Source organism: Halomonas sp. B23F22_20, assembly GCF_043496985.1.
GTDB lineage: Bacteria > Pseudomonadota > Gammaproteobacteria > Pseudomonadales > Halomonadaceae > Halomonas.
In genome coordinates, this window is sequence record NZ_JBIEKH010000024.1 from 1 (window position 1) to 54,778 (window position 54,778).

Consider the following 54,778-nt stretch of genomic DNA (forward strand, 5'->3'; position numbering starts at 1 on the left):
GCTGAGGCAAGCCCCGGTCTGAGGCCGGGGCCTCTATCGATGTGACATCGACCAGGCTGCAACGACATCGCCCCGCCAAAGCGGGGCGATTCGAGCGACCTCTGACAAGCCGTTTTGACACGGCCTGGATGGGCGGCCTTTTTCGTTGCCATTGGCATCTGCTGGGCCGCATCAAGCGGAGCATGTTGGAAGCGCGAGGCATGGGGCTCGATCATCGCCGAGACGACGCGCCGAGTGGTTGTTCAGGGAGCCGACCTAAACGCCGGCCACACCATGCCCAAAACAGACCAGATGCAGCCCAAACGGGCATGAGATCTTAAGGCAAAGCATTGAAATAAAAGAGATAAATGGTGCGGATGGGGAGACTTGAACTCCCACGCCCGAAGGCACCAGAACCTAAATCTGGCGTGTCTACCAATTCCACCACATCCGCACGGGTCAGGCAGGCGTCCATATTTTACGGACGCCTTGCGGCAAGTCAATCGTCGTCGGGCAACTCCAGATAATCGGCGGCCGCCACGGCGCGAGCATCCGGGGTGTCGGCGGTAAGGCGCGGTACGATGCCGAGGCAGGGAGCGTTCAGGGTGCGCTCGAGGGTGGCCAGGTTGTCGCGATAGCAGGTCTCGTCGGCGCTCTCGTCAAAGGACAGGCCGGGATCGATCAGGTTGCCGACCCAGCCGGCCACGTGTAGGCCGTCGGCGCGGATCGCCTCGGCGGTAAGGCGGGCATGGTTCAGGCAGCCGAGCTTGAGCCCTACCACCAGGATTACCGGCAGCTCGAGGCGCAGCGCCAGGGCGGCGAGGTCTTCCTCGTCGTTGAGCGGCACGCGCCAGCCGCCGGCGCCCTCGATCAGCGTCAGGCCGCGCCGCTCGGCCAGCGGTGCGGCGACGTGGTCGGCCAGGGCGTCGACGGTCGGCCGCTCGCCGACCCGCCGGGCGGCCAGGTGAGGCGCGATGGGCGGCGCATAGGTGTAGGGGTTGATGACGGCGTAGGGCGTGGCCGGCTCGCTCTGGGCCTGCAGGGTCAGGGCGTCGATGTTGCGCAGCCCCTCGGCGGTGGCGTCGCAGCCGGAGGCCACGGGCTTGAGTCCCAGGGTCGTCAGGCCGCGGCGGCGGGCCCGGGCCAGCAGGCCGCTGGCGACGAGGGTCTTGCCGGCGTCGGTGTCGGTGCCGGTCACGAAATAGGCGGTCATCTCAGCGTTCCAGATCGAGCGTCAGAAGGTGATAGGAGACGGGCAGTCCGTCCTCGGTGCGCAGCGCTTCGAAGCGGCGGGCGGCGCGGGCGACGTCGGTGCGCGAGAGCCGAGCGCCGTCGCGTGCCACCTGGGCGCCCACGCCCTTGATCGAGGCCATCACCGCGGAGAGGTCGGGATAGTAAAAGCGCTCGATGCGCTCCGTGACCTCGACGCGGCGAAAGCCGGCCTCGTGAGCGGCGCGGCGGTGGTGGCCTGCGTCGCGGAAGTCGAGCAGGGCGGCGGGGCGCTGCCAGACCTGGCCGATCTCGGCCAGCGTGCCTGGCGCCAGGGTGTTGATCAGCGCTCGACCGCCGGGGCGCAGCACCCGCCGGACGTCGGCCAGCACCGCGTCCAGGTCCGGACACCATTGGATGGCCAGATTGGAGACCACCAGATCGAGGCTGCCGCTCGGCAGCGGCAGGTCGGCGGCGTCGGCACACAGCCAGTCGATGGCCTCGCCGTGGCGGCACCGTGCCTCGGTGAGCATGCCCGGTGCCAGGTCTAGGCCGTGGACCGCGGCGCCATCGTCGTTGCCCGCACCGAAGCGCTCGGCCAGTTCGGCGGTCAGATCGCCGGGGCCGCAGCCCAGGTCCAGCACGCCGTCGGCGCTGTCGGGCAGTCGCTGTAGCAGGTGCTCGGCCATGGCCTGCTGGGCCCGGGCGCGTTCGCGGTAGTGCGGCGCGGCCCGAGAGAAGGCGTGGGCGACCCGGGCGCGCCAGTCGCGATCCCTTTGGTCGCTGTGCACGTCGACGGCGTGGCTTGGCAGGGCGGTCATGGCATGGGCTCCAGAACTTTCTCGGCCAGTGGCCGTCCCGGCGCCTCGGCGATGGCGGCCAGTGCGCTGGCGAGTCGTTTCGGCTGGCTGATCAGCGGGCAGTGGCCGGCCTCGGGCAGCCGCAGGTCGGTCCGCTCGCGCACCGCTGGAGCCAGCAGTGGATCGGCCTCGCCGGCCAGACGATGCACCGGGCAGGGCGGCGCTTTGAGGCGCTCGGCGTTGTCGATCTCGGCGAGCTGGGCGAGGCCCGCGGCCAGGGTAGCGGTGTCGGCGCCGGCGGTGTCGCCGAGCAGTGCGGTGAGCCTCTGATGCGCGGCCCGGGGCGACGGTTCGCCGCCGAGCTGCCAGCGCAGGAAGTGGGCGTGGGTGCCCGCCGGGTCGCGGCGGAAGGACTTGCGGAAGGTCGCCAGAGCGGCCTCACTGACCCCCTCGGGATGCGGGAAACGCTCGTCCATGCCAAGCAAGACCAGGGCGCGGGGTGTGGGCAGCCGGTCGAGCAGGGCGCCGGCCAGCAGGCCGCCCAGCGACCAGCCGACCCAGACGGCGTCGCTCGGCAGCTCACTGGCCATGGCCTCGGCCAGCGCGTCCAGCGAGGCGGGATCGTCGAGGGCTTCGTGCTGGCCGTAGCCCGGCCAGTTCGGCGTCGTGATCTCGAGACCGCTCGGCCAGTGGCCATTGAGCGCCTGCCACAGGCGGGCGTCGCAGCCCCAGCCGGAGAGCAGCACCAGCCGGTTCATCGCCGATCCACTCATGCGGACTCCTCCCGCCGACAGGCGTCCAGTGCGCCCAGCAGGGCGTCCAGGGCATCGTCGTCGTGGGCGGCGGAGAGCGTGATACGCAGCCGCGCCTCGCCTGTCGGCACCGTGGGGGCGCGGATGGCGCCGACCCGTAGGCCCGCGTCGCCGAGCCGCGCGGCCCAGCGCAGCGTGCGCGCGTTGTCGCCGAGGCGCAGCGGCTGGATCGGTGTGGTCGAGGCGTCCAGTTCGAGGCCCAGCGTCGCCGCCTCGCGGCGGAAGCGCGCGATGCGCTCATGCAGGCAGGCGCGGCGCTCGGGCTCGGCCTCCAGCACGTCGAGGGCGGCCAGGGTGGCCGCCGCCACGCCCGGCGGCTGGGCAGTGGTGTAGACGTAGGGCCGGGCGAACTGCACGAGGTGCTCGATCAGCGCCTCGTCGCCGGCCACGAAGGCGCCGGCGCTGCCGAGCGCCTTGCCCAGGGTGCCGACCAGCACCGGGACGTCATCGACGCCGTGGGCCCGGCCGGCGCAGCCGTCGCCGGCCTCACCGAGCACGCCCAGGCCGTGGGCGTCGTCGATCATCAGCCAGGCGTCGTGGCGGCGGGCGGTGGCGGCGAGTCCCGCCACGTCGGCCACGTCGCCGTCCATGCTGAACACGCCGTCGCTGACCACCAGTGCCGGGGCCCCGTGCGGGGCGCGGGCCAGCAACCGCTCCAGGTCATCGAGGTCGCGATGGTGAAAGCGCCGCGAGGGCGCACCGGCAAGCCGCGCGCCGTCGATCAGCGAGGCGTGGTTGAGGCGATCCTGGAAGACTGGCGTATGGCGATCGCAGAGCGCCTGCAGCACGCCCAGGTTGGCCATGTAGCCGGTGGAGAACAGCAGCGCCCGGGGACGGCTGGTGAGCGCGGCGAGGCGCTGCTCCAGCGCCTCGTGTATCTGCTGATGGCCGCACACCAGATGCGAAGCCCGGCCGCCGGCGCCGAAGCGTCGCGCGCCCTTGGCCTGAGCCTCGGCCAGCCGCGGATCGCGGGCCAGGCCGAGATAGTCGTTGCCGGCGAAGTCGAGCCGGCCGTCTTCCGGCCCCACGGTGGGCCGAGCGCGCCACAGCCCCTCGGCGCGGCGATTCTCGGCGCGTTCGGCCAGGCGACGCGACCAGGTCCCGGCCATGGGATCAGGCCTCGCTGGCGTCGTAGAACATGGCGTCGTCTTGGCGCTCGCGCATGGCGGCCTCCAGGGCGGCCTCGGCCTTTTCGTCGTCGGCGCAGGTCTCGCGCTGCTCCGGGTGCAGGCCGAGCTTGTCGAACAGTGCCCGGTCGCGTTCGACCTGAGGGTTGCCGGTGGTCAGCAGGGTGTCGCCGTAGAAGATCGAGTTGGCGCCGGCCAGGAAGGCCATCGCCTGAGTGGACTCGTTCATCTGCTCGCGGCCGGCGGACAGGCGCACGTGGCTCTTCGGCATCAGGATGCGGGCCACGGCGATGGCGCGGATGAACTCCAGCGGGTCCAGGTCCTCGGCATTTTCCATCGGCGTACCCGGCACCTTGACCAGCATGTTGATCGGCACGGATTCGGGGTGTGGCTCCAGACGCACCAGCTGCTGGAGCAGGGCGGCGCGGTCGCGTGGCGCCTCGCCCATGCCGAGGATGCCGCCGGAGCAGACCTTCATGCCGGCCTCGCGCACATTGGCCAGGGTGTCCAGGCGATCGGCGTAGGTGCGGGTGGTGATGATCTCGCCGTAGTAGTCCGGCGAGGTGTCGAGGTTGTGGTTGTAGTAGTCGAGACCGGCCTCGGAGAGGCGCTTGGCCTGATCGACGTCAACCATGCCCAGCGTCATGCAGGTCTCGAGCCCCAGCGCCTTGACCTGGCTGACCATCTCCATCACTACCTGCAGGTCCTTCTCGCGCGGGCTGCGCCAGGCGGCGCCCATGCAGAAGCGGCTGGCGCCGGCCTCCTTGGCGGCCTTGGCCTGGTTCACCACCTTCTCGATCTCGAGCAATTTCTCCTTGCCGAGCCCGGTGTTGTAGTGGCCGGACTGCGGACAGTACTTGCAGTCCTCCGGGCAGGCGCCGGTCTTGATCGACAGCAGGGTGGAGACCTGCACGGCGTTGGGATCGAAGTGGGCGCGGTGGACCTGCTGGGCGCGGAACATCAGGTCGTTGAACGGCAGCGCGAACAGCGCCTCGATCTCCTCGAGGGACCAGTCGTGGCGAAGGTCGGGACGGCTGGCTAGGGTCAGATTAACCGGGGCGTTGTCGTGGGGCTGGGCAGGCATGAGGGGCTCGCTTATGGTCAACTTGTCACGAATGCGTGAGTTGACCGATAGGGTACGGAGGCAGATCGGCATGTCAACCTTGTGGCGTCATGAGGTTGACGACTGGCTGCGTCGCGCACTGCCGGGCCGCTGCGCCTTCTGCCTGGCGGCCTGTGAACCCGGCAGCCCCTGGTGTGGTGACTGCCACGCGGCGCTGCCCTGGAATCGCATGGCCTGCCCGACCTGCGCCGAGCCCTTGCCGGCCACGTTGCTGGCGACGATGGCGCCGCGGCCCTGCGGCCATTGCCTGCGTCGGCCTCCGGCCTTCCAGCGGGCGCGGGTGCCCCTGCGCTACGAGGACGAGGTGGCGGGGCTGATGCAGCGCTTCAAGTTCAACGCCTCGCCGCGGGCCGGCACGCTGCTGCTGGCGCTGCTGGAGGAGGGCCTGGCTGGCGTTGCGTCGCCCCAGGCGCTGATCGCGGTGCCGCTGCATCCGCGCCGAGCCCGGGAGCGCGGCTTCGATCAGGGACGCTGGCTGGCAGAACGCTTGGCGGCGAGACTCGAGGTGCCGCTCATCATGGCACGGAGGCGAAAGGACACCCCGAGCCAGCGGGGCCTCGACCGGGGAGGGCGGCGGGGCAACCTGCGCAGGGCCTTCGATGTTGCGGCGCCGCTGCCGCCGCGGGTGGCCCTGCTCGATGACGTGATGACCACGGGCGCGACCCTCGACGCCCTGGCCCGGGCCTGCCGTCGGGCAGGCGCGGAGGAGATCGAAGCCTGGGCGATCGCTCGTACGTCGCTGGGGCATGGGTGAGCGTGGCGGCCTCGACCCTGGGCTCAGGGCGTGGAAGCGAGGCGGTGATCGGCCAGCCGCGCGCCGGCGGCCAGCGTCTCGCTCTCGTGAGGCTCGTCCCGCCAAGGCTCGGCGAGGGCGGCCCGGTACCAGTCCTGCATGCCAGGTAGGGCCAGCAGACGCTCGACGTAGGCGCGAGCGGCTGCGCCGAGGGGCAGATCGAAGCCCTGCACACGAAAGGCGACCGGGGCGAAGAAGGCATCCACGGTGGTGAAGGCGTCACCGGCCAGGAAGGCACCGCCGAAGGTCTCCAGACCCTGTTGCCAGAGCTCCTCTAGCCTTGCCAGGTCGTGCTGGAGCGGGGTAGAGGGAGACGTCACTCGCACATGCAGCCCGCAGTTCATCGGGCATTCGCTTCTCAGTGCGTTGAATCCCGAGTGCATCTCGGCACAGGCTGAACGCGCCCAGGCGCGGGCGTTGGCCGACGCCGGCCACACGCCCGGGTGACGTTCGGCCAGATACTCGACGATGGCCAGGGAGTCCCAGACGGCGAGATCGCCGTCGATGAGGCAGGGTACCCGGCCGCTGGGGGAGAAGGCGCGGAAGGCGGCCCAGCTCGAGCCGCTGTCGAAGGGCGTCAGCCGCTCTTCGAAGTCGATCCCGAGCTCGCGCATCAGCAGCCAGGGGCGCAGCGACCAGGACGAGTAGTTCTTGTTGGCGATATGCAACTGATACATGAGATTTCTCGCAAGCAGGGGCGGAGGGGGGCCGGCTCAGGGAGACGATGCGATCAGCGAGCCGCCGGCGGTCATGAACAGGCCGCCGGTGGCGCGATGAAAACATCTGGCGCGCCGCGGATGCCGGAACCACTGCCCAAGCCCTGACCCCATGGCCGCGTAGAGCGACATCAGGGTGAGGTCGATCACCAGCCAGGTAGCGGCGAGGATGGTGAACTGCACGAGCTGGGGTTCGCTCACGTCGATGAAGTTGGGAAACAGGGCGGCGAAAAACAGCAGGTCCTTGGGATTGCCGATGCCGACCAGAAAGCCCTGGCGGAACAGCCGACCCGAGGAGGTGTTCGCCGGCCGGGGCGCTGCCGTCGAGTTCGGAGCGTCCAGCGGAGACGCATCGCCGGCGCGGCGCCAGGCCTGGAGTCCCAGCACGACCAGGTAGGCGCCGCCGATCAGCTTCAGCAGGTGGAAGGCGCTCTCGGAGGTGGCGAGGACGGCGCCGAGTCCCAGTGCCGACAGCAGCATCAGCGCCAGGGAGGCCAGGGTGCCGCCCACTACGGTGGCCGAGGCGCGGCGGCGGCCGAAGCGCAGGCCATGGCTGGTGCAGAGTAGGGCCACCGGGCCGGGGAAGATGATCAGCGCAACGATTACCCCGACGTAGGTGATCCAGGTCAGCAGTTCCATGGCGAGTCTCCGGCAGAGATGTCCGTCAGTACGTCAGTCATCGCGACGACGAATGCACCAGCATAGGGCAGGCGCGGGGGCGGTTTCCAGCCGCTTGCGCTATCGACTCCGAGCGCCGCCCATGGGATGGCTTTGTTACCATGGGGTTTTGCCTGCGACGAGAACGCCCATGACCGATGCGATTCATCCCTTTGCTCGTCTCGAACCCGCCCGGGTGGTGGCAGCGGTGGAGTCCCTGGGCTTCTGGCTGCCGGGCGAACCCTTCGCGCTCAATAGCTACGAGAACCGGGTCTACCTGGTGCACGACGACGAGCGTCGCCGCTGGGTGGTCAAGTTCTATCGCCCGCATCGCTGGAGCGACGCCCAGATCCAGGAAGAGCACGACTTTCTGGCCGAGCTTGATCAGGCGGGCGTGACGGTAGCCGCGCCCTGGCGGGATGCCGCGGGGACGAGCCTGCACCGCCACGACGATTTCCGCTTCTCCCTCTTTCCCCATCTGCCCGGCCAGGCGCCGGAGCTGGAGAATCCGGAGCACCTGTTCGCTCTGGGCGAGATCATCGGTGCCATCCATGCGGTGGGTGAGCGTCGGCCCTTCGAACATCGCCGGACTCTGGCGCCGCGAGAGATGGCCGAGGAAGCCGCCGAGACGGTGCTGGCGAGCCGTTGGCTGTCTGACCGGCAGCGACGCGCCTACGGGCGTATCAGCGAGTCGCTGGTCGAGTCGCTGGTCGCGCGGGACTGGCCGGCGCGGATGCTGAGGGTCCAGGGTGACTGCCACCTGGGCAACATGCTGGGGCGCGACGAGCACTTTGCGCTGGTCGACTTCGACGACTGCCTGATGGCCCCGGCGGTGCAGGACCTGTGGATGCTGCTCACTGCCGAGGACGAGGGCGAGCGGCAGATGCAGCTGTCGGAGGTGATCGAGGGCTACGAGCAGCACCGCGACTTCGACCGAAGCGAGCTGGCGCTGGTGGAACCGCTGCGGGCCTTGCGCCTGCTGCGCCATAGCGCCTGGCTGGTGGCCCGCTGGGCAGATCCGGCGTTCCCGGTGGCGTTTCCCTGGCTGGCGGATGCCGGCTACTGGGATGCCCATATCCGCGAGCTCGAGCAGCAACGCCAGGCGTTGGACGACGCGTCGCGCTGGTTGGCCTGAGGCGCAAGACAGCAGGAACGCCCCGATTGGGGGCGTTCTCGGGGCGGTGAAGGGCGTCGGGGGCATTACTGTCCTGCGGCGTTCTCCTCCGGGGCCGGCTCGCCGTGCCGGCGGCGGCGCTCGTTGATCTCCGCCGAGGGATTGGCCTGCTGCTCCACGCTCAATGGACGGGTGAGGGTCAGCAGGAAGGTGTCGTTCGGCGTCAGCCGGCAACGGCCGTCCTGGCAGGCGGCGATGCCGAAGTCTCGGTCTTCGTCGTAGGCGCCGGCGGTGAGCTCGCCGGTGAAGATGGCGCTTTCGCCGCCCTGGGCTTCGATGCAGGTGAGGGCGTGGGTGGTGATGTGGATGCGCTGGCCTTCGCGCCGGGCATCTCCGGTCACCACGCAGTAGTCGGGCAGGTGGTGGCTTCCCTTGCCGCCCTGGACAGGGCGCATCACCACGTCGTTCCGGCTCGGGGTGTCGGCGTCAAGGAGCAGGTCATCGACGAGGGCCATTTCCACCCGGGCGTCGGCGGGCAGTGACAGGGTATCGCCCAGTGCCAGGCTCGGCAGCAACAGTGAGGTCGCCAGCAGCAGGCGCGCAGTCTTGATCATGTTGGCGTTCGGCAGGTGTCGGTGGTGGTAGACGTTGCGGCCACTCTATCACAGGACGGGGCTGGGGCGGTCGACCAGCAGGGAGGCGCTGCGCGGTATTCTGTCGCTGTCAAACAGTGTGAGCGCGGCATGGCACTGCGTCGGACGGCGGCTTGCGATAGAATCAGGGCCTCTTTGATCCTGCATGTTGTACAAATACAGGATTTTGCATAATTTACGTATAGAATGCATAAAGGTGCGTGCCCTGACCCGCGCCGTCGCACCGCCACAACGACGACTCTGCATGGAACCTGACCATGACCGAACATCTCGCCGACCACTATCGCTACATCATCGAGGAACTGGGAGAGGATCCCGACCGCGAGGGGCTACGCGATACCCCCAAGCGGGCCGCCAAGGCCATGCAATTCCTCAATCATGGCTATCACCAGTCCCTCGAGGAGATCGTCAACGGGGCGGTGTTCGCCTCGGATACCGATGAGATGGTGCTGGTGAAGGACATTGAGCTCTACTCGATGTGCGAACACCACCTGCTGCCGTTCATCGGCAAATGCCATATCGCCTACCTGCCGCGAGGCAAGGTACTGGGCCTGTCCAAGTTCGCGCGGATCGTCGACATGTATGCACGGCGCATGCAGATCCAGGAGAACCTGACCCGTCAGATCGCCGAGGCGGTGCAGCAGGTGACCGAGGCACGCGGCGTGGCGGTGGTCATCGAGGCGCGCCATCTGTGCATGATGATGCGCGGCGTCGAGAAGCAGAACTCCAGCATGACCTCCTCCGTGATGCTCGGTGCCTTCCGAGAGCATCAGAGTACCCGCCAGGAGTTCCTGACTCTGGTACATGGCCGCTGAAGGAGACCGAGATGCCATTGCATGCGCTGGGCGACGAACACCTCGACCATGATCTGGCGACGATCCGCATCAAGGACCTGCGTCTGAGGACCCATATCGGGATCAAGGATGAGGAGATCCAGAACCGACAGGATGTGGTGATCAATGCGGTGATTCGCTATCGCGCCGACAAGGCCGTGGCCTTCAATCACATCGAGCAGGCGTTGAACTACCGCACCATCACCAAGCAGGTTATCGCCCACGTCGAGGATAACCGCTTCCTGCTGCTCGAGCGTATGACCCGTGAGGTACTCGACCTGATCATGAGCTTCGACCAGGTGCTGGCCGCCCAGGTGGAGATCGACAAGCCCCACGCCCTGCGCTTCGCCGACTCGGTGTCGATTACACTGTCCGATTCTCGCGAGGCGCGCCGCGGGAGCTGAAGGTCGTGCGCGCATGAGCGGTTGGCGTGTCGGGGGGCTTGCGCTTAGCATGAGTAGCATCCCTCATGAAGTTTGCCCACACGCCAGGAGTCGACCATGGAATCCCTGAAGGAAACCCAGCTCTATTGCCCGTTCGCCTATATCGACGGCAGCTGGGTCGCCGCCGATAGCGGCGAGCAGATCGATGTGACCAATCCGGCCACCGGCGAGACGATGGGCAACGTGCCTCGGCTGGGCCGCGCCGAAACCGAGCGCGCCATCGATGCTGCCGATGCCGCGCTGCCTGCCTGGCGGGCACTGACCGCCCAGGAGCGGGCCGATATCCTGATGAAGTGGCACGATCTGATGCTCGAGCATCAGGACGACCTGGCCATGATCATGACCCACGAGCAGGGCAAGCCGCTGGCAGAGGCCGCCGGCGAGATCGCCTACGCCGCGAGCTTCCTGCGCTGGTTTGCCGAGGAGGCGCGCCGGGTCTACGGCGAGACGGTGCCCGCCGCCAAGTCCCACCAGCGCATCGTTGTTACCAAGCAGCCGGTCGGCGTGGTCGGTGCCATCACGCCGTGGAACTTCCCCGCCGCGATGATCACCCGCAAGGCCGGCGCCGCCCTGGCGGCGGGCTGTACCATCGTGGTCAAGCCGGCCAGCCAGACACCGTTCTCCGCCACCGCCCTGGCGCTGCTGGCCGAGCGGGCCGGCGTGCCGCGAGGGGTGTTCAACGTGGTGCCGGGGCGTGCCGCGGAAATCGCCGCCGCGCTCACCGAATCTCCCCTGGTGCGCAAGATCACCTTCACCGGTTCCACCGAGGTGGGCCGCGAGCTGATGAGCCAGGCCTCGCGTCACGTACAGAAGATCTCGCTGGAGCTTGGCGGAAACGCGCCCTTCATCGTCTTCGAGGATGCCGACCTCGACGCCGCCGTGGAAGGCGCCATGGCCGCCAAGTTCCGCAATGCCGGCCAGACCTGCGTGTGCACCAACCGCTTCCTGGTGCAGTCCAGCGTGGTCAATGCCTTCTGCGAGAAGCTGGCGGTGGCGATGAACAGCGAACTCAAGGTGGGCAACGGCACCGATAGCGGCATCAACATCGGCCCGTTGATCGACGACAAGGCGGTGAACAAGGTCTCCGAGCACGTCCAGGACGCGGTGGATCACGGTGCCGAGCTGCTGCTGGGCGGGCATCCCCATCCTTTGGGCGGCAACTTCTTCACGCCGACGCTGATCAGCAATGCCAACGGCGCCATGAAGGTGGCCGGCGAGGAGACCTTCGGGCCGCTGGCCGCGGTGTTCCCCTTCGATGACGAGGAAGACGCCGTGGCCATGGCCAACGATACCGAGTACGGCCTGGCCTCCTACTTCTATTCCCGCGACCTGGGTCGAGTATGGCGCGTCGCCGATGCCCTGGAATACGGCATGGTGGGCATCAATACCGGCTTGATCTCCAACGCCGCGGCGCCCTTCGGCGGGGTCAAGGCATCGGGGCTGGGGCGCGAAGGCGGCCATCAGGGCATCGAGGAGTTCCTCGAGACCAAGTACCTGTGTATCGACCTCGGGGCCTAAAGCTGGAAGCTTGAAGAGCGCCGCTTCGCGGCTGGAAGCGGGAAGAGAAACACCCCGCCGAGCATACTCGGCGGGGTGTTTCTTTTGCGATACTCGAGAAAACGGCTGGACGATGGTCAGGCTAGGCGAAAATCGGCGCGAAAGCGGAGTTTGCTGTTGCAAATGAGCATTTCAACCGGGCTAGCGCACTAGCCGATTTTCAACGACGCATGGTCGAGTTCCAGCGTTTTCCCCTCCGCTCAGTGCCTGAAGTGGCGCATGCCGGTAAACACCATGGCAATGCCGGCCTCGTTGGCGGCGTCGATCACTTCCTGGTCGCGCATGGAGCCGCCGGGCTGGATCACCGCGGTGATGCCGGCCTTGGCGGCGGCGTCGATGCCGTCGCGGAAGGGGAAGAAGGCGTCGCTGGCCATCACCGAGCCGGGTACCGAGAGACCCTCGTCGGCGGCCTTGATGCCGGCGATCTTGGCCGAGTAGACCCGACTCATCTGGCCGGCGCCGACGCCGATGGTCTGGCCGTTCTTGGCGTAGACGATGGCGTTGGACTTGACGTACTTGCCGACCTTCCAGGCGAAGGCGAGGTCGCGCATCTCCTGCTCGGTGGGGACGCGCTCGGTGACCACGGTCAGTTCGTCGCGCCCGACCATGCCCAGGTCGCGATCCTGAACCAGCAGGCCGCCGGTGACGCGCTTGAAGTCATGGGCGTGCTCGCGCTCGCCGGGCCAGTGGGCGCCGATGTCGAGCAGCCGCACGTTTTTCTTCTCGGCGACGATCTCGCGGGCTTCGGCCTCGACGCCCGGCGCGATGATCACTTCGACGAACTGGCGGTCGATGATGGCCCGGGCGGTCTCGGCGTCCAGCGCCCGATTGAAGGCGATGATGCCGCCGAAGGCGCTGGTGGGGTCGGTGGCGAAGGCCTTGTCGTAAGCCTCCATCAGGCTCGCACCAACCGCCACGCCGCAGGGGTTGGCGTGCTTGACGATGACGCAGGCGGTGTCGGTGAAGGTCTTGACGCACTCCAGGGCGGAGTCGGTGTCAGCCACATTGTTGAACGACAGCGGCTTGCCCTGCAGGGTCTCGGCGGTGGCCACGCTCGGTTCGCGGCAGTCGGGTTCGACGTAGAAGGCGGCGGCCTGATGGGGGTTCTCACCGTAGCGCATGGCCTGCTTCTTTTGGAACTGCAGGTTGTAGGTGCGCGGGAAGCCGTCCTCGCCGCCCGGGACGCGCTGGCCGAGATAGTCGGCGATAGCGGCATCATAGCCGGCGGTATGCTCGAAGGCCTTGACCGCCAGGTCGAAGCGAGTGGCCTGCTGCATGCCGCCCTGGTTGACCTCCTCCAGCACCCGCGCATAGTCGCTGGCGTCCACCACGATGGTGGTGTGGGCGTGATTCTTGGCGCAGGCGCGAACCATGGTCGGACCACCGATATCGATGTTCTCGATGGCGTCCTCGAGCGTGCAGTCGGGGCGTGCCACCGTGGCGGAGAACGGGTAGAGGTTGACCACCACCATGTCGATGGGGGCGATGCCGTGTTCGGCCATCACCGCGTCGTCCTGTCCGCGACGCCCGAGGATGCCGCCGTGGATCTTCGGATGCAGTGTCTTGACCCGGCCGTCCATGATCTCGGGAAAGCCGGTGTGCTCGGAGACCTCGGTGACCGGAACGCCGTTCTCCTGCAGCAGGCGGAAGGTGCCGCCGGTGGAGAGCAGTTCGACGCCCAGGGCGCTGAGGCCGCGCGCGAAGTCGACGATGCCGGTCTTGTCGGACACGCTGATCAGGGCGCGGCGGACCGGAGTGGTGGAAGCTTGGGACATGGGGGTCACTCTGTTGCGGGCATGGTATGAGGAAGACGCAAAGCAGGCGAGGGCGCTTGTCGGCGCCCTCGCGGTGAAATCAGATCAGACCATAGTGCTTGAGCTTCTTGCGCAAGGTGCCGCGGTTGAGGCCGAGCATTTCGGCGGCTCGGGTCTGATTGCCCTGAGTGTGCTCGAGCACGGCGGTGAGCAGTGGTGCCTCTACCTCGGCCATCACCATGGCATGGAGGTCGGTCACGTCGCCTCCGTCGAGATGGTCGAAGTAGCGACGCATGGAGGTCTCGACGGCCTCACGCAGGGGCATGTCGCTGTGCGGTCGCGGAGCGGCGCCATCGGCGAGGGCCCGGGAGGCGTGGGCGTCCAGCTCGGTCAGCGCGGGATCATGGTCAAAGGCTTGGCTGCTGGTCATGCGGCACAGGTTCCGTCCGGCGTCATGACCCGGGCAACGCGGTCGGGGGCCGCGGCGGAGCCATGACGAAAGAGTTCGTCGATGAAGCGGCTCTGGTCAGCGGCGCTGTCCAGGCCATTGAAGGTGGCACGAAGCGTGCGGCGCCCGTCGTCGTCGAAGCGGGCATCGCCGGCGAGGTACCAGCCGAGATGCTTGCGGGCAATGCGCACGCCCATGTGCTCACCGTAGAAGTCGTGCAGGGCCTTCAGGTGGCCGTGCAGCACCGCCGCGCGCTCGGTAGCGTCGGGGGGCGCCAGGCGTCGGCCATGTCGCAGGTAGTGGTCGATCTCGCGAAAGATCCACGGATTGCCCTGGGCGCCGCGGCCGATCATTACCGCATCCGCCCCAGTATAGTCGAGGACCCGGCGGGCTTTCTCGGGCGAATCGATATCGCCGTTGGCGAACACCGGCAACGACACGGCGGCCTTGATGGCGGCGATGGTATCGTACTCCGCCTCGCCGCCGTAGCGCTGCTGGCGATGGCGGCCGTGTACGGCCAGCGCCTGGATGCCGGCGGCTTCGGCCAGACGAGCCACCCGTACGCCATTGTTACTGTCGGCGCACCAGCCGGTACGGATCTTCAGCGTCACCGGCACGTCGACCGCGGCGACCACTGAGCCGAGAATATCGGCGACCAGCGCCTCGTCGCGCAGCAGCGCTGAACCGGCGGCCTTGTTGCAGACCTTCTTGGCCGGGCAGCCCATGTTGATATCGATGATCTCGGCGCCCATCTCGGCGTTGAGGCGTGCCGCCTCGGCGAGCATCTCGGCGTCGCCGCCGGCGATCTGCACGGCGCGCGGGCCGGGTTCGCCGCGATGGTCCATGCGCAGCCGCGACTTGCGGGTGTGCCACAGGTTGGGATCCGAGGTCACCATCTCGCCCACCACCAGGCCGGCGCCAAGCCGGCGGCAGAGCGCGCGGAAGGGGCGGTCGGTGACACCGGCCATGGGCGCCAGGATCACCCGGTTGGGCAGGGCATGGCGGCCGATGCGTGGCAGGGAGCGTGAGTCGGACATGATCAGCGTCGATGGTTCGAAGGGGGACATATCATACGCCCCCGGATGGCCTGGGTGAAGGTGGTCTTCGCGGGTATCAGTCGGGACGTCGTCCGTCGAGGCGCACCCAGCCTTCGCGCACGTCGGGTTCGTCCATGATCAGGCCTCGATTCTCGTAGGCCTCGCGGACCTCCTCGGCCTGGGTCTCGAGGATGCCGGACAGCGCCAGGCGGCCACCCGGGGCGACGCGTGCGGCGATCTCGTCGGCCAGCTCGACCAGCGGGCCGGCCAGGATATTGGCGAATACCACCGGGAAGCGCGTCGAGGCATCCAGCTGTTCCGGGTAGTACAGCGCCAAGGCCTGCTCGGCGACCCCATTGCGCTCGGCGTTGTCGCGGCTGGCCGAGAGTGCCTGGGGATCGATGTCGGTGCCCACCGCCGCGTCGGCGCCGAGCTTGAGGGCGGCGATGGCGAGGATGCCGGAACCGCAGCCCACGTCGAGGACGTGGCGGCCCTGCAGTGCGCCATCCACGGCCAGCCGGTCGAGCCACGCCAGGCAAAGCGCCGTGGTGGGGTGGGTGCCGGTACCAAAGGCCAGGCCCGGGTCGAGGAGCAGGTTCACCGCCTCGGGATCCGGTGCCTCGTGCCAGCTGGGCACGATCCATAGCCGCTGGCCCATGCGCAGGGGCTTGAAGTCATCCATCCAGGCGCGCTCCCAATCCCGGTCGTCGAGCAGCTCGTGCTCGATCTCGGGGCAGGGCTCGCCGGGCATGGCCTCGGCCCAGGCGGCGCCCAGGCGCTCGAGCATCGCCGACAGCCCCTCCAGGTCGTCGTAGAGGCCGGTCAGGACAGTCTCGTCCCACAGCGGCGTGGTGCCGCGCTCGGGTTCGAACAGAGGGTCGTCCTCGGCGTCCTGGAGGGTAATGGCGGTGGCGCCTTCGGCCAGTAGCAGCTCCTCGAGCAGTTCGGCCTGTTCGGGGGCGATACGCGCCTTGAGTTGCAGCCAGGGCATGGGGACTCCAGGGAGGTCGGGTGAAGAAACGACGACGGGGCGGCCATGCCGCCCCGCGCCGGAGGAGTATCGGCCGGACTCAGAGCCCGAGCTTCTTCTCCAGGTAGTGGATGTTCACGCCGCCCTGCTGGAAATAGCCGTCGCGGACCAGGTCCTTGTGCAGGTCGGTGTTGGTCTTGATGCCTTCGACCAGCAGCTCGTCGAGGGCATTACGCATGCGTGTCAGCGCGGTCTCGCGGTCGGCGCCCCAGGTGATCAGCTTGCCGATCAGTGAGTCGTAGTGCGGCGGTACCGAGTAACCGGTATAGACATGAGAGTCCATGCGCACGCCGAGCCCGCCCGGCGGATGGTAGAGGGTGACCTTGCCCGGGGAGGGCATGAAGGTTCTGGCATCCTCGGCGTTGATGCGGCACTCGAAGGCGTGGCCGTTGAGCTCGACCTCGTCCTGGGTGATCGACAGCGGCAGGCCGGAGGCGATGCGCAGCTGCTCGCGGACGATGTCGACGCCGGTGACCATCTCGGTGACCGGGTGCTCGACCTGGACTCGGGTGTTCATCTCGATGAAGAAGAACTGGCCGTCCTCGTACAGGAACTCGAAGGTGCCGGCGCCGCGGTAGCCGATCTCGATGCAGGCATCGGTGCACGCCTTGAGCACCTGGGCGCGAGCGTCCGGGTCGAGACCCGGGGCCGGCGCCTCTTCGAGCACCTTCTGGTGGCGGCGCTGCAGCGAGCAGTCGCGGTCATAGAGGTGGATGGCGTTACCCTGGCCATCGGCCAGCACCTGCACCTCGACGTGGCGCGGCTTCTCGAGGAACTTCTCCATGTAGACGGTGCCGTCGCCGAAGGCCGAGTGGGCCTCGGTTCGGGTCACGGTCACTGCGGAGAGCAGGTGGCCCTCGGTGTGCACCACGCGCATGCCGCGTCCGCCGCCGCCGGCGGCAGCCTTGATGATCACCGGATAGCCGATGCGCCGCGCGGTGGCGAGGATCTCGCCTTCATCGTCGCCCAGCGGGCCATTGGAGCCCGGGACGGTGGGTACCCCGGCCTTCTTCATGGCAGCGATGGCGCTCACCTTGTCGCCCATCAGGCGAATCGTCTCGGCCCTGGGGCCGATGAAGGTGAAGCCGGAACGTTCTACCTGTTCGGCGAAATCGGCGTTCTCGGACAGAAAGCCGTAGCCGGGGTGGATGGCGCTTGAGTCGGTCACCTCGGCGGCGCTGATCAGCGCCGGGATGTTGAGGTAGGACTGCGCCGAGGCAGCGGGGCCAATGCACACGGCCTCGTCGGCCAGGCGCACGTGCATCAGCTCGCGGTCGGCCTTGGAGTGTACTGCGACCGTGCGAATGCCCAGTTCCTTGCAGGCGCGCAGGATGCGCAGGGCGATCTCGCCGCGATTGGCGATGAGAACCTTGTCCAGCATGATGGGGTCCGCCAAGTGGGTGAAAAGATCAGGAGATGACGACCATCGGCTGCTCGAATTCGACCGGCTCGCCGTCCTCGACCAGGATGGCTTCGATGACGCCGTCACGATCGGCCTCGATCTGGTTCATCATCTTCATCGCTTCGACGATGCAGATGGTCTCACCCTTCTTGACGCTCTGGCCGACTTCGATGAAGGGCTTGGCTCCTGGTGCCGGGGCGCGGTAGAAGGTGCCCACCATGGGCGAGAGCACGGCCTCTCCCTGGTAGCCGGGGCCCTGGTCGGCGGCAGGCTCGGCGGGAGCCGCGACGGACTGGGCTGCCGGGGCGGCGGGCTGGGCCGGCGCCGGAGCCGGCCAGGCGGGAGCCGGTGGCTGGGGATAGGCGGCACCGTTGGGGTGGCGGCTGATGCGCACCGATTCCTCGCCTTCCTGGATCTCGATCTCGCTGATGTTCGACTCTTCCAGCAGCTCGATCAGCTTCTTGACCTTGCGGATATCCATATGACGTCGTCTCGATGAGTGGATTCGGGGTGACGGCCGGCGCTGTCAACCTTGGCTAACTTGCCATAGATCGCGGCAAGATGTCGTCTCTTACCGTCTCTAACGGCCTTGAAAAGCGATGTGGTCGGAGTTTGCCGAAATTCGGCGGTGATGTCCAGCAGCCGGCGAACAGCGTTCGCGGAGGCGTTTCATGCGCACCCTAGCCCGAGGCTCGACCGTCGTCCAACCAGGTCAGAACGTCATCCAGGTGGCGTGCCAGTCGCTGGGCATCGACCTCGCCCTGGATGCGTGCCTGGCGCAGTTCGCGACCGTCGTCGAAGAATAGCAGGCTTGGCGGGCCGAACAGGGCGAAGTGCTTCAGCAGGGCCCGGCTGTCCTCGTCGGAGTCGGTGACGTCCACCTCGATGCGCCGGAAGTCGGACAGCGCCTCGGCCACCACCGGGTCTGGGAAGACCTCGCGCTTCATGACCTGGCAGGAAATGCACCAGTCGGCGGTGATGTCGACGAACGCCGGCCGGGAAGCATCGGCTAGTGCCGCCTGGAGTTCGTCGAGCCGGGTCACGACCTGCACCGGCTGCCGGTTCGCTGCGGCGCTGGCGTCGGCCGTGGCAGGAGCAGCGCTGGTGGCCAGCGGGCGCATCGGATCGTGGGCCCCCCGCGAGGCGCCGATCACCATGGTCACGCCCCATACCAGCAGCAGGATGCCGAGCGTCTGGCGGGCCCGTGGCCAGCCTTGGGGCGGGTTCAGCGTCAAGGCGCCGAGCGCCAAGGCACTGCCGATGGCTAGCGCGGCCCACAGCAGCAGGGCGGCCGTGGCGGGTATCAGCCGTTCGACCAGCCATATGGCTACCCCCAGCAGCAGGAGACCGAAGGCGGTCTTGATCCCGTTCATCCAGGCGCCGGTGCGCGGCAGCAGGGTGGGGCCGAAGGTGCCCACGAGCAGTAGCGGAACCCCCATGCCCAGGCCCAGGGCCAGCAGGGCGGCGCCGCCCATCACGGCATCGCCGGTGGAGGAGATGAAGACCAGGGCGCCGGCCAGCGGTGCCGATACGCAGGGTGAGACCACCAGCACCGAGAGCGCGCCGGCTAGTGCCAGGCCCGCCGGACCGCTGCGCTGCGCGCGCGTCTGCCAGCTTTCGATGCGGGTCGCCAGTCGCGGCGACAGGCGTAGGTCGAAGGCGCCGAACATGGCCATGGCGAACAGCGTGAACAGCACGGCGAAGCCGATCAGCACAGGAGCCGATTGCAGCCGAGCCTGGAGGTTGAGCCCGGCACCGAAGATGCCCATCAGCACGCCCACGACGGCATAGGTCAGCGCCATGCCGGCCACGTAGGACAGTGACAGCGCGAAGGCTCGCGAGCGGCTGGGATGTTGGCCGACGATGATGGAGGACAGGATCGGCACCATCGGCAGCACACAGGGCGTGAAGGTCAGCCCCAGGCCGGCGACGAGGAACAGGCCCAGCACCAGCGGCAGGCTGGCTTCCTCGAGCAGGGTGCTGAAGCGACCATCCTCGCTGACCGGTGGGGCGGTAACGGAACGGCCGTCGGTGGCGACCTCGTCAGCGAGCGGGGCGGAGCGGAAGGCCGCCGGGGCCTGGCCTTCGGGGGCCTGCAGCGCGACCCGTTCGGGGGGGTAGCACAGGCCCGCATCGGCGCAGCCCTGGAAGCCCAGGGTCAGCGCCAGGGGGCCTTGGGGCTGGCCCTCGATCGGTACCGTGAAGACGACGCGGTCGTAGAAGACACGCACGTCGCCGAGGAATTCATCGGACTTGGCCTCGCCCGGAGGCAGCCTGGGGTCGCCGAGGGTGATGCCCTTGGCGTCGCTCTCGACGCTGAAACGATGGCGGTACAGATAGTAGCCGTCGGCGTTTTCGAAGCCAATGCTGAGCGTATCACCGTCGTGCCAGACACGCGGCTGGAACGCCTGCTCCACCGGCAGGAAATCGCCGTCGTCTCCGCCGCCGAACCACTGGGCCTGGGTTGTCAGCGGGATCCATAGCAGGGCGAATAGGCAGAGCAGGCGACAGAGATGCAACACGAGGCTTTCCTTGGCAGACGTTGAGTAGCGCGTTTGTGACCCGTGGCGAGGCATGGGGTTCCGCGTCAGGGAGCGCTATGATCAGATGCATTGGAGCCTGGAGGACGAGATACTGGACCCTGAGCACTGGGCGGTCGTGCGCCCCGTTCGGCAACGGCGCGGCGCGACGTTCGAGTCCGTCCGCCAGGCCCTTGGGCCGTTCGGTGCCACGGCAGGCATCGGATCTGGCCTAGGCTTTGTCTGAAAAGTCGGTGAGCGAAGGCTAGACAAGGCAAAAATCGGTGAAAAGACGGAGTTTGCAGGTAGTAACTGAGTACTTTGAGCCGATTTTTAACGCCGTATAGCCGAGCGCAGGCACTTTTCAGACATTGCCTAGGATATCGCAGCGATGGGGCGCTGTGGATGCCCCTTGCCGGTTCGGGCGATCGTGCCCGGGCCCTTACTGTCAGGGAACAGGATCATGGTATTGAAGCGACAGGCGAGCGACCGGCGTCGCCGCAGGATCGAGGCGCTCGAGCGCCCGCAATATGGCTGGGTCTGGAAACCGCTGCTGGCCGCGTTGGTGATCTATCTGCTGGTGGCTCTCGGGCTGGGTATCTGGTGGAGCCGTACGCCGGCCCTCGAAAGGGGAGAGGAGGCCTCGCCGGCCGCCGACACGGTGCCGGGTAAGGCGACCATTGACGGACTGTCGGGTCTGGTGGGCACGCTGCTCGACAAGCCCGGCGGCTATCTGCGCAACGATCTGGCGCCGCCGGGGCTGTGGCTCGATAACATGCCGGCCTGGGAGCTCGGCGTGCTTAGCCAGGCCCGTCGGCTGAGTCAGGCGTTGCCGGCCATGGGCGGTGGAGAGGCAGCGGCCCTGGGGGCCGTGAAGATGCAGCTGGAAGGCGATAGTCGCGACTGGTTCTATCCTTCCACCGAGCACCGGCTGCGTCAGGCGCAGGCCGGGCTCGCCGCTTACCAGGAAGCGCTGGGCGGTGGCGGTTTCGCTGTCGGTGGGCAGGGCATGGCGCCGTGGTTGGCCGGGGTGGCGCAGGGGCTGGACGATCTCGGACGTCGCCTGTCGGCCAGCGTCGGCAATCCCGAGGCTCTGGCCGATCTGGATCTAGAAGCGGAAGGGTTGCCGCGCGAGACGCCCTGGTATCGGGTCGACAACGTCTTCTTCGAGGCGCGCGGCCAGGCCTGGGCGCTGCATCGGCTGCTCACTGCGGTGGGGCGCGATCGGGCCGCATGGCTCGAGGATGCCGGGCTCGCCGTTCGCTGGGAGATGCTGGTCGCTGAGCTCGCGAGAAGCCAGCGGCGGCTGTGGAGTCCGGTGGTGCTCAACGGCTCCGGCTTCGGCATCTTCGCCAATCACTCGCTGGTGATGGCCAATCACGTGCTGCGTGCACGGGACCTGAGTCGCGAGTTGGTCAAGGCGTTGTCCACCTCTGGGGCCGCGAGTCCCGCGACAGGCATGGCGCCGGAGGTTGGGGGCGACGGTGTCGAGGCGAGTGCCGAGGCGGCGCCCGACGGTGTGGGCAACGCGAATCCCGTCAGCACTGCCTCCGGCGAGGGCGAGAGTGTGCCGGAGGCAGCGGCCGAGGCCGGGGTGCAGGCCGCCCCGATACAGCAGCAGCCTGCCGGGGAAGCGTCGCCGGGCGAGTCTGCTGACGACGGTTTGGCCGCTCCCGATCCTGACGCAGGAGACGCTGACGCAGAAAACTGAGCGCCATCGACGACGAAGGGGCCGCCCACCGGGCGGCCCCTTCGTTTACGCAAGTGCGGCGGCGATCAGGCTTTGCCGTGGGCGGCAGCAGCCTTCTCGATGGCCTTGCGGGCGGCTTCGACGCCTTCCCAGGACTCCACCTTGACCCATTTGCCCTTCTCGAGATCCTTGTAGTTCTCGAAGAAGTGGGCGATCTGCTGGCGCAGCAGCTCGGGCAGGTCGGTCACTTCCTGGATGTCGTCGTAGAGGGTGGACAGCTTGGGGTGCGGCACACACACGAGCTTGGCGTCTTCGCCGGCCTCGTCGGTCATGTTGAGGATGCCGACCGGGCGGGCGCGAATGACGCTGCCGGGCTGGACCGGGTAGGGGGTCACGACCAGGGCGTCCAGGGGGTCGCCGTCATCGGCCAGGGTGTGCGGAATGAAGCCGTAGTTGGCCGGATAGAACATCGGGGTGGCCATGAAGCGGTCGACCAGCAGCGCTCCCATGTCCTTGTCGATCTCGTACTTGACCGGGGCATGGTTGGCCGGAATCTCGATTGCCACGTAGAGGTCGTTGGGCAGGTCCTTGCCGGCGGGGATGTTGTCGAAGTTCATGATCGCGTCCTTCTCTGGCGGATAGCCGTCGGGTGTGAAATGCGGCGAATTATACGAGGCCGTCCTGGCGATTACCAATCCGACCTAGGTCTCCGGCGAGGGGGTTACATGCCGAGAGGTAGAGCCAGAGGCGGGGACGGGCGTGTATCATGGGCCCGCTATGGAGGGCCCCGTCGGGGTCTGGAGCCGCTGCCAGCACAAGGAGACCGTCTTGGCATCCGCGCAACTGTCACTGAGTTTCGGCCAGGCCTTCGTGGTACCGGCGCGTGGCCGGCATCGCAGCTCGATGTCGGTGTGCGTTCCCGAGGAGCAATTGCTGGTGGCCAAGGGCGCCTGCGCGCTGATCACCGACTCCACCTCGCGCAACCCACTGGCCAAGCAGGCCGGTGACCTCAGCGTCCAGGGCTTCCTGGCCGACTACTATTCGACGCCCGATCACTGGGGAGCCAAGCTGTCGGCCACCCGGGTGCTGCGCTCGCTGAACGCCTGGTGCTTTGGCCAGAGTCGTCAGGTCAGCGACGGCGGCTACGTGAGCTCGATGTCCGCCATGGTCTACGAGGGGCGCGAGGCGCACCTCTTCCATATGGGGGATACCCTGGTGTTTCGTCTCAGGGGCGCGGAGTTCGAGCAGCTCACCCGGGATCACGTCACGGATCTTGGCGGCTATCGCTATCCGTCCCGGGCGCTGGGCATGGATGCCAGCCTGGATATCGACTATGTGCAGATGCCACTTAAGCAAGGTGACATCTTCCTGTTCACTAGCCAGGGGGTTCAGGGCACGCTGATGCCGTCGGACTACGTGGGCCTGATTCGCCAGGATGCCAGCGATCTGGACGCCGCCTGCGAGCGGCTGGCCCAGACCGCCAGCGAGCGGGCCCGGGAACGCGGCTACGGCGGAGACCAGTTCTGCTTCCAGCTGGTGCGCATCGACGCCCTGCCTGAGGAGGCGCGCGATCATCCCGGCAGGCTTTACGGCGACCTTCCGATCCCGCCGGAGCTCGATGTGGGTGAGCGGCTCGATGGCCTGGAGGTGCTCGAGGTGCTGTCGCGAACGGCCCAGTCACGGGTCTATCGAGTGCGCGATGTTCACTCCGAGCGTGAGATGGTGATGAAGGCGCCCAGCCCAGAGCTTTCCAGCCGCAACGCCTATCTGGAGCACTTCCTGCTTCAGCAGTGGGTCGTCGAGCGCGTGCGTTCGCCGTTCGTGGTGCGGGTCATGGAGCCCTCGCGCCCCCGGCGCCATCTGTATTACCTGATGGCCTACGTGGCGGGGGAGACCCTCGCCGAATGGGTGCGTCGCCATCCCCAGGCCGGCCTGGCCCAGCGGCTGGATATCGCCATCCAGCTCGGCAAGGGCATCCAGGCGCTGCACCGCCGCGACCTGCTGCACCAGCGGGTGCATCCCGACAATGTGCTGATCGACCGGCACGGCCAGGTAGTGCTCGCCGACCTGAGCGCCTGCCATCTGCGCGACGTGGACGGCCATCGTCGCTCGCGAGGGCTGCTGCGCCAGGTCGGGCTGACCGAGCACAGTGCGCCTGAGTATGCGCTGGATGATGAGGTGGGGCGTCGCAGCGACCAGTATTCGCTGGCCTCCACGACCTACTGGCTGCTCACCGGTGCCTTGCCCTATGAGCAGCCGGTCAAGGAACTACTGCGCCATACCGACCTGGAGCGAATGCACTATCGCAGTGCCCGGAGTCACGATCCCGAGATACCGCCGGCCCTCGACGATGCCCTGCGCAGGGCGCTCACGCCCCAGCGCGCGCTGCGCTACCGGCGGCTTTCGGAGTTCCTGCATGCCCTGCGAGTCCCCGAGGGAGGTAGCGGTGGCTCGCCGTCTCGGCGCTACGAGCCAGCCTGGATCTGGCAGGCCGTGGCCGGCGTGCTGCTGGTGCTGCTGGTGATCTCCTGGCTGCTGCGCTAGAACCGGGCTGCGCCCGGGAGCTGGAAGAACGCCCGCTTCGCGGACGTAAGCTTGAAGAGCGGTGCTTCGCACCTGGAAGAACGCCCGCTTCGCGGGCTTAAGCTGGAAGTTTGAAGAAGCCCCTTGACCCCATGATGGCGGGGTTCATGCTGTCTTCCAGCTTCCAGCTTCCAGCTTCCAGCTTCCAGCTTCCAGCTTCCAGCTTCCAGCTTCCAGCTTCCAGCTTCCAGCTTCCAGCTTCCAGCTTCCAGCTTCCAGCTTCCAGCTTCCAGCTTCCAGCTTTAAATCTTGAACTCCGGCAGCTTGCGTTCGGCGCGATGCTTGGCCAGCTTGGCCACCTTGGGCAGGCCGTTCTCGAAGGGGGGAAAGTCTTCACCCTGGATCAGAGGAGACAGGTAGCGGCGGCAGTCTTCGGTAATGCCGAAGCCGTCCTCGCGGATGAAATCACGCGGCATGAACTTCTCGCGATTGGCTACCTCGGCCAGCGGTGCGGCCTCGACGGTCCAGGCATAGGGGGCGTCGCCGGTACGCTTGATCGCCGGCATCTTGGCGTTGTCGCCGGCGAGTGCCAGCTCGACGGCCTTCTCGCCCACCGCGTAGGCCTGGTCCACGTCGGTCTTGGACGCCAGGTGGCGCGCGGCGCGCTGAAGGTAGTCGGCGACCGCCCAGTGATACTTGTAGCCGAGATCCTGCTTGACCATGCCGGCCAGCGTTGGCGCCACGCCGCCCAGCTGGCGGTGGCCGAAGGCGTCGGTGTTGCCGGAGTCGGCGAGGAAGGTGCCGTCCTCGTAGCGGGCACCCTCGGAGACCACGATCACGCAGTAGCCGTACTTGTGCACGGACTCCTCGACACGGGCCATCACCGCGGCGCGGTCGAAGGCGATCTCGGGGAAGATCACCAGGTGCGGGGCGTCACCTTCCTTCTGCCCGGCCAGGGCGCCGGCGGCGGCGATCCAGCCGGCGTGGCGCCCCATGACCTCGAGCACGAACACCTTGGTGGAGGTAGCGCACATGGACGCGATGTCCAGCGATGCCTCCAGGGTGGAAGTGGCGATGTACTTCGCCACGCTGCCGAAGCCCGGGGAGTTGTCGGTGATCGGCAGGTCGTTGTCCACGGTCTTGGGCACGTGGATGGCGGTCAGCGGATAGCCCAACTTCTCGGACAGCTGGGAGACCTTGAGGCAGGTATCGGCGCTGTCGCCGCCGCCGTTGTAGAAGAAGTAGCGGATGTCGTGGGCCTTGAAGACCTCGATCAGCCGCTCGTACTGGGCGCGATGAGTCTCGATGTCCTTGAGCTTGTAGCGGCAGGAGCCGAAGGCGCCGGCAGGGGTGTGGCGCAGCGCCGCGATGGCCTCGTCGCTCTCCTGACTGACGTCGATCAGGTCTTCGGTCAGGGCGCCGATGATGCCGTTGTGGCCGGCGTAGACCTTGCCGATCTGGTCGGAGTGGCGGCGGCAGGCCTCGATGACGCCGCAGGCGCTGGCGTTGATCACGGCGGTGACGCCGCCGGACTGGGCGTAAAAGGCGTTGTGCTGGGCCATGGGGCTATCCTGTTGCTTGTCGCGTCATGGGGAAACGGCCCGCTTGGCAGGTCGCTTCCGGGGTTCGTCCAAGAAAGGCGTCGATTCTAGCCCATCGCCCCGGTGGCTGCATCCCGTCGGCGATACGCGACGTCCGCGGCGCGCTGGAGGGCGCGCAGGGGCCATGCTAGGCTGCCGCTTTCCGCCGGGCGGCCGCTGACCGCCGGCAAGGCATTCCGGTAGCGGAGACTCCATGCATCTTCATATTCTCGGCATCTGCGGTACCTTCATGGGGAGCCTGGCGTTACTGGCCCGAGAACAGGGGCATCGCGTCAGCGGCTCGGACGCGGGCGTCTATCCGCCCATGAGCACCCAGCTCGAACAGGCGGGGATCGCTCTGATCGAGGGTTTCGCCGCCGACAACCTGGATCCGCGGCCCGATCTGATAGTGATCGGCAACGCCCTGTCGCGGGGCAATCCCGAGGTCGAGGCGGTGCTGGATCGGGGTTTGCCCTACGTGTCTGGCCCCCAGTGGCTCGCCGAGCATGTGCTGCCCGGCCGGCCGGTGATCGCCGTGGCCGGCACCCACGGCAAGACCACCACGGCGAGCCTCACCGCCTGGCTGCTGGAAGCGGCGGGGCTGGCGCCGGGATTCCTGATCGGCGGCGTGCCGCGCAATTTCGGCGTGTCGGCGCGGCTGGGCGGCGACGATGCCCCCTTCGTGGTGGAGGCCGACGAGTACGATACCGCCTTCTTCGACAAGCGCTCCAAGTTCGTGCATTACCGCCCCGAGATTGCGGTGCTCGGCAACCTGGAGTACGACCATGCCGACATCTTCCCCGACCTGGCCGCCATCGAGCGTCAGTTCCATCACCTGGTGCGTACCGTGCCGGGCAAGGGGCGGCTGCTGGTGGCCGACGGTGAGCCGGCGCTGGAGCGCGTGCTCGAACAGGGCTGCTGGACCCCGGTCGAGCGTTTCGGTCAGGCCCCGGAGAGCCCCTGGCGCTTCGAGCTCGAGCGCGCCGACGCCAGCCGTTTTCGGGTCGTGCATCGCGGCGCCGACGCCAAGCAGGAAGCCGTGGTCGATTGGGGGCTGACCGGCGACTACAACGCCCGCAATGCGCTGGCGGCGCTCGCCGTCGCCCACGCTTGTGGCATGTCGCTTGCCGATGGCGCCGAGGCCCTGACGCGCTTTGAGACACCGCGCCGCCGCCAGGAGGTACGCGGTGAAGTGGCCGGCATCCAGGTGATCGACGATTTCGCCCATCACCCCACGGCTATCGCCGCCACCCTCGGCGGGCTGCGTGCCGCCACCCCGCACGGCCGCCTGCTGGCGGTGATCGAGCCGCGCTCCAACACCATGCGCCTCGGCACCCTGAGCGAGCGACTGGCGAGCAGCGTGGCAAGTGCCGATGCCGCCTACTGGTACCAGCCTCCAGGGCTCGACTGGTCCCTGGCGCCGGTGGTCGAGGCCAGCGGTCGGCCCGGCGGCGTCTACGACGATCTAGATGCCCTGGTAGCGGCGCTGGTGGCCGAGGCACGTGAGGGCGATCGCCTGGTGGTGATGTCCAACGGCGGCTTCGGCGGTATCCACGACAGGCTGTTGGCGGCACTGGAGGTGGCCCATGGCGGCTGAGCGAGACGCGACGGGATTCGGCGCTCCGGTCACCGTAGCGCTGACCGGGGCCTCTGGCGCCCAGTATGGTCTGCGCCTGATCGAGGCGCTGGTAGAGGCGAACCGCGAGGTCTGGGTGATGATTTCCAAGGCGGCGCACCTGGTGATCGCCACCGAGACCGAGAGCGAACTGCCGGCACGGCCCGGACGGCTGGCCGAGGCCCTTGCCGAGCGCTGCGGGGCGGCCCCGGGCCAGATTCGCTGCTTCGGCCGCGAGGACTGGATGGCGCCCGTGGCCTCGGGCTCCGGCGCCAGCTCGGCGATGGTGATCTGTCCCTGTTCCACGGGCACGCTCTCGGCGGTGGCCTGCGGCGCCAGCAACAACCTGATCGAGCGAGCCGCCGACGTGGCGCTCAAGGAGCGTCGTCAGCTGATTCTGGTGCCGCGGGAAACGCCGCTGTCGGCCATTCACCTCGAGCACATGCTGAGCCTGACCCGCCAGGGCGCGGTGGTGCTGCCGGCGGCGCCGGGCTTCTACCACCGGCCGACCTCGGTCGAAGATCTGGTCGACTTCATCGTCGCACGTATCCTTAACCAGCTCGGCATCGAGCATCGGCTAATGCCCCGCTGGGGGGCGTAGCCCGGGCCATGGAGCGCCCGGTCACGTTGAAGTAACGGCGGTTCGCCAGTCTGGGCGAGTCGCGATGACAAGGAGGTTCTTCTCATGCTCTCGCTCTCGGTGCTGTCGGTTTTCGTGCCGACCTTTCTGCTGGTCTCGCTGACGCCGGGTATGTGCATGACCCTGGCCATGGTGCTGGGCATGACCCAGGGGGTAAGACGCACGCTGTGGATGATGGCCGGTGAGCTGGTCGGCGTGGGCCTGGTGGCGATAGCCGCCGGGGCCGGGGTGGCCGCCCTGATGCTGCGCCAGCCCGGGTTGTTTGCCGTGTTCAAGTGGCTGGGCGGGGCCTACCTGGCTTATCTGGGCGTGATGATGTGGCGTTCCCGGGGGCGCATGGCGATTCCCGATACCCTGGCGTCCCAGGCTCGCGCCGGACGCCGTGAGCTGGCTGTGCAGGGGTTGGTCACGGCGGTTGCCAACCCCAAGGGCTGGGCCTTCTTCATGGCCCTGCTGCCGCCGTTCCTGGATGCCTCGCGACCGCTCCCCGCCCAGCTGGCCGCGCTGGTCGCGGTGATCCTGACCATCGAGTTCGGCGCCCTGCTGGCCTACGCCACCGGTGGGCAGACGCTGCGCCACCTGCTGGGTCAGGCCGACAAGGTGCGGTTGCTCAACCGCGTGGCGGGGACGTTGATGGTGGGCGTGGGGCTGTGGCTGGCGCTGGGTTGACCCGGCTCCGCCGCTAGAAGGAAGAGGGAAGTACGGCGCTGCGCGCCTTGAAGAGGGGAGAGCACACTTTTCTGGCTTCCTGCTTCCTGCTTCCTGCTTCCTGCTTCCAGCTTACGCAGGCCCCAGCCAGACCACCCGCGCGGCGGCGAGCGCCAGCGACGCCGCACCCAGCGCCCACCAGGGGCAGGGGCGCAGGGTCTCCCGCGAGCGGTGTTGCCAGGCGAGCTGCACCAGAGCGCAGACCACTAGCCCGAGCAGGGCGCCGCCGATCAGGTCGCTGAGCCAGTGAACGCCCAGCACCAGCCGCGACAGCGCCATGGGCACGATGACGGCGATGGCGCCCCAGTAGGCCCAGAAGCGGCGGTGTAGCGGCAACTCCCTGGCGATGAAGGCGGCGGCCAGGCCAAACAGCACCACGGCGGTGGAGGTATGCGCGCTGGGGTAGGCAAGCGAGTCCGCCAGGTGGGCTGAGGCGTCCGGCCGGGCGCGGCCGATGATGGCCTTGCCGAGGGTGTTGAGCGCGGCGATGCCGAGCAGGCCCGCAGCAAAGTGGCCGAGGGCATCGAAGCGCCGGCGAGCGAGCCACCACAGTCCCCAGGGCAGCACCATGGCGATGATGCCGTACAGATCGCCGAGCTCCGCCAGTACATGGCTCAGCGTCAGCAGTCCCGGAATGACCAGGGTATCCATCAGGATGTCGAGGCGGCGATCCATGGCTAGCGGGCCGCCCTGATGCAGCACCACCAGGGTCAGCGCGGACAGGGCGGTGAGCGATGTCAGCAGTAGCAGCCAGGTGCCCAGCGGCGGCTCTCGGTCATGGGGGCGCGACAGTGCTCGCCATGCCCAGCGCCCCTTGGGGTGGCGGCGCAGCAGTCGGGCCAGGCCGCGATACACCAGCCCATCATGATGGGTCTGGTGGCGTAGCCAGGAGAAGGTCACGGCCAGCAGTACCACCAGCACGCCGAGCCCCACCAGCCAGGGTTCCAACGCCTCGGGGAACCCCGGCAGGCGCTGCCATGTTCGGCCCAGCAGGTAGCCGGGCAGCACATAGGCGGGGGCCCACAGTGCCGCCGACAGCAGGTTTGCCCAGGTGAAGCGGCGGGGTGGCATGTGCATCATGCCGGCGATCAGGGGTACGACCGGCCTGACCGGGCCGACGAAACGTCCGAGGAACACTGAAAGTGAGCCATGGCGGTGGAAGAACCGGGCGCCCTGGGCCAACCATTCCGGATAGCGCGACAGTGGCCACATGGCGGTGACACGCTCGCGTTGGGTATAGCCCAGCCAGAAGCTGAGGCCGTCACCGACGATGGCACCGAGAAAGGCGGCGCCCATCACCGCCGCCACGGCGATTTGCTGATGCCCGGCCATCGAGGCGGTGGCGGTGATCAGGACTACGCCCGGTACCAGCAGACCCACCAGGGCCAGCGACTCGACCAGCGCGATGATGACGATCAACAGCAGCAGCAGCGCCGGGGATGGCGTCAACTGTTGGAGTAGGTCAACAGGGTTCAAGGGGCTCTCCATGATCGATGGCGGTCCGTCCAATGTCCTGTTGCGACGGTTCGTTGATGAGAAACCGGGCGCATCGAGGCGCCGGGCCCCGCGTTGCGACAAGGCATGGTAGTGCTGCATGGCGGCCCAGGGGCGGCCGCCAGAATTCTACCGTCAACCTCTGATGCGGGACACTAATCGGTGGCCAGGGCCTGAGTCATGCCTTGCAAGCGTGTCAGGAAGGCTGGCCAGCGTTCACCGCTGTGGGGTGTCTCCAGGCGCAGGCGCACCTCCAGCGGGCCGGTCTCCACCAGTACGACCTGCTCGAGGGCCTGCTGTAGCCGCTGTTGGACCAGCAGGGCCCCGTTTTCGGTGGTGTTTGGCAGAATCAGCCAGAAGGCGGTCTCGTCCTCGCGGCCGAGGGTGTCGAGCTCACGACAATGGCGCAGCGTGCCTTGGCAGAATGCCGTCAGCATGGCGCGGCGGGTGGCGTCGCCGAACTGCTCGCGGGTCATGTCGAGCTGGGGGAGGTGGAGCAGCACGACCGCCAGCGGGCACTCGAGCAGTCGGGCGCGCTCGAACTCCCCGGTCAGTCGTTCGTGCAGGCTCTTGCGGGTCAGCGCCGGACATTCGTGTTCGCGGGGGTCGGTGGCCTTCAGCAGGTCGCGCTGGCGGAGCCGATCCCAGAGTGCCAGGGTGGCCACGGCGACCAAGGCCAGATAACCGACGGCGAGTTCTGGGGCGAGTTCACCGTTGCCGAGCAGGGCCAGCCAGACCGGTGTCAGTGCCAGATTGAGCAGTACTGCCGGTCCCAGCGGCAGCAGTACCAGGGTCAGTACCGGCGGCAGGCCGATCCACAGCGCCGCGGTGCTGGAGTGGCCGGGCAGTTCCACCGCGATCAGCAGGAAACCGCAGATCAGTACCAGATAGGCCGCGGTACGCGAGGCCTTGACGCTGGCGGTGGCGGCGAGCAGGGCGGCGACCGCCATGACCGGCGAGAGCAAGGCGGGTAACAGGATGCGGGTATAGTGCCCCATCAGGTAGAACCACAGGGCCTGGCCAAGCAGCAGTACGATCCCGATGCCGATGGCCAGAGTGAAGAGTCGAGAGCGCGGTGAGCGTGGCTCAACCATGGTGGGCGATCTCCTTGACCTCCAGAGGGCGTGCTTGCCGTGCGAGAGCGCGTCGCTCGTGGCTCAGCGAGCCGAGACTCGGCAAGGCGATGGCCCTGATGCGTACCGAGACGGTCAGCGTCGATAGTAGCGTCTGGCGGCGCGTCTCTGCCTGGTCGGCATCGCGGCTGACCAGCAGCAGCCCCAGAGTGCGTCGATCCAGTCGATAGGCGTTGTCGTAAGGCTGGAGCAGTCGGCAGCATTGCTCCGCCATGTGCCAGAGCTGCCAACGAGTGGTGCGCAGCAGCAACAGTTCGACGTGGCCGCCCTCATGGCGTGCGCGGTGCCGCTCATGGCGCACATCGTGCAGTAGGCGCTGGTTCGACCACACGCGAAGCTCGGGAACCAGGCGCGCGCGATCGCGGATGCGTTGGCGCATGGCCTGGAGTTCCAGCGAGCGCGACAGTCCCAGCAGCATTAGTCCTGCGAGCAGCAGGCCTGCCAGCAGCCACTGTTCCAGGCCCAGTCGGTCATGGAGGTTCCACCAGCTGGCGGCGGCCAGTAGGGCGTTGAACACCAGGATCCAACGTGGCTGGGGGAGCATCAGCAGGATGGCCCAGGCCCAGAACCATGTCAGGTGCCGGCCCGGAGTGGCCCACAGCAGGGCCGCCAGCAGTAAACCGGGAAGCAGTTGCCAGGGGATGGTAGCCAGGTGGCGATGGCTGAGTTCGATCTGGGTAGCGGTCACGGTGAGCCACAGGCTGGTCAGGCCCAGCAGGAAGGCATCCGGCAGGCTGTGGGCGGTCGTCGCCAGGAAGGCGGTGAGGCTGGCGGCCACCAGCAGGTTCACTCGCATCAGGCCGACTTTGTACTTGCTCTGCATGGTGACTTAGTATGGGCTCCTTCCCGATTGGACTCGAGCCTGGGGCGTAGCTTGGCGCCACGGCCCTTTTCTTGGAGACACTCTACGGCATGACAGCTCACGCCTCCCACTCCGACAGCGTCGTCGCCGACGTCGACGCCTACATGCAGCGCCTTGGGCAACAGGCGCGAGATGCCGCGACCCGGCTGCGACGCACCGATACTGCGGCCAAGAATGCTGCTCTGCTGGCCATGGCGGAGCGTCTGGATGCGGCGCGCGCCGAGGTGCTGGCGGCCAACGCTCGCGACCTCGAGCGGGGCCGCGAAAACGGCCTCGACGCCGCGCTGCTCGATCGCCTGGCCCTCGATGATACGCGCCTGGCTGCCATGATCGAGGGCCTCCACCAGGTGGCGGCGCTGCCCGACCCGGTGGGCGAGATCGATGGGCTGCGATCTCGGCCGAGCGGTATCCAGGTTGGCCAGATGCGCGTGCCGCTGGGCGTGATCGGTATCATCTACGAATCGCGGCCTAACGTCACCATGGAAGCGGCCAGCCTGTGCCTCAAGTCCGGCAATGCGGCGATTCTGCGCGGCGGTTCGGAGGCCCGGGAGTCGAATGCGGCCATCGCCGACTGCATCCGTGCCGCCCTCGCGCAGGCCGGGCTCCCCGAGTACAGCGTTCAGGTCGTGGCAACCACCGATCGGGCCGCCGTCGGGCGCCTGATCAGCATGCCGGAATACGTCGACGTGATCATTCCGCGTGGCGGCAAGTCGCTGATCGAGCGGATCAGTCGCGAGGCTCGCGTGCCGGTGATCAAGCACCTGGATGGCGTCTGTCACGTTTACCTGGATGCCAGCGCGGATCGTGACAAGGCATTGGCCATCGCCGTCAATGCCAAGACCCAGCGCTACGGCACCTGCAATACCATGGAAACCCTGCTGGTCGATGCGCCTGTGGCCGAGGCGCTGTTGCCGGCGCTGGCCGCGGCCTACGCCGAGCATGGGGTCGAACTGCGCGGCTGCGAGCGCACCCGTGCGATCCTCGGCGACATCGCCTCCGCCACCGAGGCCGACTGGGCGGCCGAGTACCTGGCCCCGGTGCTTGCGGTTCGGGTAGTCGACGGCATCGACGATGCCATGGCGCACATCGAGCGCTACAGCTCCCGGCACACCGACGCCATCGTCACCGAGAACTACACCCTGGCTCGTCGTTTCCTGGCCGAGGTGGATTCCAGTTCGGTGATGGTCAACGCTTCCACGCGCTTCGCCGACGGCTTCGAATACGGCCTGGGCGCCGAGATCGGCATTTCCACCGATCGCCTGCATGCCAGGGGGCCGGTGGGGCTCGAGGGCCTGACCACGCGCAAGTACGTGGTGCTCGGCGACGGCCAGGTTCGCCAGTGAGTGAGACGATACAGGCGCCGCGTATCGCCATGCTGGGCGGGACCTTCGATCCCGTTCATCTTGGCCACCTGCGCAGCGCCGTGGAGCTGCACGAGGCTCTGGTTCTCGATCGCGTGCACATGATCCCGGCTGCCCAGCCGCCGCTACGCGGCGTGCCGCAGATATCGCCGCGACAGCGTTTGACACTGCTACGGCTGGGTATCGGTGACACGCCCGGGCTGATGGCCGACCCCCGCGAGCTCGAGCGCGAGGGTCCCTCCTACAGCGCCGACACTCTGGCCGAGTTACGCCAGGAATATGGGCCACAGGCGCGCCTGGTAATGGCGCTAGGTCACGATGCCTTCCTGCGTCTGGCCGACTGGCATGCCCCCGCACGTCTCTTCGCGCTGGCGCATCTGGTGGTGGTGGATCGGCCGGACCACGAGGCTGCGCTCCCCGCGGCGCTGGCCGAGCTGGTCGACGGGCGCGAAGTCGATGACGTGGCGACGCTGATGGCGGCGCCTGCAGGGCGCCTGTTGCGGCTGAGCCTGCCCTCGCGGATGGCGATTTCCGCCACCGAGGTGCGACGGCGACTGGCCGAGGGGAGCAGCGTGCGCTACCTGCTGCCCGAGGCCGTGGAGGCGTGGATCCTCGAGCAGGGGCTCTATCGGCGTACGCGCTGATGAAAGCGGTGAGGCAAAAAACCCGACGCGTTGCGTCATCAGGCGCTGCCAGGCCTCGTTCGAGTCGGTACAATGTAGGCATGACCATTTTCCGCTGAGAGGGGCTGACACGAAGGGTATGCACATCGACGCACTCAAGACGCTGGTGCTGGACGCACTGGAAGAGCTCAAGGCCCGGGACGTCGCCGTCCTGGACGTCTCTCACCTGACCAGCGTGACCGATCTGATGGTGGTGGCAAGCGGTACCTCCAGTCGTCATCTTGCGGCGCTCTCCAGCAAGGTGATCCAGGCGGTGAAGGAACAGGGCGTATCGCCGCTGGGCGTCGAGGGCGAGAGCGGCGCCGACTGGGTGCTGGTCGACCTGGGTGACCTGGTGGTACACATCATGCTCCCCGAGACTCGGCAGCTCTACGATCTGGAGCGCCTTTGGGCTGACCTGCCCAGCGATGGCGTGGCCCTGGAGGAAGAGGCCCACGGCGCTTCATGAGGGTGCGACTGCTGGCCGTGGGTACCAGGATGCCCGATTGGGTGACCCGGGGCGTCGAGGAATATCGCAAGCGTCTGCCACGTGACTTTGCCCTGGAGCTCGAAGAGATCACGCCCGGCCCGCGTGGCAAGAATGCCGATACACGGCGCGCCGTCAGTCAGGAGGCCGAGCGCATTCGCGCCCGGTTGAAAGGCGACGAATATCTGGTGGCTCTGGAGGTGGGCGGCAAGGCCTGGAGTACGGAGCAGCTGGCGCGTCAAGCGGAGGGCTGGCGCCTGGAAGGTCGTGATGTCGCCCTGCTGGTCGGCGGTCCCGATGGCCTTGATCCGGCGCTTTCTGCAGCCGCCGATCAGCGCTGGTCGCTGTCGCCGTTGACCCTGCCGCATCCCCTGGTGCGCATCCTGCTGGCCGAGCAGCTCTATCGGGCCTGGACCTTGATGGTCGGCCATCCCTACCATCGCTGAGCGCTCCGAGGTCTCCGCCAAGCAATGCGTCAGCCACGCGACACCCTGAAGAATACCGAGCAGGAACTGCGTATCTTCCGCTGGCGCTCGCTGCTGGCGGTGGTCGTGGTGCTGCTGCTCACGGGCCTGCTCGGCGGGCGCCTGGCCTATCTGCAGATCGTGCAGCACGAGGTCTACACCACGCGTTCCGAGAAGAATCGCGTGCGGGTCGAGCCGCTGCCCCCGACCCGGGGGCTGATCTATGACCGCAACGGCGCGTTGCTGGCTGAAAACCGGCCGACCTACAACCTGACCCTGGTGCGGGAGCGGGTCGATGACCTGGATGCGACTCTGTCGCTGCTGGTGGACCTGCTCGAGTTGCCCGAGGATCGGGTTGCGGCATTCCGCGAGCGTTCACGACAGCGTCAGCGTCCTTTCCAGCCGGCGCTGCTGATGAGTGACCTGGACGAAGAGCAGATCGCCCGCCTGGCGGTCAATCGCCATCGTTTGCCCGGTGTGGAGGTGCAGGCCCAACTGCTGCGCTATTACCCGGACGCCGAGATCATGTCCCACGTGCTCGGCTACGTGGGACGCATCAACGCCGAGGAGCTTCAGGTGCTCGATGCCGGCAACTATGCCGGGACCCACTTCATCGGCAAGACCGGCGTCGAGCGCTTCTACGAAGAGGCGCTGCACGGCCAGGCCGGCCTGCGCAAGGTGGAAACCAATGCCCGCGGCAGGGTGCTGCGCGAGCTGGGACGTACCGACCCGGTGCCCGGTCAGAACCTGACCTTGACCCTGGACAAGGGGCTGCAGCGGCTCGCCGTGGATCTGCTCGACGGGCGCCGTGGCGCCATTGTGGCGGTGGCGCCGCAGAGCGGCGAGATCCTGGCCATGGCTTCGGTGCCTGGCTTCGATACCAACCAGTTCGTCACCGGGATCGATCTGGCCTCCTACCGGGCGCTCCAGCAGGATATCGACCTGCCGCTGTTCAACCGTGCGATCCGCGGCAGCTATCCTGCGGGGTCGACCATCAAACCGTTCATGGCCATCACCGGGCTGCGCGATGGCGAGATCACGCCGGGCGAGGTGATCTACGATCCCGGCTACTATCAGCTGCCCAACGACTCACGGCGCTACCGCAACTGGCTGCGCTGGGGCCATGGGCGGGTCGATCTGGAGCGGGCCCTGGCGGTGTCCAACAATACCTATTTCTATTCCCTGGCCCACGAGCTGGGCATCGACCAGATCCACGAGAGCCTGTCGCAGTTCGGCTTCGGCCGGCGGGTGGCCGCGGACGTGGCCGGCGAGAGCTCGGCCCTGCTGCCGTCCCGGGAATGGAAGCGCGAGCGCTTCAACCAGCCCTGGTATCCTGGCGAGACGCTGTCGGTGGGGATCGGCCAAGGCTATCTGCAGATCACCCCGCTGCAGCTGGCCACTGCCACCGCGGTGCTGGCCAACCGCGGCGACTGGATCAAGCCGCGCCTGGCCCTCGAGATCGGAGACGAGCAGGTCCCCACCGAGCTGCCGGGCACGCCACCGGACATCGAGCTCGACAATCCCGGCTGGTGGGACCGTGTCTACTCGGGCATGGAAAAGGTGCTGTCAGGCCGTGAGGGGACCGCCCGCCGCGCCGGCGCGGGGCTCGAGTATCGCATGGCCGGCAAGTCCGGTACCGCCCAGGTGTTCTCGCTGGGCCAGGACGAGAAGTACAACGCCGAGGAACTCAAGGAGCGGCTGCGCGACCACGCCCTGTTCATGGCCTTCGCTCCGGTGGACGATCCCCAGATCGCCGTCTCGGTGATCGTCGAGAACGCCGGTGGCGGCAGCAGCCATGCGGCGGGGCTGGCCAGGGCGATGGCCGACTATTGGCTGCTCGAACGCCACCATGGCGAACCGCAGGAAGCCGCTGACGACGATGAGACGAGCGAGGGAGAGGACTAATCGCGATGGTCGACTTTCTGCTGCGCCGCCCCCATCCGGTCAAGCCCTCGCTGAGTGGCATCACCCGCAAGCGCGGATTGTGGGAGCGGATCCACCTCGACCCTTGGCTGATCGGCATGCTGCTGCTGCTGATGCTGGCCGGACTGGTGGTGCTCTACAGCGCCAGCGGGCAGCGCCTGGACGTGGTGATCGCCCAGGCTGTGCGGTTCGGCGTCGCCATCGCGGGCATGGTGATCATTGCCCAGTTTACGCCTGCGACCCTGCAGCGCTGGTCGATCCCGGCCTATCTGGCGGGCATGGCCATGCTGGTGGCGGTCGAGGTCATGGGCGACATGGGCATGGGCGCCCAGCGCTGGCTGGTGATTCCCGGTGTGGTGCGTTTCCAGCCCTCCGAGATGATGAAGCTGGCCGTGCCGATGATGGTGGCGGCCTGGCTCGGGCGTCGGGAACTGCCGCCACGCTGGCAGGACCTGGTGGTCTGTGCGCTGCTGATCGGCTCGCCGGTGCTGCTGATCGCTCGCCAGCCCGATCTCGGCACCTCGCTGCTGGTGGCCCTGGCCGCGGTCTTCGTGATCCTGCTGGCCGGGTTGTCCTGGCGCATCATCGGCCTGCTCGGTGCGCTGGCGGCCTCGGCGCTGCCGCTGCTGTGGATGAACATGCACGACTACCAGCGTCAACGGGTACTGACCTTTCTCGACCCCGAGAGCGACCCGCTGGGAGCCGGCTGGAACATCATCCAGTCGACCACCGCCATCGGCAGTGGCGGCCTGTGGGGCAAGGGATGGCTGCACGGCACGCAGTCCCACCTGGAATTCCTCCCGGAGCGCCATACCGACTTCATTGTCGCCGTGCTCGGCGAGGAGTTCGGGCTGGTGGGCATGCTGGCCTTCCTGAGCCTCTACCTGCTGATCGTCTGCCGCGGGCTGTGGCTCGCCGGGGCGGCCCAGGAGACCTTCGGGCGGCTGCTCGCCGGCAGCATCATCCTGACCTTCTTCATCTATGTGTTCGTCAATATCGGCATGGTCAGCGGTATCCTGCCTGTGGTCGGCGTGCCGCTGCCTCTGGTCAGCTACGGCGGGACCTCCAGCGTGACCTTGCTGGCCGGTTTCGGTATTCTCATGGCCATTCATTCGCACCGCCGCCTGCTGCCGCGCTAGCGCCATACGGGCCGATCGATTCAGGGAGAGATGTATGACGGTGACGACGCTTCCACGGGGACGCAGAGCGTTGACCCTGGCTCTGGGCAGCTTGATGTTCTGGATGGCTGCCGGGGCCTCGGCGGCTGATTTCGACCCCCTTCATGGGGAGGTCAAGGGGCTGGTCGATGAGGTGGCCGAGCGCGGCGTCGACCGCGCCTGGCTCGAGGACGCCCTAGGGCGGGCCGAGTTCCGCCAGGAGGTGCTCGACGCCATGTCCGGTGCCGCCGAGCATCGCCTGGTGTGGCACGAGTATCGCGACATTTTCCTCGGCGAGGCGCGTATTGCCGAGGGCGCGGCTTTTATCGATGCCCATCGCGAGGCCTTTACCCGGGCCGAGGCGGCATTCGGCGTGCCGCCGGAAATCATCGCCGCGATTCTCGGCGTAGAGACTCGCTACGGCGAGATTACCGGCGATCACCGCGTGCTCGACTCGCTGTCGACCCTGGCCTTTCATCACCCGCGTCGCGGCGGCTTCTTTCGCGGCGAGCTGGCTGCCTTCCTGGAAATCGCCTTTCGCCAGGATGTCGCGCCGGACAGCATCGAGGGCTCTTACGCCGGAGCGATGGGCTATCCGCAGTTCATCCCGACCAGCTATCGCGCCTACGCGGTGGACTTCGACGGCGATGGCCACCGCAACCTGTGGACCGACCCGGTGGATGCCATCGGCAGCATCGCCAACTACTTCGCCGAGCACCGCTGGCAGGCTGGGGCGCCGATCTATCACGAGGCCGAGGGGCCGAGCGAGCGTCCCGGTGGCATCACCTTCAACGCCGCGCGGCCGCCGAGTGCCACCGTCGGCGAGCTGGCCGCGGCAGGCATCGAGAGCGACGCGGGGCTGCCGGATGGCACCGAGGTGGTGCCGCTGGCGCTGGAGCGGGAAGATGGCAGCCTGCAGTACCGCTTCGGCCGCGACAACTTCTACGTCATTACCCGCTACAACCACAGCCATCTCTACGCCATGGCCGTGACCGAGCTGGCCGAGGCCATCGCCGCCGCCGAGGGGCGCCAGGCCGACTGGTTCACCGCCACCGCGGCCGATCCGGAGGAGCGCCCATGAGAGCCTGGTGGATTCTCTTGCTGGCCGCGCTGTGGCTGACCGGCTGTGCCGGAGGTGGCGGCGCGACACCGACGCCGTCCGGCAACGCCGACGCCGACGTCACGGATGAGGCATCGAGCGGCGGCGAGCGCTACGCCATGAGCAGCGACGCCTACCCGCAGGAGCCGCCCGACGTCAGCCGGGTGCCGGACGCGGTGCCGCGGATCGAGTCGCGCTCGCGAGCCGGCAATCGTTCGACCTATCAGGTGTGGGGCAAGACCTATCACGTGCTGGATGACGCCAGCGGCTACGAGCGCCGCGGTACTGCCTCATGGTACGGCAAGAAGTTCCACGGCTATGCGACCTCGAACGGCGAAATCTACGACATGTACAAGATGAGCGCCGCCCACCGTTCGCTGCCATTGCCGACCTTTGCTCGAGTCACCAATCTCGACAACGGTCGCTCGGTGATCGTGAGGGTCAACGACCGCGGCCCCTTCCACAGCGAGCGCGAGATAGACCTGTCCTATGCCGCGGCGGCGCGTCTCGACATCCTGGATCGTGGCACCGGCCGCGTGCGGGTCGAGGCCATTGATCCCGCGGCCTGGCTGGCCGAGCATCGCGGCGGTACCGAGGCGCCGCGGCCTGCCGTCGCTGAGGCGCCCGAGCCTGCGGCGTCAGCGGTGGCCGCCGCGGCGGCGGCGAACGAGTCGGCGGTTCCCACCTCGGCGGGATCGGTGACAGACCCCATTTACCTGCAGGTCGCGGCGCTGGGCTCCGCCGACAGCGCCAATGAACTCAAGGCACGGCTCCAGTCGTCCCTTGAGCAGCCGGTGCGCGTGGCCTCTGCGCCGGGCCTGTATCGCGTCCAGGTCGGCCCGCTGGCCGGACGCGCCCAGATCGACCCGGTGCGCGGCGAGTTGCGCCGGGCCGGCTTCGACGAAGCCTTCGTCGTCGATGCGGCGGCCGACTGAGTCGGCCCTAATGAATCTCCCGATGTACCCGAAGAGACTGCCATCCATGAAAGTCCTGAGTTCGTCCTCGCTACGCCGGCTACTGCCGGTCCTGATGGTCTGCCTGTCGCTGGTGACCTCGCCGCTGATGGCGCAGACGCCGCAGCCGCAGCCGCAGCCGCAGCCGCAACAGCCCCAGGTCCAGACCATGATTCCGGCGCCGCCGCGACTGGCCGCCAAGTCCTGGGTCCTGATGGACGCCGACAGCGGCCGTGTGCTCGCCCAGCACAATCCTGACGAGCGGCTTCCGCCAGCGAGTCTGACCAAGCTGATGACCGCCTACCTGGTGGAGCGCGAGCTCAACAGCGGCAACATCGCCTCCGATGACCTGGTACCGGTCAGCGAGAGGGCCTGGCGTACCGGGGGCTCGAAGATGTTTATCGAGGTCGGCGAGCAGGTGCCGGTGAGTGAACTGCTGCACGGCATCGTGATCGTCTCCGGCAACGACGCCAGCGTGGCCATGGCCGAATACCTGGCCGGGGGCGCCGAGCCCTTCGCTGACATCATGAACCAGCATGCCGCGCGCCTGGGCATGAGCAACACCCACTACATGAACCCTACCGGGCTGCCCCACGACGACCACTATTCCTCGGCTCGTGACCAGGCGACGCTGGCTCAGCACATCATCAACGATTACCCGAATCACTACAGTATCTATCGCCAGAAGCACTTCAGCTATGGCGGTATCGACCAGCCGAATCGCAATCGCCTGCTGTGGCGGGACGCCAGCGTCGATGGTCTGAAGACCGGTTGGACCGAGGCTGCCGGCTACTGCCTGGTAGCCTCCGCCGAGCGTGACGGCATGCGCTTGATCTCGGTGGTGATGGGTACCGCCTCCGAGGAGGCCCGAGCTCAGGAGTCCCAGAAGCTGCTCAGCTACGGGTTCCGCTACTACGAGACCCTCAAGCTCTACGACCAGGGCGCAGTGCTGAACACCCCGCGTGTATGGGGCGGCGATCGCAACGAGTTGAAGGTCGGCGTGGACCAGGACGTCTTCATGACCGTGCCGCGTGACCGTAACGAGGAGCTGACCGCCAAGCTGGACATTCGCGCCGACCTGACGGCGCCAATCGCTGCCGGTGAGCAGGTGGGTTCCATGGAAGTACGCCTGGGGGACGAGGTCGTTGGCGAGCGCCCCCTGCTGGCCCTTGAGCCGGTTGAGGAGGGCGGTTTCTTCAAGCGAATCTTCGATAAGGTCCAGCGCTTCTTTGCCAATCTGCTGGGTGGCTTCTTCGACTGAGGCCGATGTTGCCTTGGTGGGTGAGCGTGGGTCGCGTAAAATGACCGTTCATGCTTCCAGATGGGTGAGGGATGAACGACAAGACCCTGCGTGACCTGCGCCGCCCGAGCGCAACCAAGAGCGGCGAGCCGCCCAAGATCACTTTCCCCTGCGACTATTCGATCAAGGTCGTGGGGGATGCCAGTGAAGATTTCACCGCCATGGTGTGCCAGGTCGTGAGCCGCCATGATCCCACCTTCGATGCCGAGAAGATCCAGGTGGTGCCGAGCCGCAACGGTCGTTTCCAGTCGGTGAGGCTGACCCTGCGTGCCACGGGTGAAGATCAGCTCAAGGCGCTGTTTGCCGAGCTCAAGGCCAGCGGCCGCGTACATATGGTGGTCTGAGATGGAGCCGCTGCAACTTCATCGCCTCGGGCGCCGGCCCTACGAACCCGTATGGCAGGCGATGCGCGAGTTGACCGACACGCGGGATGCGTCCATGCCGGATCAGCTGTGGCTGGTCGAGCACGACCCGGTGTTTACCCAAGGGCGTGCCGGCAAGCCGGAGCATCTGCTGATGCCCGGTGACATCCCGGTGGTGCAGTCGGATCGCGGCGGCCAGGTGACCTACCATGGCCCGGGGCAGGTGGTGCTCTACCCGCTGCTCGACGTGCGTCGCGCCGGGCTCGGCGTGCGCGAGCTGGTCAATGCGCTCGAAGACTCGGCCGTCGCACTGTTGGCCGAATATGGCATCGAGGCTCATGCGCGTCCCGACGCACCTGGTGTGTATGTCGGCCATGCAAAGATCGCCTCGCTGGGGCTGCGTATTCGGCGGGGAGCCAGCTTTCACGGCATTGCCCTCAATGTCGATGGCGACCTGTCGCCCTTCGCGCGTATCAACCCGTGCGGCTATGCCGGCCTGGCGATGACCCGGCTGGCGGATCTCGTGCCGGCACCGCCGAGCCTGGATGAAGTGTCGACGGGACTTGCCCGGTGCCTGGCCTGCGAACTGGGGCGCGAGCTGGTCGACGCATAGCGCCGGAGCAGGCGCCGCGAAACAGAAAGCCCGAGGCGCTGGCCTCGGGCTTTCTTGCTGATGATGTAGTGAAAGGCGGTGGCCATCATGCTGCGCCAATCACCACGATTACCCCACGTTGCGCGTCGGGATGATGTTGGGATCGGGCGTCTGGCCGGGCACCTCGGCGGGGGAGGCGAGCTCCAGGCCCAGGTTGTTGTTCTCGAACACCCGGTCGGCGCGATAGCTGGAGCGCACCAGTGGCCCGGAGGGCACTTCCATGAAGCCTTTCTCGAGGCCCTGCTGCCGATAGCGTTCGAACTCCTCGGGGGTGACCCAGCGCTCCACCGGCAGGTGGTTGCGGGTCGGGCGCAGATACTGGCCGAGGGTAACGATGTCGACGCCGATCTCACGCAGGTCGTCGAAGGTCTGCAGGATTTCCTCCTCGGTCTCGCCGAGACCCAGCATCAGGCTGGTCTTGGTGATGACGTCGGGGCGGTGGCGCTTGGCGTGGGCCAGCACGTCGAGGGTCTTGCGGTAGCCGGCGCGGGGATCGCGGACGCGGCGGGTCAGCCGCTCCACGGTCTCGACGTTCTGGGCGAAAACCTCGAGGCCGGAGTCGACGACTCGCTCGATGGCGCTGGGGGCGCCGTCGAAGTCGGGCGTCAGGGCCTCCACCGCGACTTCCGGGGTGCGCGCCTTGATGGCGCGAATGCAGTCGGCGTAGTGGCCGGCGCCGCCGTCGGGCAGGTCGTCACGATCCACGGAGGTCAGCACGATGTAGCGCAGGCCCATCAGCTCTACCGACTTGGCGGTGTTCTCGGGTTCCTCGGCGTCGAGCCAGCCCTTGGGATTGCCGGTGTCCACGGCACAGAAACGGCAGGCACGGGTGCACACCGAGCCCATCAGCATGATGGTGGCGGTGCCGTTGCTCCAGCACTCGCCCATGTTGGGGCAGTGCGATTCGGCACACACGGTGCTCAGCCGATGCTCGGCCACGTTCTTCTTCACGGCGTCGAAGCGCTCGCCGCCGGGAATCTGGGCGCGCAGCCACTTGGGCTTGCGCCCCAGGGCCGGGCTGTCCTCGGCCTGCGGACGCGTTTTCATGCCATCCTTGATGGCCGTTGCACCGTGTTCATTGCGGTACTTCTCGCCGCTGGACACATGCTTGCTGGTGTTGTCGCTCATGAGCTGGGCGCCTCTTCCACTCGGCGGCCGGTCGCTGGGGTGTCCTGTGACGGCACCCCGGCGGCAGGCATGGCGTGTATACAAAGGTAGGGGGGCAATCTATCACATTCGCCGTCCGGCTGGACAGGCACTGGCCATGGCCTCCGCCTACCGGTCGTCATGGAGAGCCCTGCGGCAGGCAGGCCACGCCATGGCTCGGCAAGGGCGCGGGGCCGGTGGCGAAGTGGGCATGCAGCTCGTCCAGGTGCTGGCGAATGAAGCGCAGGAACAGCTCGGTGACCGGGGTCGGAAAGCGCTCGCGATGGTAGACGGTGCACCAGGAATGACGCAGCGGAAAGCCGGGCAGCGCCAGCGGCGCCAGCAGCCCAGCCTCGAGTTCGAGGCGCACCGCCAGTCGAGGCAGCACGGCCACGCCGAGCTGGGCCATCACGCCTTGCTTGACCGCCTCGTTGGTGCCCATCTCGATGGCGTGGTCCAGGCGCACGTCCTGCTCGGCGGCCAGTTCCTCCAGGGCGCCGCGCACCCCGGAACCGGGTTCGCGCATCAGCATGTAATGATGAGCTAGATCCTCCAGGGTCGGGCTCGGTGCGTCCAGCAGCGGGTGGCCCGGCCACACCACCGGAATCATTTCGTTGTCGAGAATCGGCATGAACACCAGCGCCTCGTCGTCGGGCACCCGGGCCATGATTACCAGATCGTCGCGACGCTCGGCGAGGCGCTCCAGGGCCTGGCTGCGGTTGCAGACCCGCAGGTGGATCTGGACGTTGGGATACTGGGCCCGGAAGCGGGCCAGAAGGTGGGGCACCACGTACTGGGCAGTGGACACGGCTGCCAGGTTGAGCTCGCCGGTGATCGTGCCCTCCAGGTCAGACAGGCTCATCTGCAGCCGCGATACCTGCCCGAAGATGGCCTGGGTCGAGGCGGCCAGGGCGTCCGCGGCGGGAAGGGCGTGCAGGGTGCGCCCGGCGTACTTGAACAATGGATGCCCCAGGGCCTGTTCAAGCTGTCGGATCTGGGCGCTGACTGCGGGCTGGGTCAGGCCGAGCGCCTCGGCCGCGCGGGAATAGGACTGGCGCTCGTGGACGGTGCGGAACACCTGTAGCTGGCGAAAGGTCAGCCGGTTGAGCAGCTTGGGTGTGGTCATGGGTCATCCGTTGAGGCGGCGCGGAGGCGCTCGTTGGGCGCTCCTCCATGCTAGCATCTTGCCCCGGCATGCCGGTAACCTCCGGCCGGCTGCTTTATTTTCCTCTCCAGCATGGGGGCATCGTCCATGTCGTTCTCTCTCTGCATTCCCCGTCGCCCGCTGATCGTGGGGCACGGTGCGGGTGCGACGCGGCTGTGCCAGGCGGCCGAGGAGCTGGGTATCTCGGGCCTGATCGCCGAGGGGGAACCCAGAGAGCTGATGGCACGGGCGCTCGATGAGGGCTGTGACGCGGTTCATCCCGGCGAACTGCCGGCGGCGGTGCAGCTCGCACTCGCCAAGGCCTGCCGCGAGGCGGGACTGCGCTTTCTCGGCCAGGGGGCACCGTTGCTGGCCGCCATGGCCGATAGTGCGGCCATGCGTCGGCTGATGACGGAGGCCGGGCTGCCGCTCGCAGCGCCTGACGGCGAGGGGGCGCCGGTGCGTCTGTCGCTGCTGGCCGATCGCCATGGCCAAGTGGTGTACCTGGCGCCTCGGCAGTCGTTCGGCGACACCATGTCGATGGCACCGCTACCCTGGCTGACCGCCGAACGGACTGCCTACCTGGGACGCCTGGCCGCTCGAGGCGTCGCTGCACTGGGCGCAACGGGGCTAATCGAGGCGGGCTTTCGCGTGGCCGGCAATGCCTTGGGATTCGTGTCCCTGCGCCCTGGCCCGGCGGGGGAAGAGGCGCTCGACGAGGCGCTGTTCGGCCTCGATCCGTTGGTCACCCATTGGCGGCTGATGTCCGGTGAACGACTGCGCGAGCGGCAGTCGCACCTGGTGGGGCAAGGCCATGCACGGCTGTGGCGCCTGGCCGTGCCGGAGCATGCTCGACTCGACGGTGGCCCCGGGGTCCGCCTGGATCATCCCGGCGATGGGCACGAGGCTCGCCTGGTGATATGGGGGCGTCGCAGCGAGGAGCTTGAGCCTCGGGCGCGGCGGGCGCTGTCGTGTTTGCTCGGAACCGAGGAGGCGGGCCGTTTCGTAGCGGGTTGACGTCTGGTGATTCGCCAGCGCGTGGAATCTGGGTTATATTGCATTGCAGCAAAGACGGTCGGGCGACGACCCCAAGACCGCATTTCCCCATGGCCACCGAGGGAGTCGATGCCATGAACCCCCTGATGTCGAACCTGCCTCCTGCCGTGCTGTCCTGGATGGATCCCTTTGGCTTCGGACGTGCCGGCCTGGAGTACTGGCGTGATGGTCTGGAGCGCAGCATTCTCTATCTGGACGTCATGCGCCAGCGTGGCAATCAATACCTGGAACATATCGAACAGACCAAGCCCAACGTGCTCGGCTTCGACGCCGAGGTGCTGCTCGACGGCCGTGAGTTGCCGAAGCCGGTCAACTACGAGCTGATGCGCATCCTGCCGCCCGAGGGCGTGGAGACCGATCCCTTGATGCGGCCCTTCGTGGTGGTGGACCCTCGGGCTGGGCATGGACCAGGCATCGGTGGTTTCAAGCCCGACAGCGAGCTCGGTGTGGCGCTGCGTGCCGGCCATCCCTGCTACTTCATCGGTTTCCTTCCCTACCCGGAGCCTGGACAGACCGTCGAGGACGTGGTCGAGGCCGAGGTGGCCTTCCTGCGCCATGTCATCTCGCTTCACCCGGATACTGTCGAGAAGCCGATGGTGGTCGGCAACTGCCAGGCCGGCTGGCAGATCATGATGGCGGCGGCCCTGGAGCCCGACGTCTTCGGGCCCATCCTGATCGCCGGTGCGCCGCTATCTTACTGGGCCGGCGAGCGGGGCCAGGCGCCGATGCGTTACACCGGCGGCATGACCGGCGGCAGTTGGGTGACGTCGTTGCTCAGCGACCTGGGGGCCGGACTGTTCGACGGTGCCTGGCTGGTGCAGAACTTCGAGCGGCTCAATCCGGCCAATACTTGGTGGAGCAAGCAGTATCACCTTTATTCCCGTGTCGACACCGAGGCGGAGCGCTACCTGGACTTCGAGCGCTGGTGGGGCGGTCATGTGGTGCTGGGTGGCCAGGAGATCCAGTACATCGTCGATAACCTGTTCGTCGGCAACCGTCTGTCCACCGCCCAGATGGTCACCGCCGACGGGCGGCGCATCGATCTACGAAACCTGCGTTCACCGGTGGTGGTGTTCTGTTCCCGCGGCGATGACATCACGCCGCCGCCGCAGGCCCTGGGCTGGATACAGGATCTCTACGAGGACAACGACGAGCTTATCGCCAACGAGCAGACCATCGTCTACTGCGTCCACGATACCACCGGACACCTGGGCATCTTCGTGTCGGGCAGCGTGTCGCGCAAGGAACACACCGAGTTCACCGCCAACATGGATTATATCGACGTGTTGCCACCGGGACTCTACGAGACGGCGATCTCGCGGGCCGAGGACCGTCCCGATGCCGAGCTGATCGAGCGCGATTACCTGCTCGAGTTTCAGCCCCGCAGCATCGAGGAACTGGATCGTGAGGTGCACCACCGTCCCGACGACGAGCGTCGTTTTGCTGTCGTGGCTCGCATCTCGGAGATCAACCAGGGCTTGTATCGTCAATTTGCCCAGCCCTGGGTCCAGGCCCTGGCTACGCCCGATTCCGCCCGTTGGATGCGCCGCATGCATCCCAATCGGCTGGGATATCGACTGCTTTCCGATCGCAATCCACTGATGGTGCCGGTGCCGGTTCTGGCCGAGCGGGTGCGCGAGGATCGCCAGGCGGTCGGCGAGGACAACCTCTTTCGTGCCCTGGAGGGCGTGCTGTCCAGCCAGATTACCCAGGGCCTGGAGGCCTGGCGGGAACTGCGCGATCGTAGCCTCGAGCGACTGTTTCTGGACGTCTACGGCCAGCCGCTGTTGCAGGTGCTGGTCGGACTGGGAGGCAGTGCGCCGATGCGGCGGCATCCCGGGGCCGAACCGGAGCAGCGTCGCTTCGTCCAGCAGCGTCGCGAGGCAATTCGGGCAAGGGTCGCGGAGGGCGGCAGTCATGAGGCGGTGATGCGCTCGGTGATCTATGTGCTGGGCGGTGCACCGGCCACCGACGGGCGCAACTTCAAGCGCCTGCGTGCTTCCCGCGCCGAGCTGGAGCCGACCGCCCGGCTGGCCGATTTCAAGCACTTGGTGCGTGAGCAGTTCTTCATCCTCGAGCAGGATCGCGAGGCGGCCCTGGAGGCCATCCCGCGACTGTTGGAGGGGGAGAGCGCTGACGCGATCGACGGCCACCTAGGCCATATCGAGCATGTGCTGGCGGCCAGCGGGGAGCTCAGCGAGCGTGCCGCCCAGCGCTTCGAGCGCATTCGAACGCTGTTTGCCAGCGCTCGGCCCGACACGTCGCCGCGGTCAACGTCCGGCGAGGCGCCCGCGACGCCAGGAGAGCCTGACGATAGCGGCGAGACCAAGGCAGTTGAGCCGTCGAAGGTATCCGAGACGGCTGCGGCAGCTGAGCTCGAGACGCGGCGTCGTAGCCCTCGTCAGTCCGCGACGCGACGTCGCAAGCCGCCTCAGTCCAAGGACTGAACCTTCCTACTCCTTGCACTGCGTCCCCGTCGTCTGCCCGGCGGGGACGCATGCGTGTGCAAGGTCGCTTGCCGAGCCGTGGCCGGCGGTCTAGGGTCTAGGCTCTGTACGAAAAGTGTCTGCGCTCGCTCATACGGCGTTAAAAATCGGCTCAAAGTCCTCATTTACACCGAGTAAACTCCGCCTTTTCACCGATTTTTGCCTTGTCTGGTCACCGCTCGCCGACTTTTCGTACAAAACCTATGGCCCGGCCAGAGCGCGACTGGCGTGTTGGCTGGCGCTGGGGTAGGGTAAGCGCATTTTTCACCCGCTAACGGGTGGTCGATTCCGTTCGACGCGGGCCATGCCCGCGCCTACTGACGTTTGGAGCACTATGGGCAAGTCTCTGGTCATCGTTGAGTCGCCGGCCAAGGCGAAGACGATCAACAAGTATCTCGGCAACGAGTTCATCGTGAAGTCGAGCGTGGGGCACATCCGTGACCTGCCGACCAGCGGCTCGGGCAAGACGGCCTCGGATCCCAAGGAGCGTGCCCGACAGGCCGCCGCGACGCGCAAGATGTCCGCCGAGGAAAAGGCCGAATATCGCCAGCGCAAAGCGCGGGAGCAGCTGATCCGGCGCATGGGGATCGACCCCGAGCATGACTGGGAAGCCAACTACGAGATCTTGCCCGGCAAGGAGAAGGTCGTCGCCGAGTTGCAAAAGCTCGCCGAGAAGGCCGATGCCGTTTATCTCGCGACCGATCTGGACCGCGAGGGGGAGGCCATCGCCTGGCACCTTCGCGAGACCATCGGCGGCGACGAGTCGCGCTATCGTCGGGTGGTGTTCAACGAGATCACCAAGAATGCCATTCATGAGGCCTTCGAGGATCCTGGCCAGCTCAACATGCCGCGGGTTGAGGCCCAGCAGGCGCGGCGCTTCCTGGATCGCGTCGTGGGCTTCATGCTGTCGCCGCTGCTGTGGGCCAAGATCGCTCGCGGCCTCTCCGCCGGCCGCGTTCAGTCGGTGGCGATGCGGCTGATCGTCGAGCGCGAGCGCGAGATCCGTGCCTTCGTGCCCGAGGAGTTCTGGGACGTCCACGCCGATCTCAAGCCCGCCGACGTCGCCGCAGCGGCACCGGTGCGCTTCGAGCTGGCGCGTCAGGACGGCAAGGCATTCCGTCCGACCTCCGAGGCCGAGACCCTGGAGCGCATCGAGGCGCTCAGGAACGCGTCACTCGCGATCACTTCCCGCGAGGACAAGCCGACCCGCTCCAAGCCCAACGCCCCCTTCATCACCTCGACGCTCCAGCAGGCGGCCAGCGGTCGCCTCGGATTCTCGGTGAAGAAGACCATGACGCTGGCCCAGCGCCTCTATGAGGCGGGCTACATTACCTACATGCGGACCGACTCCACCAACCTGTCCCGCGAGGCGGTGGACGGCGTGCGCGACTTCATTGGCGAGGAATACGGGGCGCGCTACCTGCCCGAGGCGCCCAACCGCTATTCCAGCAAGGAAGGCGCCCAGGAGGCTCACGAGGCCATCCGCCCCTCCGAGGTGACGCGCCGCGCCACCGATCTGGCGGGCATGGAACGTGACGCCGAACGCCTGTACGAGCTGATCTGGCGCCAGTTCGTGGCCTGTCAGATGACGCCCGCCGAATATCTTTCCACCACCTTGACCGTGGCCGCCGATGGCTACGAGCTCAAGGCCAAGGGCCGGGTGCTGAAGTTCGACGGTTACACCCGCGTGATGAAGCCGATGGGCCGCAAGGACGAGGACCAGTCGCTGCCTGACCTGGCCGAAGGCACGCCCCTCACCCTGGAATCGCTGGATCCCCAGCAGCACTTCACCAAGCCGCCGGCTCGCTATACCGAGGCGAGCCTGGTCAAGGAGCTCGAGAAGAAGGGCATCGGCCGGCCGTCCACTTACGCAGCCATCATTTCGACCATCCAGGATCGCGGCTACGTCAAGCTGGAGAATCGGCGCTTCTACGCCGAGAAGCTGGGCGACATCGTCACCGAGCGGCTCAAGGAATCCTTCCCCGACCTGATGGACTATTCCTTCACCGCGCGCATGGAGGATAGCCTCGACGAGGTGGCCGAGGGTGAGCGCCGCTGGCGCGAGCTGCTCGACGCCTTTTATGCCGAGTTTCGCGAGGAGCTCGATGAGGCGCAGAGTGAGGAAGGCATGCGGCCCAACCAGCCGGTGCCCACCGACATCGACTGTCCGAGCTGCGGACGCAAGATGCAGATTCGCACCGCCTCGACAGGCGTATTCCTGGGCTGTTCCGGCTACAATCTGCCGCCCAAGGAGCGCTGCAAGACCACCATCGATCTGCTGCCTGGCGACGAAGCGGTGGCCGCCGATGCCGACGAGGACGCCGAGACCGATGCACTGCGCGCCAAGCATCGCTGCCCCAAGTGCGGCACGGCGATGGACAGCTACCTGATCGACGAGACCCGCAAGCTGCACGTCTGCGGCAACAGTCCTGACTGCGACGGCTACGAGGTCGAGCAGGGCAAGTTTCGCATCAAGGGCTATGAGGGCCCGACCATCGAGTGCGACAAGTGCGGCAGCGAGATGCAGCTCAAGAGTGGTCGCTTCGGCAAGTATTTCGGCTGCACCAACGAGAGTTGCAAGAACACCCGCAAGCTGCTCAAGAGCGGCGAGGTGGCGCCGCCCAAGATGGACCCTATCCCAATGCCGGAGCTGGCCTGCCAGAAGGTCGACGACCACTACGTGCTGCGCGACGGGGCCAGCGGGCTGTTCCTGGCGGCGAGCAAATTCCCCAAGAACCGCGAGACTCGGCCGCCGCTGGTGATCGAGCTGAAGGCGCATGCCGAGGAGCTGCCGGACAAGTACCGCTACCTGCTCGACGCTCCTGATGCGGATCCGGACGGCCGGCCGGCGCAGATCCGCTTCTCGCGCAAGGCCAAGGCGCAGTTCCTGATGACCGAGGATGACGGCAAGGCTACCGGCTGGAAGGCCACCTTCAACGATGGCAAGTGGCAGGTGGAGGACAAGCGCAAGTGACCCCACGAGCCCGCACCAATCAGCTGCTGTACCAGGCGGAGTTGCTGCTGGCGGCGCCTGCCGGCGACGATGAGCATGCCGAGGCGAGACGCATGGCCGGTGAGGAGGGGGCCTTGGCCCTGCTCGAGCTGGCCCTCGAGTCGCTGCTGCGCGAGGTCACCGAGCATGCTGGCCTCGAGCGTCACGACTGGCGCGAGCTTCTCGCGCCCCAGGGAGAGTCGCTGGCCGAGCTGGAGCGGCTGCGTGGCCTGGCCCAGCGCCCGGACAGCTGGCTTGCGCGGCTTATCGCTCGCATCGAGGCCTTGCATACCAGCGACGGCGTGGCGCGTCGCGTCAGCGGCGCAGCGCAGGGCATCATCGCCGTGGGCAGTGCCGCCGCCCTAGGCGATGAGCTGTACGACTGCTTGATGGCGGCCAAGCGCGAGATCTCTGAACTGCGCCAGACCAGCGAGGAGTGGTAGCTGCCGCCTTCAGGGTTGTGTGCGAAACGTTGAGGAGCCTAGGTACGGTTCGGGCATGATCTTGATCTAGCCGCGGTCGTTCCAATGCCGCTGCATTTCTAGAAAGGTCAACGACGCCGACCAGGTGATCAACATGAAGCCGGTCAATGACTCGGTGCCCATCAGGAACCGCAGAGGCCCCTCGGGGAAGACGTCGCCGTACCCGAGGGTCGTGTAGGTGATCGCCGAGAGATAGACATAGTCCAGCCCGTTGACCATCGGCGCGCCGGCCACGGTACCCGACGTCGTTCCTTCCAACCACCAGGCCGCCAGGCCGAACAGCCAGATCTCCGCCACATGGGCGGTCAGCAGGCCGAACATCAGGCCCAGAAAGCGCCGGCGTCGTGAGGGCGAGGTGCGTCGCATCAGTCGGCTGAGTACGCTCGACACCTCGAAATGCAAGAGTACGGAGGCCGCCACCACCAGCAAAGTGGTGCCGACCACGGCCAGATGGCCCGAATCCAGCAGTGCCTCGCCCACGCTTGTCCCCTTCGCCGATTTGCCGCGACGTCACGGCCGTCTTGACCTGCATCAAGCCGGGCCGCCTCTCGTCTCGTCTAGGATATCAGTAGCGGCGGCGGCGTGATGCTTCAACCGCGGACGACGGGTCACCGGAGGGGCAAGGCCATGCGCTTTCATCAAGTACGAGAGTTGGTGCGTTGGGCGGCAGATTATCACGCTCGTCTCGAGGCGGCTTACACTCGTCTGACAGCAAACGATGTCGCTCCTCGGCTACGCTTGGCGCTAGATTATCTCGCTGATCATGAGCGACGGATGCAGCGCGAGCTCGAGGCTTATCTCGCCGAGGGCAGCGGCCATCGTCGGGTGCTCGACGTCTGGTTCGATGAGCCGGACGATTTTCCTCATGCGCCAGTACTCGAGCGCCTCCCGGAAGTGCGTGACGACGAGGAGGTGGAGGCATTGCTGGCGACGGCCCTGACCACGCACCGTACCTTGCAGGACCTCTATCGTCACCGTGGCGAACGAGCGAGTGGGGCCGAGGAGCGGGAATTCTTCGAGGCGCTGGTGCAGGGGGAGGACGCCGAGGTTCGTCGCCTGGTACGTGATATCCAGCGTCTCGAGGCGTATTGAACGGTACCTGTCAGTATCTATCGAGGTGTCTCTTGATGGCGACAATTTGATTGGCGGGCGGCATCGAGTCGGCTCTGAACGGAGGGAAGCGTCATCAGCTGCGATATTCGACATCACGGCCTGACATCAACGCCGCAATGCGATATAACGGCGTCTTTGCTCTCGGCCCCTTGCATGTCCATGATGAATACGCCCAAGACGCACAAGTTGTCCCGCCGCCGTTTCGGCCTGTTGGCTTTGAGTCTGCCGTTCTGGGCGCCGGCTCAAGGGGCCACCCTGATGTCCGATCTGCTGGCCGATGCCGGTGCGCCGCGCTTTCCCGACGAGCTATGGGTGCTCGTCGATGATCACGAGGCACGGCTCAGTATCTTCCGGGGTAACCGCCTGGTGGATCGTTTTTCCCCGGTGTCGCTGGGCCGCGGTGGCGCCAAGCCGCAGCGAGTGCGTGGTGATCGTGCTACGCCGCTGGGCGAGTTTCATGTCTCGCGCTTCAATTATGGCAGCAAGTATCATATCTTCGTTGGCCTGGACTATCCGACGCCGACACATGCTCGCATGGCGCTGGATTCTGGCGTTTATAGCCAGCGCGACTACGATGACTATTTCACCTATTATCGTCGCTATGGGAGTCCGCCGCAGGATACGGCTCTGGGCGGTTATATCGGTATCCATGGCGTCGGCGTGGCTGACCCTGAAATCCATCGGCGCTTTCATTGGACCGATGGCTGCGTCGCGGTCACCGATCGGCAGATCGAGGCCCTGTCGTCGATGATCGACATTGGCACGCGGGTCGTCATCCGCTAGGCTTTACATGCGCTAAGGACGTTCTAGTCGGAGGTAAGCGTTGTGCCGCAATTCAGCGCAGCGTTTGAAGCCTTTGAGAGGCAGCAAGCGTATTGCTGCCGTTAGGACCTGCAAAGCAGGACGCCTGTTCATCAGGCATCACCAACGCAGTACCAAGGAAGACCCAAGGAGAACACCATGACTCTCAAGACTACTCTGAAGCTGTCCGCCGCTGCCGCCTCACTCGCCGTTCTGGCCGGTTGTGCTTCCTCCGGTGCCCTGGAAGAAGTCCGTACCACCGCCGAGTCCGCTCAGGCTGACGCCGCCGAGGCTCGTAGCATCGCGACCCAGGCCCAGAACACTGCTAATCAGGCTCAGCGTGATGCTCAAGCAGCTCTGCAGATGTCTCAGCAGAACCGCGAAGAGATGAACCGCATGTTCGAGCGTTCCATGCGCAAGTAAGCGGTAGCGGGCAGGCCAGGCTCAGTGCCTGGTGATGCCACGATCCACCACCCCTCGCAAGAGGGGTGGTTTTTTTGTGTCTAGAGATGGCTCAGGCTAAGGCCATCCATGGCACCGAGCGTGTGTCAGCGGTCCACAGTCTGTAACTTGACGCTGCAGCGGCAAAGCCGCCGCGAGCACATGATATCGAGAATGTCATGATGACCAGCAGGTCCACCGCTGGTGAATATGGGCTGGCCCTCGTCTTGTATCCGATGACCGGCAGACGGGTGAGCGAGACCCACCTGGGGGTGAACCAGGTAGCGACTGGTGGGAAATGGGATGGACCCGTCCCCCCACGTGCCAAGATGAGTGTGTATACGCCATCTGACGGGTGCATGGGGCACCCACGGCATCTCGAAGAGAGGGTCCATCCATGAATCACATTAGCATTGTGGGTATCGACCTGGCGAAGCACGTGTTCC

The 54,778-nt window shown here is 67.0% G+C and carries 51 protein-coding genes and 1 tRNA gene; 28 read left to right on the plus strand and 24 right to left on the minus strand.

The features are described 5' to 3' along the window. Window positions 1-348: 348 nt before the first annotated feature. The 6 genes from ACGTN6_RS17280 to bioB form a co-directional block, all read right to left on the minus strand. Window positions 349-433 (minus strand) — tRNA-Leu (locus tag ACGTN6_RS17280). A 45-nt stretch (window positions 434-478) separates the two neighbouring features. Then, window positions 479-1,192 carry a dethiobiotin synthase gene (bioD, locus tag ACGTN6_RS17285; protein ID WP_394593968.1) on the minus strand — a complete coding sequence of 238 codons (714 nt, stop codon included), beginning with the start codon at window positions 1,190-1,192 and terminating at the stop codon, window positions 479-481. A gap of 1 nt (window position 1,193) precedes the next feature. Beyond that, a complete protein-coding gene (locus tag ACGTN6_RS17290; protein WP_394593970.1) occupies window positions 1,194-2,009 on the minus strand; it encodes a malonyl-ACP O-methyltransferase in 816 nt (271 codons plus the stop codon). Next, window positions 2,006-2,761: an alpha/beta fold hydrolase gene (locus ACGTN6_RS17295; protein ID WP_394593972.1), complete on the minus strand. Its 756-nt coding sequence runs from the start codon at window positions 2,759-2,761 to the stop codon at window positions 2,006-2,008. The genes ACGTN6_RS17290 and ACGTN6_RS17295 overlap by 4 nt, the downstream gene beginning before the upstream one ends. Continuing rightward, entirely contained in the window at window positions 2,758-3,909 is a 1,152-nt protein-coding gene (gene bioF, locus ACGTN6_RS17300; RefSeq protein WP_394593974.1) for an 8-amino-7-oxononanoate synthase, read from the minus strand. Before bioF ends, ACGTN6_RS17295 begins: the two co-directional genes overlap by 4 nt. Window positions 3,910-3,913: 4 nt before the next feature. Next, the gene (bioB, locus tag ACGTN6_RS17305; RefSeq protein WP_394593976.1) at window positions 3,914-5,011 is read right to left on the minus strand and encodes a biotin synthase BioB; all 1,098 of its coding nucleotides are present in this window, start codon (window positions 5,009-5,011) and stop codon (window positions 3,914-3,916) included. A 70-nt stretch (window positions 5,012-5,081) separates the two neighbouring features. On the opposite strand from bioB, the gene ACGTN6_RS17310 reads away from it, so the two are divergent. Beyond that, window positions 5,082-5,804 (plus strand): ComF family protein, encoded by a 723-nt coding sequence (locus ACGTN6_RS17310; RefSeq protein ID WP_394593978.1) that lies wholly within the window; start codon window positions 5,082-5,084, stop codon window positions 5,802-5,804. 23 nt (window positions 5,805-5,827) lie between these two features. Here ACGTN6_RS17310 and ACGTN6_RS17315 read toward each other — a convergent pair whose 3' ends face one another. Further along, on the minus strand, window positions 5,828-6,520 hold the full coding sequence (locus tag ACGTN6_RS17315; RefSeq protein WP_394593980.1) for a glutathione S-transferase family protein: 693 nt from the start codon (window positions 6,518-6,520) through the stop codon (window positions 5,828-5,830). A gap of 36 nt (window positions 6,521-6,556) precedes the next feature. Then, on the minus strand, window positions 6,557-7,198 hold the full coding sequence (locus ACGTN6_RS17320; RefSeq protein WP_394593982.1) for a LysE family translocator: 642 nt from the start codon (window positions 7,196-7,198) through the stop codon (window positions 6,557-6,559). Between the two features lie 169 nt (window positions 7,199-7,367). Between ACGTN6_RS17320 and ACGTN6_RS17325 the strand changes: the two genes are divergently transcribed. Beyond that, the gene (locus ACGTN6_RS17325; protein WP_394593984.1) at window positions 7,368-8,351 is read left to right on the plus strand and encodes a serine/threonine protein kinase; all 984 of its coding nucleotides are present in this window, start codon (window positions 7,368-7,370) and stop codon (window positions 8,349-8,351) included. A 65-nt stretch (window positions 8,352-8,416) separates the two neighbouring features. Here the strand turns inward: ACGTN6_RS17325 and ACGTN6_RS17330 are convergent, their stop codons facing one another. Next, entirely contained in the window at window positions 8,417-8,944 is a 528-nt protein-coding gene (locus ACGTN6_RS17330) for a hypothetical protein (RefSeq protein ID WP_394593986.1), read from the minus strand. A 296-nt stretch (window positions 8,945-9,240) separates the two neighbouring features. On the opposite strand from ACGTN6_RS17330, the gene folE reads away from it, so the two are divergent. The 3 genes from folE (at window position 9,241) to ACGTN6_RS17345 (ending at window position 11,777) form a co-directional block, all read left to right on the plus strand. Continuing rightward, window positions 9,241-9,798, plus strand: coding sequence for a GTP cyclohydrolase I FolE (gene folE, locus ACGTN6_RS17335; RefSeq protein WP_394593988.1), 558 nt, complete (start codon window positions 9,241-9,243; stop codon window positions 9,796-9,798). A gap of 11 nt (window positions 9,799-9,809) precedes the next feature. After that, window positions 9,810-10,220 (plus strand): dihydroneopterin triphosphate 2'-epimerase, encoded by a 411-nt coding sequence (gene folX, locus ACGTN6_RS17340; protein WP_394593990.1) that lies wholly within the window; start codon window positions 9,810-9,812, stop codon window positions 10,218-10,220. 96 nt (window positions 10,221-10,316) lie between these two features. Then, a complete protein-coding gene (locus ACGTN6_RS17345; protein ID WP_394593992.1) occupies window positions 10,317-11,777 on the plus strand; it encodes an NAD-dependent succinate-semialdehyde dehydrogenase in 1,461 nt (486 codons plus the stop codon). Between the two features lie 239 nt (window positions 11,778-12,016). Here the strand turns inward: ACGTN6_RS17345 and purH are convergent, their stop codons facing one another. The 7 genes from purH to dsbD form a co-directional block, all read right to left on the minus strand. Further along, window positions 12,017-13,591, minus strand: a complete 1,575-nt coding sequence (gene purH / locus ACGTN6_RS17350; RefSeq protein WP_394593994.1) for a bifunctional phosphoribosylaminoimidazolecarboxamide formyltransferase/IMP cyclohydrolase — start codon at window positions 13,589-13,591, stop codon at window positions 12,017-12,019. Between the two features lie 79 nt (window positions 13,592-13,670). After that, a complete protein-coding gene (gene fis, locus ACGTN6_RS17355; protein ID WP_394593996.1) occupies window positions 13,671-14,000 on the minus strand; it encodes a DNA-binding transcriptional regulator Fis in 330 nt (109 codons plus the stop codon). Further along, window positions 13,997-15,055, minus strand: a complete 1,059-nt coding sequence (dusB, locus tag ACGTN6_RS17360) for a tRNA dihydrouridine synthase DusB (protein WP_394594064.1) — start codon at window positions 15,053-15,055, stop codon at window positions 13,997-13,999. Before dusB ends, fis begins: the two co-directional genes overlap by 4 nt. Before the next feature lie 76 nt (window positions 15,056-15,131). Beyond that, window positions 15,132-16,046, minus strand: coding sequence for a 50S ribosomal protein L11 methyltransferase (prmA, locus tag ACGTN6_RS17365; protein ID WP_394593998.1), 915 nt, complete (start codon window positions 16,044-16,046; stop codon window positions 15,132-15,134). A 79-nt stretch (window positions 16,047-16,125) separates the two neighbouring features. Then, window positions 16,126-17,466, minus strand: a complete 1,341-nt coding sequence (accC, locus tag ACGTN6_RS17370; RefSeq protein ID WP_394594000.1) for an acetyl-CoA carboxylase biotin carboxylase subunit — start codon at window positions 17,464-17,466, stop codon at window positions 16,126-16,128. Between the two features lie 28 nt (window positions 17,467-17,494). Next, window positions 17,495-17,968, minus strand: coding sequence for an acetyl-CoA carboxylase biotin carboxyl carrier protein (gene accB / locus ACGTN6_RS17375; protein ID WP_394594002.1), 474 nt, complete (start codon window positions 17,966-17,968; stop codon window positions 17,495-17,497). A 199-nt stretch (window positions 17,969-18,167) separates the two neighbouring features. Continuing rightward, a complete protein-coding gene (gene dsbD / locus ACGTN6_RS17380; protein WP_394594004.1) occupies window positions 18,168-20,009 on the minus strand; it encodes a protein-disulfide reductase DsbD in 1,842 nt (613 codons plus the stop codon). A 460-nt stretch (window positions 20,010-20,469) separates the two neighbouring features. On the opposite strand from dsbD, the gene ACGTN6_RS17385 reads away from it, so the two are divergent. After that, window positions 20,470-21,717: a DUF2333 family protein gene (locus ACGTN6_RS17385; RefSeq protein WP_394594006.1), complete on the plus strand. Its 1,248-nt coding sequence runs from the start codon at window positions 20,470-20,472 to the stop codon at window positions 21,715-21,717. 65 nt (window positions 21,718-21,782) lie between these two features. On the opposite strand, the gene ppa is transcribed toward ACGTN6_RS17385, so the two are convergent. Further along, the gene (gene ppa / locus ACGTN6_RS17390) at window positions 21,783-22,313 is read right to left on the minus strand and encodes an inorganic diphosphatase (RefSeq protein ID WP_394594008.1); all 531 of its coding nucleotides are present in this window, start codon (window positions 22,311-22,313) and stop codon (window positions 21,783-21,785) included. A 211-nt stretch (window positions 22,314-22,524) separates the two neighbouring features. Between ppa and ACGTN6_RS17395 the strand changes: the two genes are divergently transcribed. Continuing rightward, window positions 22,525-24,240 carry a protein kinase domain-containing protein gene (locus tag ACGTN6_RS17395; RefSeq protein ID WP_394594010.1) on the plus strand — a complete coding sequence of 572 codons (1,716 nt, stop codon included), beginning with the start codon at window positions 22,525-22,527 and terminating at the stop codon, window positions 24,238-24,240. 281 nt (window positions 24,241-24,521) lie between these two features. On the opposite strand, the gene ACGTN6_RS17400 is transcribed toward ACGTN6_RS17395, so the two are convergent. Continuing rightward, on the minus strand, window positions 24,522-25,781 hold the full coding sequence (locus ACGTN6_RS17400; RefSeq protein WP_394594012.1) for a 6-phosphofructokinase: 1,260 nt from the start codon (window positions 25,779-25,781) through the stop codon (window positions 24,522-24,524). A 232-nt stretch (window positions 25,782-26,013) separates the two neighbouring features. Between ACGTN6_RS17400 and mpl the strand changes: the two genes are divergently transcribed. The 3 genes from mpl (at window position 26,014) to ACGTN6_RS17415 (ending at window position 28,723) form a co-directional block, all read left to right on the plus strand. Further along, window positions 26,014-27,396 carry a UDP-N-acetylmuramate:L-alanyl-gamma-D-glutamyl-meso-diaminopimelate ligase gene (gene mpl, locus ACGTN6_RS17405; protein WP_394594014.1) on the plus strand — a complete coding sequence of 461 codons (1,383 nt, stop codon included), beginning with the start codon at window positions 26,014-26,016 and terminating at the stop codon, window positions 27,394-27,396. Then, window positions 27,386-28,015, plus strand: a complete 630-nt coding sequence (locus ACGTN6_RS17410; protein WP_394594016.1) for a flavin prenyltransferase UbiX — start codon at window positions 27,386-27,388, stop codon at window positions 28,013-28,015. Before mpl ends, ACGTN6_RS17410 begins: the two co-directional genes overlap by 11 nt. An 84-nt stretch (window positions 28,016-28,099) precedes the next feature. Beyond that, a complete protein-coding gene (locus tag ACGTN6_RS17415) occupies window positions 28,100-28,723 on the plus strand; it encodes a LysE family translocator (protein ID WP_394594018.1) in 624 nt (207 codons plus the stop codon). Window positions 28,724-28,834: 111 nt separating this feature from the next. Here ACGTN6_RS17415 and ACGTN6_RS17420 read toward each other — a convergent pair whose 3' ends face one another. The 3 genes from ACGTN6_RS17420 to ACGTN6_RS17430 form a co-directional block, all read right to left on the minus strand. Next, window positions 28,835-30,238, minus strand: coding sequence for a bifunctional DedA family/phosphatase PAP2 family protein (locus ACGTN6_RS17420; RefSeq protein WP_394594020.1), 1,404 nt, complete (start codon window positions 30,236-30,238; stop codon window positions 28,835-28,837). A 173-nt stretch (window positions 30,239-30,411) separates the two neighbouring features. Next, window positions 30,412-31,350: a diguanylate cyclase domain-containing protein gene (locus tag ACGTN6_RS17425; RefSeq protein ID WP_394594022.1), complete on the minus strand. Its 939-nt coding sequence runs from the start codon at window positions 31,348-31,350 to the stop codon at window positions 30,412-30,414. Further along, a complete protein-coding gene (locus tag ACGTN6_RS17430) occupies window positions 31,343-32,212 on the minus strand; it encodes a hypothetical protein (protein WP_394594024.1) in 870 nt (289 codons plus the stop codon). The genes ACGTN6_RS17425 and ACGTN6_RS17430 overlap by 8 nt, the downstream gene beginning before the upstream one ends. A gap of 89 nt (window positions 32,213-32,301) precedes the next feature. Here ACGTN6_RS17430 and ACGTN6_RS17435 point away from each other — a divergent pair, with 89 nt between their 5' ends. The 11 genes from ACGTN6_RS17435 (at window position 32,302) to lipB (ending at window position 42,632) form a co-directional block, all read left to right on the plus strand. Further along, window positions 32,302-33,594, plus strand: a complete 1,293-nt coding sequence (locus ACGTN6_RS17435) for a glutamate-5-semialdehyde dehydrogenase (RefSeq protein WP_394594026.1) — start codon at window positions 32,302-32,304, stop codon at window positions 33,592-33,594. Window positions 33,595-33,623: 29 nt separating this feature from the next. Beyond that, window positions 33,624-34,256, plus strand: coding sequence for a nicotinate-nucleotide adenylyltransferase (gene nadD / locus ACGTN6_RS17440; protein WP_394594066.1), 633 nt, complete (start codon window positions 33,624-33,626; stop codon window positions 34,254-34,256). Between the two features lie 118 nt (window positions 34,257-34,374). Then, complete coding sequence (rsfS, locus tag ACGTN6_RS17445; protein WP_183386523.1) at window positions 34,375-34,743, plus strand: ribosome silencing factor; 369 nt, start codon at window positions 34,375-34,377, stop codon at window positions 34,741-34,743. Then, window positions 34,740-35,207, plus strand: a complete 468-nt coding sequence (gene rlmH / locus ACGTN6_RS17450) for a 23S rRNA (pseudouridine(1915)-N(3))-methyltransferase RlmH (protein ID WP_394594029.1) — start codon at window positions 34,740-34,742, stop codon at window positions 35,205-35,207. Before rsfS ends, rlmH begins: the two co-directional genes overlap by 4 nt. A gap of 24 nt (window positions 35,208-35,231) precedes the next feature. Further along, a complete protein-coding gene (gene mrdA, locus ACGTN6_RS17455) occupies window positions 35,232-37,130 on the plus strand; it encodes a penicillin-binding protein 2 (protein ID WP_394594031.1) in 1,899 nt (632 codons plus the stop codon). Between the two features lie 5 nt (window positions 37,131-37,135). Then, complete coding sequence (gene rodA / locus ACGTN6_RS17460) at window positions 37,136-38,287, plus strand: rod shape-determining protein RodA (protein ID WP_394594033.1); 1,152 nt, start codon at window positions 37,136-37,138, stop codon at window positions 38,285-38,287. Window positions 38,288-38,321: 34 nt separating this feature from the next. Next, complete coding sequence (gene mltB, locus ACGTN6_RS17465; protein ID WP_394594035.1) at window positions 38,322-39,386, plus strand: lytic murein transglycosylase B; 1,065 nt, start codon at window positions 38,322-38,324, stop codon at window positions 39,384-39,386. Beyond that, a complete protein-coding gene (locus ACGTN6_RS17470; RefSeq protein WP_394594037.1) occupies window positions 39,383-40,339 on the plus strand; it encodes a septal ring lytic transglycosylase RlpA family protein in 957 nt (318 codons plus the stop codon). The genes mltB and ACGTN6_RS17470 overlap by 4 nt, the downstream gene beginning before the upstream one ends. A gap of 46 nt (window positions 40,340-40,385) precedes the next feature. Further along, window positions 40,386-41,618 carry a D-alanyl-D-alanine carboxypeptidase family protein gene (locus tag ACGTN6_RS17475; protein WP_394594039.1) on the plus strand — a complete coding sequence of 411 codons (1,233 nt, stop codon included), beginning with the start codon at window positions 40,386-40,388 and terminating at the stop codon, window positions 41,616-41,618. A 71-nt stretch (window positions 41,619-41,689) separates the two neighbouring features. Then, on the plus strand, window positions 41,690-42,001 hold the full coding sequence (locus ACGTN6_RS17480; protein ID WP_394594041.1) for an HP0495 family protein: 312 nt from the start codon (window positions 41,690-41,692) through the stop codon (window positions 41,999-42,001). A gap of 1 nt (window position 42,002) precedes the next feature. Continuing rightward, window positions 42,003-42,632 (plus strand): lipoyl(octanoyl) transferase LipB, encoded by a 630-nt coding sequence (gene lipB, locus ACGTN6_RS17485; protein ID WP_394594043.1) that lies wholly within the window; start codon window positions 42,003-42,005, stop codon window positions 42,630-42,632. Window positions 42,633-42,740: 108 nt separating this feature from the next. Here the strand turns inward: lipB and lipA are convergent, their stop codons facing one another. Both lipA and ACGTN6_RS17495 read right to left on the minus strand, forming a co-directional pair. Beyond that, window positions 42,741-43,799, minus strand: a complete 1,059-nt coding sequence (gene lipA, locus ACGTN6_RS17490) for a lipoyl synthase (protein ID WP_394594045.1) — start codon at window positions 43,797-43,799, stop codon at window positions 42,741-42,743. 157 nt (window positions 43,800-43,956) lie between these two features. Then, window positions 43,957-44,943, minus strand: a complete 987-nt coding sequence (locus ACGTN6_RS17495; RefSeq protein ID WP_394594047.1) for a LysR family transcriptional regulator — start codon at window positions 44,941-44,943, stop codon at window positions 43,957-43,959. Between the two features lie 126 nt (window positions 44,944-45,069). Here ACGTN6_RS17495 and ACGTN6_RS17500 point away from each other — a divergent pair, with 126 nt between their 5' ends. The 4 genes from ACGTN6_RS17500 (at window position 45,070) to ACGTN6_RS17515 (ending at window position 51,938) form a co-directional block, all read left to right on the plus strand. Beyond that, a complete protein-coding gene (locus tag ACGTN6_RS17500; protein WP_394594049.1) occupies window positions 45,070-45,978 on the plus strand; it encodes an acetyl-CoA carboxylase biotin carboxylase subunit family protein in 909 nt (302 codons plus the stop codon). A gap of 113 nt (window positions 45,979-46,091) precedes the next feature. Continuing rightward, window positions 46,092-48,464, plus strand: coding sequence for a DUF3141 domain-containing protein (locus tag ACGTN6_RS17505; protein WP_394594051.1), 2,373 nt, complete (start codon window positions 46,092-46,094; stop codon window positions 48,462-48,464). Window positions 48,465-48,837: 373 nt separating this feature from the next. Beyond that, window positions 48,838-51,477, plus strand: coding sequence for a type I DNA topoisomerase (topA, locus tag ACGTN6_RS17510; protein ID WP_394594053.1), 2,640 nt, complete (start codon window positions 48,838-48,840; stop codon window positions 51,475-51,477). Then, window positions 51,474-51,938: a DUF6586 family protein gene (locus tag ACGTN6_RS17515; RefSeq protein ID WP_394594055.1), complete on the plus strand. Its 465-nt coding sequence runs from the start codon at window positions 51,474-51,476 to the stop codon at window positions 51,936-51,938. Before topA ends, ACGTN6_RS17515 begins: the two co-directional genes overlap by 4 nt. Window positions 51,939-52,004: 66 nt before the next feature. Here ACGTN6_RS17515 and ACGTN6_RS17520 read toward each other — a convergent pair whose 3' ends face one another. Beyond that, entirely contained in the window at window positions 52,005-52,457 is a 453-nt protein-coding gene (locus ACGTN6_RS17520; protein WP_394594057.1) for an ion channel, read from the minus strand. Window positions 52,458-52,751: 294 nt separating this feature from the next. Between ACGTN6_RS17520 and ACGTN6_RS17525 the strand changes: the two genes are divergently transcribed. From ACGTN6_RS17525 to ACGTN6_RS17535, 3 genes are all read left to right on the plus strand, one after another. After that, the gene (locus ACGTN6_RS17525; RefSeq protein WP_394594059.1) at window positions 52,752-53,069 is read left to right on the plus strand and encodes a 2-hydroxyacyl-CoA dehydratase; all 318 of its coding nucleotides are present in this window, start codon (window positions 52,752-52,754) and stop codon (window positions 53,067-53,069) included. 183 nt (window positions 53,070-53,252) lie between these two features. Further along, entirely contained in the window at window positions 53,253-53,873 is a 621-nt protein-coding gene (locus ACGTN6_RS17530) for a L,D-transpeptidase family protein (protein ID WP_394594068.1), read from the plus strand. Between the two features lie 177 nt (window positions 53,874-54,050). Continuing rightward, a complete protein-coding gene (locus tag ACGTN6_RS17535; RefSeq protein ID WP_394594062.1) occupies window positions 54,051-54,314 on the plus strand; it encodes an Lpp/OprI family alanine-zipper lipoprotein in 264 nt (87 codons plus the stop codon). The last annotated feature ends 464 nt before the right edge of the window (window positions 54,315-54,778 follow it).

Coding starts and splice junctions, on each gene's coding strand:
- prmA (WP_394593998.1), bottom strand. CDS start 16,046: ATGCCCTGGCTGCAACTCAAGGCGCGTATCGCCCCCGAACAGGCCGAA.
- ACGTN6_RS17475 (WP_394594039.1), top strand. CDS start 40,386: ATGAAAGTCCTGAGTTCGTCCTCGCTACGCCGGCTACTGCCGGTCCTG.
- ACGTN6_RS17330 (WP_394593986.1), bottom strand. CDS start 8,944: ATGATCAAGACTGCGCGCCTGCTGCTGGCGACCTCACTGTTGCTGCCG.
- ACGTN6_RS17320 (WP_394593982.1), bottom strand. CDS start 7,198: ATGGAACTGCTGACCTGGATCACCTACGTCGGGGTAATCGTTGCGCTG.
- lipB (WP_394594043.1), top strand. CDS start 42,003: ATGGAGCCGCTGCAACTTCATCGCCTCGGGCGCCGGCCCTACGAACCC.
- mltB (WP_394594035.1), top strand. CDS start 38,322: ATGACGGTGACGACGCTTCCACGGGGACGCAGAGCGTTGACCCTGGCT.
- folX (WP_394593990.1), top strand. CDS start 9,810: ATGCCATTGCATGCGCTGGGCGACGAACACCTCGACCATGATCTGGCG.
- ACGTN6_RS17480 (WP_394594041.1), top strand. CDS start 41,690: ATGAACGACAAGACCCTGCGTGACCTGCGCCGCCCGAGCGCAACCAAG.
- ACGTN6_RS17430 (WP_394594024.1), bottom strand. CDS start 32,212: ATGCAGAGCAAGTACAAAGTCGGCCTGATGCGAGTGAACCTGCTGGTG.
- rlmH (WP_394594029.1), top strand. CDS start 34,740: ATGAGGGTGCGACTGCTGGCCGTGGGTACCAGGATGCCCGATTGGGTG.
- rodA (WP_394594033.1), top strand. CDS start 37,136: ATGGTCGACTTTCTGCTGCGCCGCCCCCATCCGGTCAAGCCCTCGCTG.
- mrdA (WP_394594031.1), top strand. CDS start 35,232: ATGCGTCAGCCACGCGACACCCTGAAGAATACCGAGCAGGAACTGCGT.
- lipA (WP_394594045.1), bottom strand. CDS start 43,799: ATGAGCGACAACACCAGCAAGCATGTGTCCAGCGGCGAGAAGTACCGC.
- ACGTN6_RS17530 (WP_394594068.1), top strand. CDS start 53,253: ATGAATACGCCCAAGACGCACAAGTTGTCCCGCCGCCGTTTCGGCCTG.
- ACGTN6_RS17295 (WP_394593972.1), bottom strand. CDS start 2,761: ATGAGTGGATCGGCGATGAACCGGCTGGTGCTGCTCTCCGGCTGGGGC.
- folE (WP_394593988.1), top strand. CDS start 9,241: ATGACCGAACATCTCGCCGACCACTATCGCTACATCATCGAGGAACTG.
- ACGTN6_RS17400 (WP_394594012.1), bottom strand. CDS start 25,781: ATGGCCCAGCACAACGCCTTTTACGCCCAGTCCGGCGGCGTCACCGCC.
- ACGTN6_RS17410 (WP_394594016.1), top strand. CDS start 27,386: ATGGCGGCTGAGCGAGACGCGACGGGATTCGGCGCTCCGGTCACCGTA.
- ACGTN6_RS17290 (WP_394593970.1), bottom strand. CDS start 2,009: ATGACCGCCCTGCCAAGCCACGCCGTCGACGTGCACAGCGACCAAAGG.
- ACGTN6_RS17315 (WP_394593980.1), bottom strand. CDS start 6,520: ATGTATCAGTTGCATATCGCCAACAAGAACTACTCGTCCTGGTCGCTG.
- topA (WP_394594053.1), top strand. CDS start 48,838: ATGGGCAAGTCTCTGGTCATCGTTGAGTCGCCGGCCAAGGCGAAGACG.
- bioF (WP_394593974.1), bottom strand. CDS start 3,909: ATGGCCGGGACCTGGTCGCGTCGCCTGGCCGAACGCGCCGAGAATCGC.
- nadD (WP_394594066.1), top strand. CDS start 33,624: ATGCTGGGCGGGACCTTCGATCCCGTTCATCTTGGCCACCTGCGCAGC.
- bioB (WP_394593976.1), bottom strand. CDS start 5,011: ATGCCTGCCCAGCCCCACGACAACGCCCCGGTTAATCTGACCCTAGCC.
- ACGTN6_RS17505 (WP_394594051.1), top strand. CDS start 46,092: ATGAACCCCCTGATGTCGAACCTGCCTCCTGCCGTGCTGTCCTGGATG.
- ACGTN6_RS17415 (WP_394594018.1), top strand. CDS start 28,100: ATGCTCTCGCTCTCGGTGCTGTCGGTTTTCGTGCCGACCTTTCTGCTG.
- rsfS (WP_183386523.1), top strand. CDS start 34,375: ATGCACATCGACGCACTCAAGACGCTGGTGCTGGACGCACTGGAAGAG.
- ACGTN6_RS17345 (WP_394593992.1), top strand. CDS start 10,317: ATGGAATCCCTGAAGGAAACCCAGCTCTATTGCCCGTTCGCCTATATC.
- accB (WP_394594002.1), bottom strand. CDS start 17,968: ATGGATATCCGCAAGGTCAAGAAGCTGATCGAGCTGCTGGAAGAGTCG.
- ACGTN6_RS17470 (WP_394594037.1), top strand. CDS start 39,383: ATGAGAGCCTGGTGGATTCTCTTGCTGGCCGCGCTGTGGCTGACCGGC.
- ACGTN6_RS17385 (WP_394594006.1), top strand. CDS start 20,470: ATGGTATTGAAGCGACAGGCGAGCGACCGGCGTCGCCGCAGGATCGAG.
- ACGTN6_RS17500 (WP_394594049.1), top strand. CDS start 45,070: ATGTCGTTCTCTCTCTGCATTCCCCGTCGCCCGCTGATCGTGGGGCAC.
- dusB (WP_394594064.1), bottom strand. CDS start 15,055: ATGTCCGACTCACGCTCCCTGCCACGCATCGGCCGCCATGCCCTGCCC.
- ACGTN6_RS17525 (WP_394594059.1), top strand. CDS start 52,752: ATGCAGCGCGAGCTCGAGGCTTATCTCGCCGAGGGCAGCGGCCATCGT.
- accC (WP_394594000.1), bottom strand. CDS start 17,466: ATGCTGGACAAGGTTCTCATCGCCAATCGCGGCGAGATCGCCCTGCGC.
- ACGTN6_RS17435 (WP_394594026.1), top strand. CDS start 32,302: ATGACAGCTCACGCCTCCCACTCCGACAGCGTCGTCGCCGACGTCGAC.
- ACGTN6_RS17535 (WP_394594062.1), top strand. CDS start 54,051: ATGACTCTCAAGACTACTCTGAAGCTGTCCGCCGCTGCCGCCTCACTC.
- mpl (WP_394594014.1), top strand. CDS start 26,014: ATGCATCTTCATATTCTCGGCATCTGCGGTACCTTCATGGGGAGCCTG.
- ppa (WP_394594008.1), bottom strand. CDS start 22,313: ATGAACTTCGACAACATCCCCGCCGGCAAGGACCTGCCCAACGACCTC.
- ACGTN6_RS17425 (WP_394594022.1), bottom strand. CDS start 31,350: ATGGTTGAGCCACGCTCACCGCGCTCTCGACTCTTCACTCTGGCCATC.
- ACGTN6_RS17310 (WP_394593978.1), top strand. CDS start 5,082: ATGTCAACCTTGTGGCGTCATGAGGTTGACGACTGGCTGCGTCGCGCA.
- ACGTN6_RS17495 (WP_394594047.1), bottom strand. CDS start 44,943: ATGACCACACCCAAGCTGCTCAACCGGCTGACCTTTCGCCAGCTACAG.
- ACGTN6_RS17325 (WP_394593984.1), top strand. CDS start 7,368: ATGACCGATGCGATTCATCCCTTTGCTCGTCTCGAACCCGCCCGGGTG.
- purH (WP_394593994.1), bottom strand. CDS start 13,591: ATGTCCCAAGCTTCCACCACTCCGGTCCGCCGCGCCCTGATCAGCGTG.
- fis (WP_394593996.1), bottom strand. CDS start 14,000: ATGACCAGCAGCCAAGCCTTTGACCATGATCCCGCGCTGACCGAGCTG.
- bioD (WP_394593968.1), bottom strand. CDS start 1,192: ATGACCGCCTATTTCGTGACCGGCACCGACACCGACGCCGGCAAGACC.